50 protein-coding genes, 6 pseudogenes and 1 riboswitch (2 of these 57 cut by a window edge) are annotated in these 57,671 nt (G+C 58.3%); of the genes and pseudogenes, 27 read left to right on the plus strand and 29 right to left on the minus strand.

All coding sequences use genetic code 11. From position 1 onward, the window contains the following. The 3 genes from RHM58_RS00300 to ltaE all read right to left on the minus strand — a co-directional run. Nucleotides 1–1,133: the 5' portion of an aspartate kinase gene (locus RHM58_RS00300; RefSeq protein ID WP_201205934.1), read on the minus strand. Its footprint begins 109 nt before the window's first position; 1,133 of the gene's 1,242 nt are visible here — the first part of the coding sequence; its start codon is at nt 1,131–1,133; the stop codon falls past the left edge of the window. Between the two features lie 90 nt (nt 1,134–1,223). Next, a complete protein-coding gene (gene alaS / locus RHM58_RS00305; RefSeq protein ID WP_322269369.1) occupies nt 1,224–3,842 on the minus strand; it encodes an alanine--tRNA ligase in 2,619 nt (872 codons plus the stop codon). Between the two features lie 146 nt (nt 3,843–3,988). Then, on the minus strand, nt 3,989–4,993 hold the full coding sequence (gene ltaE, locus RHM58_RS00310) for a low-specificity L-threonine aldolase (RefSeq protein WP_322269370.1): 1,005 nt from the start codon (nt 4,991–4,993) through the stop codon (nt 3,989–3,991). A gap of 196 nt (nt 4,994–5,189) precedes the next feature. Next, nucleotides 5,190–5,360: riboswitch (FMN riboswitch) on the plus strand. A 102-nt stretch (nt 5,361–5,462) separates the two neighbouring features. On the opposite strand from ltaE, the gene RHM58_RS00315 reads away from it, so the two are divergent. Further along, on the plus strand, nt 5,463–5,972 hold the full coding sequence (locus RHM58_RS00315; protein ID WP_201205940.1) for a 6,7-dimethyl-8-ribityllumazine synthase: 510 nt from the start codon (nt 5,463–5,465) through the stop codon (nt 5,970–5,972). A 169-nt stretch (nt 5,973–6,141) separates the two neighbouring features. Here RHM58_RS00315 and astE read toward each other — a convergent pair whose 3' ends face one another. From astE to RHM58_RS00350, 7 genes and pseudogenes are all read right to left on the minus strand, one after another. Next, nucleotides 6,142–7,152, minus strand: a complete 1,011-nt coding sequence (gene astE, locus RHM58_RS00320) for a succinylglutamate desuccinylase (protein ID WP_322269371.1) — start codon at nt 7,150–7,152, stop codon at nt 6,142–6,144. Nucleotides 7,153–7,164: 12 nt separating this feature from the next. Then, complete coding sequence (locus tag RHM58_RS00325) at nt 7,165–7,452, minus strand: hypothetical protein (protein WP_033056735.1); 288 nt, start codon at nt 7,450–7,452, stop codon at nt 7,165–7,167. A gap of 61 nt (nt 7,453–7,513) precedes the next feature. Then, complete coding sequence (gene astB, locus RHM58_RS00330; RefSeq protein WP_201205945.1) at nt 7,514–8,860, minus strand: N-succinylarginine dihydrolase; 1,347 nt, start codon at nt 8,858–8,860, stop codon at nt 7,514–7,516. A 138-nt stretch (nt 8,861–8,998) separates the two neighbouring features. Further along, nucleotides 8,999–10,468, minus strand: coding sequence for a succinylglutamate-semialdehyde dehydrogenase (gene astD, locus RHM58_RS00335; RefSeq protein ID WP_201256362.1), 1,470 nt, complete (start codon nt 10,466–10,468; stop codon nt 8,999–9,001). Then, nucleotides 10,465–11,490, minus strand: coding sequence for an arginine N-succinyltransferase (gene astA, locus RHM58_RS00340; RefSeq protein ID WP_201205948.1), 1,026 nt, complete (start codon nt 11,488–11,490; stop codon nt 10,465–10,467). Before astA ends, astD begins: the two co-directional genes overlap by 4 nt. A gap of 82 nt (nt 11,491–11,572) precedes the next feature. Continuing rightward, the gene (aruF, locus tag RHM58_RS00345; protein WP_201205950.1) at nt 11,573–12,592 is read right to left on the minus strand and encodes an arginine/ornithine succinyltransferase subunit alpha; all 1,020 of its coding nucleotides are present in this window, start codon (nt 12,590–12,592) and stop codon (nt 11,573–11,575) included. Nucleotides 12,593–12,887: 295 nt separating this feature from the next. Continuing rightward, nucleotides 12,888–14,107: pseudogene (locus RHM58_RS00350) on the minus strand (aspartate aminotransferase family protein). A 307-nt stretch (nt 14,108–14,414) separates the two neighbouring features. On the opposite strand from RHM58_RS00350, the gene RHM58_RS00355 reads away from it, so the two are divergent. Continuing rightward, on the plus strand, nt 14,415–17,648 hold the full coding sequence (locus tag RHM58_RS00355; RefSeq protein WP_322269372.1) for a dermonecrotic toxin domain-containing protein: 3,234 nt from the start codon (nt 14,415–14,417) through the stop codon (nt 17,646–17,648). A gap of 222 nt (nt 17,649–17,870) precedes the next feature. Then, complete coding sequence (locus RHM58_RS00360; protein WP_322269373.1) at nt 17,871–19,451, plus strand: hypothetical protein; 1,581 nt, start codon at nt 17,871–17,873, stop codon at nt 19,449–19,451. A gap of 7 nt (nt 19,452–19,458) precedes the next feature. On the opposite strand, the gene argR is transcribed toward RHM58_RS00360, so the two are convergent. The 7 genes and pseudogenes from argR to acs form a co-directional block, all read right to left on the minus strand. Beyond that, nucleotides 19,459–20,439, minus strand: a complete 981-nt coding sequence (gene argR / locus RHM58_RS00365) for a transcriptional regulator ArgR (RefSeq protein ID WP_054044763.1) — start codon at nt 20,437–20,439, stop codon at nt 19,459–19,461. 113 nt (nt 20,440–20,552) lie between these two features. Beyond that, nucleotides 20,553–21,317 carry an ABC transporter ATP-binding protein gene (locus RHM58_RS00370; RefSeq protein ID WP_201205959.1) on the minus strand — a complete coding sequence of 255 codons (765 nt, stop codon included), beginning with the start codon at nt 21,315–21,317 and terminating at the stop codon, nt 20,553–20,555. Nucleotides 21,318–21,344: 27 nt separating this feature from the next. After that, complete coding sequence (locus tag RHM58_RS00375; RefSeq protein ID WP_322269376.1) at nt 21,345–22,457, minus strand: M14 family metallopeptidase; 1,113 nt, start codon at nt 22,455–22,457, stop codon at nt 21,345–21,347. Nucleotide 22,458: 1 nt separating this feature from the next. Further along, nucleotides 22,459–23,158: pseudogene (locus RHM58_RS00380) on the minus strand (ABC transporter permease). Next, nucleotides 23,155–23,844, minus strand: a complete 690-nt coding sequence (locus tag RHM58_RS00385) for an ABC transporter permease (protein ID WP_054044772.1) — start codon at nt 23,842–23,844, stop codon at nt 23,155–23,157. Before RHM58_RS00385 ends, RHM58_RS00380 begins: the two are co-directional and overlap by 4 nt. A gap of 91 nt (nt 23,845–23,935) precedes the next feature. Next, complete coding sequence (locus tag RHM58_RS00390) at nt 23,936–24,709, minus strand: ABC transporter substrate-binding protein (RefSeq protein WP_201193875.1); 774 nt, start codon at nt 24,707–24,709, stop codon at nt 23,936–23,938. A 699-nt stretch (nt 24,710–25,408) separates the two neighbouring features. Continuing rightward, a complete protein-coding gene (gene acs, locus RHM58_RS00395) occupies nt 25,409–27,370 on the minus strand; it encodes an acetate--CoA ligase (protein WP_322269378.1) in 1,962 nt (653 codons plus the stop codon). A gap of 415 nt (nt 27,371–27,785) precedes the next feature. Here acs and RHM58_RS00400 point away from each other — a divergent pair, with 415 nt between their 5' ends. The 8 genes from RHM58_RS00400 (at nt 27,786) to RHM58_RS00435 (ending at nt 34,164) form a co-directional block, all read left to right on the plus strand. Then, the gene (locus RHM58_RS00400; protein ID WP_201256357.1) at nt 27,786–28,052 is read left to right on the plus strand and encodes a DUF2790 domain-containing protein; all 267 of its coding nucleotides are present in this window, start codon (nt 27,786–27,788) and stop codon (nt 28,050–28,052) included. A gap of 186 nt (nt 28,053–28,238) precedes the next feature. Beyond that, nucleotides 28,239–28,514 carry a hypothetical protein gene (locus RHM58_RS00405; protein ID WP_322269379.1) on the plus strand — a complete coding sequence of 92 codons (276 nt, stop codon included), beginning with the start codon at nt 28,239–28,241 and terminating at the stop codon, nt 28,512–28,514. 631 nt (nt 28,515–29,145) lie between these two features. Beyond that, complete coding sequence (locus RHM58_RS00410; RefSeq protein ID WP_092279009.1) at nt 29,146–30,396, plus strand: ribonucleotide-diphosphate reductase subunit beta; 1,251 nt, start codon at nt 29,146–29,148, stop codon at nt 30,394–30,396. 489 nt (nt 30,397–30,885) lie between these two features. Continuing rightward, nucleotides 30,886–31,167, plus strand: coding sequence for a DUF2188 domain-containing protein (locus RHM58_RS00415; protein WP_322269380.1), 282 nt, complete (start codon nt 30,886–30,888; stop codon nt 31,165–31,167). 315 nt (nt 31,168–31,482) lie between these two features. After that, nucleotides 31,483–32,016 carry a Bro-N domain-containing protein gene (locus RHM58_RS00420; protein WP_322269382.1) on the plus strand — a complete coding sequence of 178 codons (534 nt, stop codon included), beginning with the start codon at nt 31,483–31,485 and terminating at the stop codon, nt 32,014–32,016. A 120-nt stretch (nt 32,017–32,136) separates the two neighbouring features. Further along, nucleotides 32,137–32,523 (plus strand): hypothetical protein, encoded by a 387-nt coding sequence (locus RHM58_RS00425; protein WP_322269383.1) that lies wholly within the window; start codon nt 32,137–32,139, stop codon nt 32,521–32,523. A gap of 86 nt (nt 32,524–32,609) precedes the next feature. Then, entirely contained in the window at nt 32,610–32,858 is a 249-nt protein-coding gene (locus RHM58_RS00430) for an HNH endonuclease (RefSeq protein WP_322269384.1), read from the plus strand. Between the two features lie 328 nt (nt 32,859–33,186). After that, nucleotides 33,187–34,164, plus strand: a complete 978-nt coding sequence (locus RHM58_RS00435; RefSeq protein WP_322269385.1) for a hypothetical protein — start codon at nt 33,187–33,189, stop codon at nt 34,162–34,164. A gap of 3 nt (nt 34,165–34,167) precedes the next feature. Here the strand turns inward: RHM58_RS00435 and RHM58_RS00440 are convergent. From RHM58_RS00440 to RHM58_RS00455, 4 genes and pseudogenes are all read right to left on the minus strand, one after another. Further along, nucleotides 34,168–34,452, minus strand: a pseudogene (locus tag RHM58_RS00440) (hypothetical protein); the annotation flags it as partial. A 150-nt stretch (nt 34,453–34,602) separates the two neighbouring features. Further along, nucleotides 34,603–34,842 (minus strand): hypothetical protein, encoded by a 240-nt coding sequence (locus RHM58_RS00445; protein WP_322269386.1) that lies wholly within the window; start codon nt 34,840–34,842, stop codon nt 34,603–34,605. A 32-nt stretch (nt 34,843–34,874) separates the two neighbouring features. After that, nucleotides 34,875–35,402: a PhzF family phenazine biosynthesis protein gene (locus RHM58_RS00450; RefSeq protein WP_322269387.1), complete on the minus strand. Its 528-nt coding sequence runs from the start codon at nt 35,400–35,402 to the stop codon at nt 34,875–34,877. Between the two features lie 118 nt (nt 35,403–35,520). Then, entirely contained in the window at nt 35,521–36,444 is a 924-nt protein-coding gene (locus tag RHM58_RS00455) for a LysR family transcriptional regulator (RefSeq protein WP_322269388.1), read from the minus strand. A gap of 110 nt (nt 36,445–36,554) precedes the next feature. On the opposite strand from RHM58_RS00455, the gene RHM58_RS00460 reads away from it, so the two are divergent. From RHM58_RS00460 to RHM58_RS33835, 4 genes and pseudogenes are all read left to right on the plus strand, one after another. Continuing rightward, on the plus strand, nt 36,555–37,640 hold the full coding sequence (locus tag RHM58_RS00460) for a TauD/TfdA family dioxygenase (protein WP_322269389.1): 1,086 nt from the start codon (nt 36,555–36,557) through the stop codon (nt 37,638–37,640). 5 nt (nt 37,641–37,645) lie between these two features. Then, on the plus strand, nt 37,646–38,410 hold the full coding sequence (locus RHM58_RS00465; RefSeq protein WP_201193904.1) for a sulfite exporter TauE/SafE family protein: 765 nt from the start codon (nt 37,646–37,648) through the stop codon (nt 38,408–38,410). Nucleotides 38,411–38,560: 150 nt separating this feature from the next. Further along, a pseudogene (locus RHM58_RS00470) lies at nt 38,561–38,898 on the plus strand (YbaK/EbsC family protein). Nucleotides 38,899–39,103: 205 nt separating this feature from the next. Continuing rightward, nucleotides 39,104–39,295 (plus strand): annotated as a pseudogene (locus RHM58_RS33835) (hypothetical protein); the annotation flags it as partial. Nucleotides 39,296–39,351: 56 nt separating this feature from the next. Here the strand turns inward: RHM58_RS33835 and RHM58_RS00475 are convergent. The 3 genes from RHM58_RS00475 to RHM58_RS00485 form a co-directional block, all read right to left on the minus strand. Next, nucleotides 39,352–40,548, minus strand: coding sequence for a hypothetical protein (locus tag RHM58_RS00475; RefSeq protein ID WP_322269390.1), 1,197 nt, complete (start codon nt 40,546–40,548; stop codon nt 39,352–39,354). A 44-nt stretch (nt 40,549–40,592) separates the two neighbouring features. Next, nucleotides 40,593–41,753 carry a hypothetical protein gene (locus RHM58_RS00480; protein WP_322269391.1) on the minus strand — a complete coding sequence of 387 codons (1,161 nt, stop codon included), beginning with the start codon at nt 41,751–41,753 and terminating at the stop codon, nt 40,593–40,595. A 112-nt stretch (nt 41,754–41,865) separates the two neighbouring features. Beyond that, nucleotides 41,866–42,675, minus strand: coding sequence for a sulfite exporter TauE/SafE family protein (locus RHM58_RS00485; RefSeq protein ID WP_322269392.1), 810 nt, complete (start codon nt 42,673–42,675; stop codon nt 41,866–41,868). 113 nt (nt 42,676–42,788) lie between these two features. Here RHM58_RS00485 and RHM58_RS00490 point away from each other — a divergent pair, with 113 nt between their 5' ends. The 3 genes from RHM58_RS00490 (at nt 42,789) to RHM58_RS00500 (ending at nt 44,239) form a co-directional block, all read left to right on the plus strand. Further along, entirely contained in the window at nt 42,789–43,556 is a 768-nt protein-coding gene (locus RHM58_RS00490; protein WP_322269394.1) for an AraC family transcriptional regulator, read from the plus strand. 93 nt (nt 43,557–43,649) lie between these two features. Then, nucleotides 43,650–43,967 carry a helix-turn-helix transcriptional regulator gene (locus tag RHM58_RS00495; protein ID WP_322269395.1) on the plus strand — a complete coding sequence of 106 codons (318 nt, stop codon included), beginning with the start codon at nt 43,650–43,652 and terminating at the stop codon, nt 43,965–43,967. A gap of 11 nt (nt 43,968–43,978) precedes the next feature. After that, nucleotides 43,979–44,239 carry a helix-turn-helix domain-containing protein gene (locus tag RHM58_RS00500; protein ID WP_322269397.1) on the plus strand — a complete coding sequence of 87 codons (261 nt, stop codon included), beginning with the start codon at nt 43,979–43,981 and terminating at the stop codon, nt 44,237–44,239. A 53-nt stretch (nt 44,240–44,292) separates the two neighbouring features. On the opposite strand, the gene RHM58_RS00505 is transcribed toward RHM58_RS00500, so the two are convergent. Beyond that, on the minus strand, nt 44,293–45,351 hold the full coding sequence (locus RHM58_RS00505) for an MBL fold metallo-hydrolase (RefSeq protein WP_322269398.1): 1,059 nt from the start codon (nt 45,349–45,351) through the stop codon (nt 44,293–44,295). Nucleotides 45,352–45,567: 216 nt separating this feature from the next. Between RHM58_RS00505 and RHM58_RS00510 the strand changes: the two genes are divergently transcribed. The 3 genes from RHM58_RS00510 (at nt 45,568) to RHM58_RS00520 (ending at nt 48,187) form a co-directional block, all read left to right on the plus strand. Then, the gene (locus tag RHM58_RS00510; RefSeq protein WP_201205989.1) at nt 45,568–46,176 is read left to right on the plus strand and encodes a TetR/AcrR family transcriptional regulator; all 609 of its coding nucleotides are present in this window, start codon (nt 45,568–45,570) and stop codon (nt 46,174–46,176) included. Between the two features lie 158 nt (nt 46,177–46,334). Continuing rightward, nucleotides 46,335–47,411, plus strand: a complete 1,077-nt coding sequence (locus RHM58_RS00515) for a diguanylate cyclase (RefSeq protein ID WP_322269400.1) — start codon at nt 46,335–46,337, stop codon at nt 47,409–47,411. A gap of 233 nt (nt 47,412–47,644) precedes the next feature. Beyond that, nucleotides 47,645–48,187: a DUF1003 domain-containing protein gene (locus tag RHM58_RS00520; RefSeq protein ID WP_322269401.1), complete on the plus strand. Its 543-nt coding sequence runs from the start codon at nt 47,645–47,647 to the stop codon at nt 48,185–48,187. A gap of 7 nt (nt 48,188–48,194) precedes the next feature. Here RHM58_RS00520 and RHM58_RS00525 read toward each other — a convergent pair whose 3' ends face one another. Then, the gene (locus tag RHM58_RS00525) at nt 48,195–49,136 is read right to left on the minus strand and encodes a LysR family transcriptional regulator (protein ID WP_322269402.1); all 942 of its coding nucleotides are present in this window, start codon (nt 49,134–49,136) and stop codon (nt 48,195–48,197) included. A gap of 206 nt (nt 49,137–49,342) precedes the next feature. Between RHM58_RS00525 and RHM58_RS00530 the strand changes: the two genes are divergently transcribed. Both RHM58_RS00530 and RHM58_RS00535 read left to right on the plus strand, forming a co-directional pair. Continuing rightward, the gene (locus RHM58_RS00530) at nt 49,343–50,062 is read left to right on the plus strand and encodes a CTP synthase (protein ID WP_201257432.1); all 720 of its coding nucleotides are present in this window, start codon (nt 49,343–49,345) and stop codon (nt 50,060–50,062) included. Beyond that, nucleotides 50,059–50,382: an antibiotic biosynthesis monooxygenase family protein gene (locus RHM58_RS00535; protein WP_322269403.1), complete on the plus strand. Its 324-nt coding sequence runs from the start codon at nt 50,059–50,061 to the stop codon at nt 50,380–50,382. The genes RHM58_RS00530 and RHM58_RS00535 overlap by 4 nt, the downstream gene beginning before the upstream one ends. Nucleotides 50,383–50,434: 52 nt before the next feature. Here the strand turns inward: RHM58_RS00535 and RHM58_RS00540 are convergent, their stop codons facing one another. Continuing rightward, entirely contained in the window at nt 50,435–50,761 is a 327-nt protein-coding gene (locus RHM58_RS00540) for a DUF2025 family protein (protein WP_201206001.1), read from the minus strand. Between the two features lie 236 nt (nt 50,762–50,997). Here RHM58_RS00540 and RHM58_RS00545 point away from each other — a divergent pair. Next, nucleotides 50,998–52,124 (plus strand): annotated as a pseudogene (locus RHM58_RS00545) (glycerophosphodiester phosphodiesterase). Between the two features lie 217 nt (nt 52,125–52,341). Next, nucleotides 52,342–52,656 (plus strand): PepSY domain-containing protein, encoded by a 315-nt coding sequence (locus RHM58_RS00550; RefSeq protein ID WP_201257434.1) that lies wholly within the window; start codon nt 52,342–52,344, stop codon nt 52,654–52,656. A gap of 229 nt (nt 52,657–52,885) precedes the next feature. On the opposite strand, the gene RHM58_RS00555 is transcribed toward RHM58_RS00550, so the two are convergent. Beyond that, complete coding sequence (locus RHM58_RS00555) at nt 52,886–53,338, minus strand: hypothetical protein (RefSeq protein ID WP_201257435.1); 453 nt, start codon at nt 53,336–53,338, stop codon at nt 52,886–52,888. A gap of 111 nt (nt 53,339–53,449) precedes the next feature. Then, entirely contained in the window at nt 53,450–55,072 is a 1,623-nt protein-coding gene (locus RHM58_RS00560; RefSeq protein ID WP_322269405.1) for a methyl-accepting chemotaxis protein, read from the minus strand. 275 nt (nt 55,073–55,347) lie between these two features. Between RHM58_RS00560 and RHM58_RS00565 the strand changes: the two genes are divergently transcribed. Further along, nucleotides 55,348–56,370 carry a transporter gene (locus tag RHM58_RS00565; RefSeq protein ID WP_201257437.1) on the plus strand — a complete coding sequence of 341 codons (1,023 nt, stop codon included), beginning with the start codon at nt 55,348–55,350 and terminating at the stop codon, nt 56,368–56,370. Between the two features lie 280 nt (nt 56,371–56,650). Beyond that, on the plus strand, nt 56,651–57,671 hold the 5' portion of the coding sequence (locus tag RHM58_RS00570) for an inorganic phosphate transporter (protein ID WP_201206017.1). 593 nt of this gene lie beyond the right edge of the window; the window shows 1,021 of its 1,614 coding nt (coding positions 1–1,021); it begins with the start codon at nt 56,651–56,653; the stop codon falls past the right edge of the window.

The raw sequence follows: 57,671 nt of genomic DNA on the forward strand, positions 1-57,671 counted from the left end.
GTCGAGATCATCTGGATGTTGATGCTTTCCTTGGCCAGGGATTCGAACATGCGGCTGGCTACGCCTGCGTGAGAACGCATGCCGACGCCGACGATCGAGACCTTGGCGATCTTGATGTCACCAACGACTTCACGGGCACCGATCTCGCGAGCGGTGTTTTCCAGCACGGTTTGTGCGGCCTGGAAGTCATTGCGGTGCACGGTGAAGGTGAAGTCGGTGGTGTTATCGTGCGCAACGTTCTGCACGATCATGTCGACTTCAATGTTCGCAGCACTGATAGGCCCAAGAATCTTGAACGCCACACCCGGGGTGTCTGGCACGCCACGGATGGTCAGCTTGGCTTCATCGCGGTTGAAAGCGATGCCGGAAATGATCGGCTGTTCCATGGTTTCCTCTTCATCAATAGTAATGAGGGTGCCCGGACCCTCCTTGAAGCTGTGCAGTACGCGCAGCGGAACGTTGTACTTGCCGGCGAATTCCACCGCACGGATCTGCAACACCTTGGAACCGAGGCTGGCCATTTCCAGCATCTCTTCAAAGGTAATCTTGTCCAGGCGCTGGGCCACGGACACCACACGTGGGTCGGTGGTGTAGACGCCGTCCACATCGGTGTAGATCTGGCATTCGTCAGCCTTCAAGGCCGCTGCCAGCGCCACGCCGGTGGTGTCGGAACCGCCACGACCGAGGGTGGTGATGTTGCCGTGCTCGTCAACGCCCTGGAAACCGGCGACAACCACCACGCGACCAGCCTTCAGGTCACCGCGAATCTTCTGATCGTCAATCTGCAAGATACGCGCTTTATTGTGCGCGCTGTCCGTCAGAATCCGTACCTGATTGCCGGTGTAGGACACCGCTGGCACGCCGCGTTTGATCAGCGCCATGGCCAACAGGGCAATCGTCACCTGCTCACCGGTGGAGACGATCACATCCAGCTCACGCGGAACCGGCTGACTGTCGCCACTGATTTGCTTGGCCAGATCGATCAGACGGTTGGTCTCGCCGCTCATTGCAGACAGCACAACCACCAGGTCATCGCCGGCATCGCGGAATTTCTTAACCTTGTCGGCGACCTGCTCGATTCTCTCGACAGTACCGACTGAGGTGCCTCCAAATTTCTGTACGATCAAAGCCATTTCAAAGCCGCCTCTGCCCATGAAGGGCGCCCAATAATCACTCAAACAGTTGCCGACACCGCCACTAGACCGCGGCGCCGGCAAACCGCCTTATAAACCCTGCTCTACAAATGGAACGGTCAGGGCCAATGCGGCATCCAGTGCGCCGGCGTCTACACCACCGCCCTGCGCCATGTCTGGACGACCACCGCCCTTCCCGCCCACTGCCGCAGCGGCTTGCTTCATCAAATCACCGGCTTTGAGTTGGCCAGTCAGGTCCTTGGTTACGCCTGCAACCAGAACGACCTTATCCTCATGGACACTGCCGAGCAGGATCACTGCGCGGCCGAGTTTGTTTTTCAGTTGATCGACCAGCGCCAGCAGCGCCTTGCCGTCCTGACCGTCCAGACGCACGGCCAGCACTTTCACACCTTTGACATCCAGCGCGGAAGACGACAGATCGTCGCCCGCCGCACTGGCGGCCTTGGCTTGCAACTGCTCGAGTTGCTTCTCCAGCAGACGGTTGCGCTCCAGCACAGCCGACAGCTTGTCGATCAGGTTGTCGCGGCTGCCCTTGACCAGGTTGGCCGCTTCCTTGAGTTGTTCTTCAGCAGCGTTCAAGTAGGCCAGTGCCGCAGCTCCCGTGACCGCCTCAATACGACGCACACCGGAGGCCACACCGCCTTCGCTGATGATTTTCAGCAGGCCGATGTCGCCGGTACGGTTAGCGTGAATGCCACCGCACAGCTCGACGGAGAAATCACCGCCCATGCTCAGCACGCGCACGTTGTCGCCATACTTCTCACCAAACAGCGCCATGGCGCCTTTCTTCTTGGCGGTTTCAATATCGGTTTCTTCAGTTTCAACCGCGGAGTTCTTGCGAATCTCGGCGTTGACGATGTCTTCCAGCGCCTTCAACTGCTCAGGCTTGATGGCTTCGAAGTGGCTGAAGTCAAAGCGCAAGCGCTGACTGTCGACCAGCGAGCCTTTCTGCTGAACGTGTTCGCCCAGCACCTGACGCAATGCAGCGTGCAGCAAGTGCGTCGCCGAGTGGTTCAGCGAAGTCGCGTGACGCACGTCGGCATCGACATGAGTTTCTACCGGCGCGCCGATCGTCAGACTGCCCGAAGCCAGCACACCGTGATGCAGGAACGCACCGCCGGTCTTGGTGGTGTCGCGCACATCGAAACGGCTGCTGCCGACTTGCAGATAACCGCAGTCGCCGATCTGACCGCCGGACTCAGCGTAGAAAGGCGTTTGATTGAGAACAACCACGCCTTCTTCGCCTTCACTTAAGACGTCGACCGAGCGGCCTTCTTTATAGATGGCGACAATTTTGGCCGAACCGCTGGTGGCCTTGTAGCCGGTGAACTCGGTCGCTACGTCAACCTTGACCAAGGTGTTGTAGTCCAGACCGAACGAGCTGGCCGAGCGAGCACGAACACGCTGAGCTTCCATTTCGCGCTCGAAACCGACTTCGTCAACCGTCAGGTTACGTTCGCGAGCGATGTCAGCGGTCAGGTCCATCGGGAAACCGTAGGTGTCATACAGCTTGAACACCACATCGCCCGGCACCACGGTGCCTTTGAGTTCCAACAGATCCTGCTCGAGAATCTTCAGGCCGTGCTCCAAAGTCTTGGAGAACTGCTCTTCTTCGGCCTTGAGTACGCGCTCGATATTGCCCTGTTGCTGCTTGAGCTCCGGGAACGCTTCGCCCATCTCGGCAACCAGCGCCGCGACGATCTTGTAGAAGAAGCTGCCGGTCGCACCCAGCTTGTTACCGTGACGGCACGCACGACGAATAATCCGGCGCAGCACGTAGCCACGGCCTTCGTTGGACGGCAGCACGCCGTCGGCAATCAGGAAACCGCACGAACGAATGTGGTCGGAGACGACTTTGAGTGAAGACTGATCGTCGTTGCTGCAACCGATAGCCTCGGCCGACGCGCTCAGCAGGTTCTTGAACAGGTCGATTTCATAGTTCGAATGAACGTGCTGCATCACCGCACTGATCCGCTCCAGGCCCATGCCGGTATCTACCGATGGCGCTGGCAACGGATGCAACACGCCATCGGCGGTGCGGTTGAACTGCATGAACACGTTGTTCCAGATCTCGATGTAACGGTCGCCATCTTCTTCCGGCGAACCCGGTGGGCCACCCCAGATGTGATCGCCGTGATCGTAGAAAATCTCGGTGCAAGGGCCGCACGGGCCGGTATCGCCCATGGTCCAGAAGTTGTCGGACGCGTACGGCGCACCTTTGTTGTCGCCGATGCGAATCATGCGCTCGACCGGAACACCGATTTGTTTGGTCCAGATGTCGTAAGCCTCGTCATCCGAGGCATAGACCGTTACCCAGAGTTTTTCCTTGGGCAGTTTCAGGACACCGGTCAGGAAGGTCCAGGCGTAGGTAATCGCATCGTGCTTGAAATAGTCACCGAAGCTGAAGTTACCCAGCATTTCAAAGAACGTGTGGTGACGAGCGGTATAACCGACGTTTTCCAGGTCACTGTTCTTGCCACCGGCACGCACGCACTTCTGGCTGCTGGTCGCACGGGTGTACGCACGTTTTTCCTGGCCCAGGAAGCAGTCCTTGAACTGGTTCATCCCCGCGTTAGTGAACAGCAGGGTTGGGTCGTTGCCCGGAATCAAAGAGCTGGAGGCTACACGGGTGTGGCCTTGCTCTTCGAAGAAGCGAAGGAAGGCTTCACGGATTTCTGCGCTTTTCATTAGGTTCTTCCACGGAGGCTGCGGCCAAAGGCCTGTGCGAAACGTCAACAGACGAAGCGACGGCAAAGGGCCGCATTATATCGGCCCTGCGCGCGGGGTACAGCGTGTTTATACGATAGAAACGGTCAATTGGACGGCTAACGCTGTCAGTTGCGCGAAAACTCGACGAATGTCGCGATGACCTGCTCGATTTGTGCGCGGCTGACGTCCATGTGCGTGACCATTCGCAGACGGCCGGCGGCGCTCAGCTTGATACCACGCTCAGCCGCGAACGCCTTGATCGCCTCGGCCTTGTCGCCTATCTGCACGTAAACCATGTTGGTCTCCACCGGTTCGATGTCGTAACCGGCTTTACGCAGGCCGTCGGCAAGAAATTGCGCATTGTCATGGTCGTCGGCCAAGCGCTGGATATTGTGATCCAGCGCATACAACCCTGCCGCCGCCAGAATCCCGGCCTGACGCATGCCACCACCGACCATTTTGCGCAGGCGTCGCGCCTTGCCGATCAACTCGACCGAGCCGCACAACACCGAACCGATCGGAGCGCCCAGCCCCTTGGACAAGCAGACCGACACCGAATCGAAATGCTGAGTGATCTCCCGGGCATCAACCCCCAGCTTGACCGCCGCGTTGTAAAGCCGCGCGCCATCCAGGTGCAGGGCCAAACCGTGTTCACGGGTGAAACTGCGCGCCCGGGCCAGATACTCCAGTGGCAGGACTTTGCCCTGCATGGTGTTTTCCAGGGCCAGCAAGCGTGTGCGGGCGAAGTGGAAGTCGTCAGGCTTGATCGCTGCGGCAACCTGGGCCAGGTCCAGGGACCCATCGGCCTGCACTTCCAGCGGCTGTGGCTGGATTGAGCCGAGCACCGCGGCACCGCCACCTTCGTACTTATAAGTGTGAGCCTGCTGACCGACGATGTATTCCTCGCCGCGCTCGCAGTGGGCCATCAACCCTAGCAAGTTACTCATGGTTCCCGTCGGAACGAATAGCGCTGCAGCAAAACCCAGTCGCGTGGCCAGTTCGGCTTCCAGACGATTGACCGTCGGATCTTCACCGTAAACGTCGTCACCGGTGGCCGCTGTGGCCATCGCGTCGAGCATTCCTTTGGACGGTTGAGTGACGGTGTCGCTGCGAAGATCGATAACGCTCATAAATCTGGCCTCGGTAATCAGGGGAATTCGCTTTCCAAGAGGAATTACTGCGGTCATGCCGACGAATAATCAACCCTTGGGCGAGGAAAAGACGCTTTACCCCTTCGAAAAAATCGATATCAATCATCAGAAAGCAGCGATGCGCATGCACAAAATATGTGTTAAAAACGCTTCGCCGCCAAACATTCTGGCGGCAAAACGTTCTCAGGGCGGGGTGCAACTCCCCACCGGCGGTAATTGCGCGCAATGCGCATAGCCCGCGAGCGCTTGGTGACAGCACGCCTTGGGCGGTGACTGGCGGCAAGGTCAGCAGACCCGGTGTGATCCCGGGGCCGACGGTCATAGTCCGGATGAAGAGAGAACGGGATTGGCGCCAAAGGGCCGTCCGCCGGCATTCGTGCGAGCGCGCGTACCCTTAAATCCCATTCGATTCATAAGCCCTGTTTTTCACACAAACAGGAACCAGAACATGCAACCCACCGCAATCGATAGCAAAAGCAAAAACCATCAGGGCGAGCGCGTTGCGTTCATCCAGGCCTGCTGGCACAAAGAAATCGTCGACCAGAGCCGTAAGGGCTTCCTGGCCGAGATGATTGCCCAGGGCTATCAGGAATCGGACATCGACTTCTTCGAACTCGGCGGCGCCTTTGAAATTCCGCTGCACGCCAAGCTGCTGGCCAAAACTGGCCGTTATGCCGGTATCGTTGCCGCAGGCCTGGTGGTGGACGGCGGGATCTACCGTCACGAATTCGTCGCCCAGTCGGTGATCAGCGGCCTGATGCAGGTTCAGCTGGAAACTGAAGTGCCGGTATTCTCGGTGGTCCTGACCCCGCACCACTTCCATGCTGGCGAAGAACATCAGAAGTTCTTCTTCGAGCATTTCGTGCATAAAGGCCAGGAAGCAGCGAAGACTTGCGCGGACACGCTGCACAAGACGCGTGCATTGCGTCGTAGTGAACCGCGTGCGGTAGCGGTCTAAACACAAAAACTGTGTATGCGGGTGGGGCCTTCGGCCTCACCCAAACCAAATGTGGGAGCGAGCTTGCTCGCGAAAGCGGTTTAACATTCAACACCTATGTTGACTGTCAGTCCGCTTTCGCGAGCAAGCCCGCTCCCACATTGGTTTTGTGTCGGGTTTGAGATCGAGGTCAGCCGAGGTTCTCGTCGCTGGTCGGCACGATCAGGATGCCGGCGCGCAGGCCGTTCTTTACCTTGGGGTTCGGGAAGATGATCCGGGCGCCCTTCTCTTCGATGATCCAGCGGGTCTGGGCGATGTCTTCGGCCAGCACGTAACCCACTTCCAATTCCGAAAAGTTCTCGATGTCCGCTGGCAGATTCAAGCGGAAGCTGTCGCTGTGCTTGATGATTTCCCGCGCCACGCTGAATAGCTGCAAACCGTCCAGCGACGCTTCGGCCAGGGCTGGCTCGTTGCCTTCGATGATCTGTTTGAGGCGGGTCTCGAGCAGATCGACATTAACCCCGGCGTTCTGCCCGAACGGTCGGGCCTTGCCCAATTCGAGGGTAAAAGCCTCGGCCCCGAGCTTGTCGTAGGTGTAGGAACTGAACACGATGGACGGCTTGTTCTGCAGCAACACCGCTTCCATGCCGGCGGCGCGCAGGCGAGCCAGTTCCAGTCGCGAATGCTGGCGACCTTCCTTCCACGGATACAGCGCGAACTGCTCAATTTTCGAGCCACGAATCGCGGTGTGCAGGTCGTAGTGCAGACGGTCGCGATCCGGCAGGCTGAAGAAACTCGCCGCCAGTCGCTCCAGTTCACAAGCGCGCAGGGCTTCGGAACCGCTGCTTTGCTCATGACGGCCGTTGAATAGCCGGTTGACGTCCTGCTCGATGAAACGCTCGCCGCGACGGATCGCCTCGGGGTTACCGAACAGGAACAGAATACGTGCGCGCGGTTTAAGATCGCCGCGGGCGATGTCATGCAACAGGCGATCAAGCAACTCGATCGGCGCTGTTTCGTTGCCATGGATACCGGCTGACAGCAGCAGGTCCAGGCCATTGTCCCGCGCTTCAGGTGGCCGGACTTCCAGCGCACCTTCGCTCAACCAGCGCATCCGCACGCCTTCGACAGTCAGTTGAGTCTTCTCCGCCGGTTCGCGGCCGGCGAGGGTCAGTTCAAGCAGTTTGCCGAGGGCGAGCATAGAGCGATTTCCTTAGTGGTCGTGTGCGCAATCCGGGCCGTGCACGTGGTCTTCGTCACCGACTTCGGCCGGTTCCATTTCCAGTTGCAGACTTACCAGATTAGTCGCCAATGGGCGCAGCAGCAGGTTGGCGTATTCAGCATCGCCTTCTTCGACGTCGACGCCGATCAGCAGTTGGCCGCGGCCGTCTTGCTGGATCCACAGCTCTTTGCCTTGCCACATGACCGCGACGCGGGTGCAGGAGGTTTCCAGTTGCGTGCCGTCGGTGTCTTCAAGGATCAGCTGCAGGGTATCGCTCATGTTTTTTACGCTCTCGTTTGAGATGAAGCAGCGCACGCTCAGGTAGAGCGCGCGCCGACGTTCAATTGATCTGGAATGGATAAACCGCGCCCAGTTTAAGGATTTGCGTCAGTTCATCCAGTGCCGTCCGGCACTCAAGCAGCAATTGCGGGTCCGCCAGATCGTTTTCGGTCATGCGGTCGCGGTAGTGCTTGTCGACCCACTCGGTCAATGTGCCGTACAACGGTGCCGTCATGATAACCCCTGGATTGACGGCCGCCAGTTCGGTTTCGTTGAGGGCGACGCGAAGTCGCAGGCAAGCCGGGCCACCGCCGTTCTGCATGCTCTGCTTCAGATCGAAAACTTTCACTTCGCGGATCAGCCCGCCAGAGCTGGTCAAACCTTGCAGGTACTGCCAGACACGCTCGTTGCCACGGCACTCTTCCGGCACGATCAACAGCATGGAGCCGTCAGGACGCGACAGCAGTTGGCTATTGAACAAGTAGGACCGAACTGCATCTTCGACGGTTACCGCGGAACGCGGTACGCAGACAGACTGAAATTTCCCACCGACCTTGGCGAGTTTTCCGGAAAGCTCGGCCAGCATCTGTTCGGTGTCGAGGAACGCGTCCTCGTGATAGAACAAGACCTCGCCATTACCCACTGCGATCACGTCGTTATGGAACACGCCCTGATCGATCACCGAAGGATTCTGTTGCGCGTAGACCACGCCGTCATCGCTCAAACCGTGCAAACGAGCCACAGCCTGGGAAGCTTCGAGGGTCTGTCGCGCCGGGTATTTCTGCGGTGCCGGGTAACGGGTATCGAATGCGCTGCGACCGAACACGAAGAACTCGACGCCGGCTTCGCCATATTCACGGCAGAAACGGGTGTGGTTGGCCGCGCCTTCGTCGCCGAACTGCGCCACGGCCGGCAATGCGGCGTGGTGAGCAAAGTGCTTCTGGTCAGCGAACATCGCGCCCAGCACGCGGCTGGTGGTCGGGTGTTCGATGCTACGGTGATATTTGCAGTTCAGGTTGGCAGCGGTGAAATGCACACGGCCATCGGCGGTGTCAGCACTTGGGCTGACGGTGGCGGCGTTGGCTACCCACATGCTCGAGGCTGAGCAACTGGCGACCAACAGCGGCATTGCATCTTTAGCGGCCTGTTCGATCACCTGAGCGTCGGTGCCGCTGAAACCCAAACGGCGCAATGCAGCAACGTCCGGACGCTCTTGCGGTGCCAGTACGCCTTGTTGAAAGCCCATTTCCATCAGGGCTTTCATTTTCGCCAGTCCTTGCAACGCCGCTTCCTTCGGATTCGAAGACTGCTGGCTGTTGCTTTGGGACGCGACGTTGCCGTAGGACAGGCCGCCGTAGTTATGGGTCGGCCCCACTAGACCGTCAAAATTGACTTCATAGGATTTCATCAGCGAGGCTCCACGAGAATCTGTTTTTATAGGCATCAAGTAACAATTCAGTACAACGTGTCGCGGCCATCGCGAGCAGGCTCTCTCCCACAAGTTTTGCGTAATCCATGTGGGAGCGAGCCTGCTCGCGAATGGGCGTTACGACATCCGCACGCCAGGCGTCAGCGAGGCAGGCATGACCAGGCTCGGGGTTTCCAGCGAAGCCACCGGGTACGCACAGTAATCTGCCGCGTAATAAGCGCTGGCGCGATGGTTACCCGAAGCACCGACGCCGCCAAATGGCGCGCTGCTCGCAGCACCGGTCAGTTGCTTGTTCCAGTTGACGATACCGGCGCGGCTTTCCAGCCAGAACTGCTGATAACGTGCTTCGGAATCCGACAGCAAACCGGCGGCCAGACCATAGTCCGTGTCGTTGGCTTCAGCGATCGCCGCTTCAAAATCAGCGTAGCGGATCACTTGCAGCAACGGGCCGAACAGCTCTTCGTCAGGACGATCAGCCACTTCGCTGACATCAAGAATACCTGGCGTCAGCAAGGCTGCCTGAGCCTGCGGTTGAGTCATTTCCAGCAGCGCGACGGCACCATTCGCCAGCAAATGTTCCTGTGCATCCATCAACGCTTTCGCCGCGCCGAGGGAAATCACCGAGCCCATGAACGGCGCAGGCGTTTGATCAAATGCACCGACTTCAATCGTCGAGCTGACCGCGACCAGACGCGCCAGCAAGGTGTCACCCCAGGCGCCTTGCGGCACCAGCAAGCGGCGAGCACAGGTGCAACGCTGACCGGCAGAAATGAACGCCGACTGGATGATGGTGTAAACGGCGGCATCAAGATCAGCGACCTCGTCGACCACCAGCGGGTTGTTACCGCCCATTTCCAGCGCGAGGATCTTGTCCGGACGACCGGCGAATTGTTGGTGCAAGTGATTGCCGGTACGGCTGGAACCGGTGAAGAACAAACCGTCGATGCCCGAGTTCGCCGCCAGTGCGATACCCGTTTCGCGAGCACCTTGCAGCAGGTTCAACACACCTGCCGGCAGGCCGGCTTCGATCCAGCACTTGACCGTCAGTTCAGCGACTTTCGGGGTCAGTTCGCTTGGCTTGAACAGCACGCTGTTACCGGCCAGCAGCGCCGGTACGATGTGACCGTTTGGCAAGTGACCCGGGAAATTGTAAGGACCAAACACCGCCACCACGCCGTGTGGCTTGTGGCGCAATACCGCGGTGGCGTCGCCCAACGGGCCGCTCTTCTCGCCGGTACGTTCGCGGTAGCTCTGTACCGAGATCGCAATCTTGTTGACCATGCTGGTGACTTCAGTCGCCGCTTCCCACAGGGGTTTGCCGGTTTCTTCACCGATGCAGCGAGCGAGTTCGTCAGCGTGGTTCTTTAGGGCGGCGGCAAAGGCTTCCAGCACTGCGATGCGCTCGTCCAGGGTCCGACGGGCCCAGCCCGGGAACGCCTGACGCGCGGCTTGCACGGCCGATTCAACCTGAGCAGTGGTCGCGCCTTCGCCGGTCCACAGTACTTGTTGGGTCACTGGGTTCAGCGATTGAAAAGCTTCACCCTGGCCAGCCAGCCATTCACCTGCGATGTATAGCGAATTCATTATTTCGACTCCCGAGCAGCGGACAACGGAACGGCGCGCACTTGATCACCGGCGTTGAGTTGAAGGCGTTTGGCGGTCTGCGGATCGACCACCAAAGTACCGGCGGCGAAGCGTGCTGGCGCGGCAGTGATCCGGCAGTCTTCGCGCTTGCGGTTGTGAATCAGGAATGGCGTGGCATCGTCACCCGGCGTGCCGATGGCCAGCACCAGCGCCTGGCTGTCGCGTACCGCTCGGATCTTGCTGGTTTCGCACTCCACTGCCGGGCCTGCGTCGAAAATGTCGACGTAGCCCTGATAGCTGAAACCTTCGCTTTTGAGCATGGCCAGGGCCGGTTCGGTATCAGGGTGAACCTGACCGATCACGTTGCGCGCGTCTGGCGACAGGAAGCAGGTGTACAGCGGAAACTTCGGCATCAGCTCGGCGATGAACGCCTTGTTGCCAACACCCGTGAGGTAATCCGCCTGGCTGAATTCCATTTTGAAGAAGTGTCGGCCCAGGCTTTCCCAGAACGGCGAACGCCCGGCTTCATCGGACACACCGCGCATTTCGGCAATGATCTTGTTGCCAAACAGTTGCGGGAATTCAGCGATGAACACCATCCGCGCCTTGGCCAACATGCGGCCATTGAGGCCTGTACGGTAATCGGCGTGCAGGAACAGCGAGCACAACTCGGAGTTACCAGTCAGGTCGTTGGCCAGGAATAGCGTTGGAATTTCGCGATAGATGTTCAGCTCTTGCGATGCACTGACAGTCAGGCCAACCCGGAAGTTGTACCAAGGCTCACGCATGCCGACGGCACCGGCGATGGCGGAAATGCCCACCACGCGGCCGTTGTCGTCTTCGAGCACGAACAGGTAGTCCGCATCGCCCCGCCCGGCTTCGCCGCGGAAGGTCTTCTCGGCCCAGCCGACCCGGTGGGCCAGACGTTCTTCGTTAGCCGGCAAGGTGGTCAGGCCGGTGCCTGTGCTGCGGGCCAGGTCGATCAGAGCGGGTAAATCGCTGCTGCGTACGGGACGAACGATCATGCTATCTCCTCAAACGGGCCGCTTGCGCCACCCGTGAAACTCGCTGCTTTTCAGGCATTCTTTCTAGACACAACGGCAGGCGTTAAACCGCTACCAGGCGCACGCTGGCACCTTCACCGACGCCCAAGGCCTCGGCCGCTTCAAGATCCAGGGTCACGGGTTTGCCCGGCGCGTAATCGAGCTCGAGCAATACGGCGCGGTAATCCTGCAACTGGGCGTTGGCTACCAGGTACTGACGACCGGCGCCTTTGACCGGCTCACCGATTTTCACCGGGACCACACGGCTCTGGGCGATCGAACGAATCCCCGAAACGCGGGCGTGCAGGGTCGGGCCGCCGTCGAAAATGTCGATGTAATGATCAGTCTCGAAGCCTTCGCGCATCAGTATGTCGAAGGTGATTTGCGCACGCGGGTGTACCTGGCCCATCGCTTCTTGAGCGGAGTCCGGCAGCAGCGGCACGTAGATCGGGTAATGCGGCATCAGTTCGGCCAGGAAAGTCCGGCTCTTCAGACCGCACAGACGCTCGGCAGCGGCGTAGTTGAGGTCGAAGAAGTTGCGACCGATGGCATCCCAGAACGGCGAATCGCCATTCTCGTCGCTGTAACCGACGATCTCGGTCACGACCGAATCGGCGAAGCGTTCCGGGTGGCTGGCGACGAACAGCAGACGACCACGGGAATTGAGTTCGGCCCAAGGCGAGCCCACCAGTTCTCGTTGCACGTAGAAGCTGGTCAGCAAGCTGTTGCCGGTCAGGTCGTGGCACTGGGAGAGCACGTGGATCTTGTTATGAATCTTCAGCTCGCGGGAGGCATGCACGAAGGTTTCATTACGGAAACTGTAGAACGGCTCGGAATAACCGGCCGACGCAACGATGGCCGAGCAGCCCACCAGTTTGCCGGTGGCGATGTCTTCGAGGACAAAGAAATAGCTCTCTTCACCGTTGAAGCTGACTTCAGCGGAAAACGAGGCTTCGCTTGCCGCGATCTTGTCGCTCAGGCGTTCAACGTCATCCGGCAAGGAAGTGACACCAATCGGGCTGTCCGCAGCCAGACGCTGTACCTCGCCCAGATCAGCCATTTGCGCGGGGCGCATCACCAGCATGGTGTCACTCCTTTCTCGAAAACTCTTTTAGGAAAAATAACCGGGCAGTCATTGCAAACACTCGGACTAATGTGGGACCGGGCTTGTGTGGCGAGGGGCTTGCCCCGTTGGGGTGCGAAGCGCCCTTAAAACCAGTTACCACGATCTTTCAGTCAGAAAGAGGTGACCGATTTACGATTGCTTCGCAACCGAACGGGGGCAAGCCCCTCGCCACAACAAGCCCAGTCCCACATTGAATCTGGCCCGGCATAAAAATTGGGTTCGACGCCCGAACAGTCAGGCGTCGAAGGGTCTATCAGGCTTGAGTCAGTTTCGCCGCAGCGCGTTCGAAACGGTCCAGCCCTGCATCGATGTCCGCGTCTTCAACCACCAGGCTTGGCGCGAAACGAATCACGTCCGGGCCGGCTTGCAGAATCATCAGGCCTTCACGCTCGGCGGCGTTGAAGATGTCCTCGGCCTTGCCTTTCCAGGCATCGCTCAGCACACAACCGATCAACAGGCCCAGGCCTCGCACTTGAGTGAACAGGCCGTATTTCTCGCCGATCTGCTCCAGGCGAGCCTTGAACTTGTCGTGCTTGGCGTTGACGCCGCTCAGCACTTCAGGGGTGTTGATCACGTCGATCACGGCTTCTGCGACAGCGCACGCCAGCGGGTTGCCGCCGTAAGTGGTGCCGTGGGTGCCGACGACCAGGTGCTTGGCCAACGCTTCGGTGGTCAGCATCGCCGCGATCGGGAAACCACCGCCCAGGCTCTTGGCGCTGGTCAGGATGTCCGGGGTCACGCCGTAATGCTGGTAGGCGAACAGCTTGCCGCTGCGGCCCATACCGGTTTGCACTTCGTCGAACACCAGCAGCGCGTTGTGCTCGGTGCACAGCTCGCGGGCGCCTTGCAGGTAAGCCAGCTCGGCCGGCAGTACGCCGCCCTCGCCCTGGATCGGTTCGACCACGAGGCAAGTCTTATCGGAAACGGCAGCTTTAAGAGCCGCCAGATCGTTGTAAGGAACGTGGGTGATGCCGGTGATTTTAGGACCGAAGCCGTCGGAGTACTTCGACTGGCCACCCACGTTCACGGTGAACAGGGTGCGGCCGTGGAAGCTGTTCAGCGCGGCGATGATTTCGTACTTCTCGCTGCCGAAACGATCGAACGCGACGCGACGGGCCGAGCTTGAAGGCCGCCTCGTTGGCCTCGGCGCCCGAGTTGCAGAAGTAGACGCGGCTCGGCAAAAGTGGCGTCGATCAGCTTATGCGCCAGGCGCAGGGCCGGCTCATTGGTGAACACGTTGGACACGTGCCACAGCTTGTTCGCCTGTTCGGTCAATGCACTGACCAGCGCCGGGTGCGCATGGCCCAATACGTTAACGGCAATCCCGCCGGCGAAGTCGATCAGCTCGCGGCCAGACTGGTCCCAAACGCGGGAACCGGCACCACGCACAGGGATGAATGCGGCAGGCGCGTAGTTGGGAACCATTACCTGGTCGAAATCGGCGCGTTGTACCGCAGCGTGCTCAACGGACATCGGAGTCTCCTGATGAGGAACACTCGCCTGAAACTGGCGAGCGATGAGGGGATTGTAAGGACAGTTTTCAGCCCGGCCTTGCCGCCAAGCGACAACTTCTTATAGCGCAAACCCCGGTTTCAGCCGGGTTTACGGCAATGCGACATATACCGTCGCAAAGGCGCAGTTTAAACCGATGCACGGGATTAGCGGCAGCGCGGGCGACATTAGATTTCAAGTCGTTGGTGAATGTGCGGTAACTATGTACCGCACATGCCTTTGTCAAAACGGGTTTCCTTGGGTGCCGCCCTATTCAAGGATGAAACCCGTGAATCTTTCCAATCAGTCGTCGACACCGGTATGGCCAATCCATCCGGATGGCCATTTCGAACATCTGGCCAATAATATGCCTCAGTGGCTGCTCAAGGCCTCAACCAAACGGCGGATTGCGCTGGGAAAAACCACGCCGCTTCTGCGAGATGAGTTCCGTAACGCCTCGACCGGCCAACACCGCGTGCTGAAGCGTCTCAATGCCGCCTACTGGACGGCCCAGAACACCGTGGACGAGCGCCTGGAACACCTGCAAGACGCCCGAGCTTTTGGCGAACCCTTGCTGCGTGACGCGATAAAGCAACGCTACGGCCTGGATCTCGATGTGAGCGCCACGTTCTTGCGCCTCTACATCCCGGCCTCAATCCCCTGGTTCCCGGTCAAGTCGGGGGCCGCCCGGACCTGGACGGTGTCGCTGCTCGATGCCGCCCTGCACAACTTCGAACTGTCAGAGACCGGCGAAGGCGCCCACGAGACAGATTCAACCTTCATCACCCAGCCATCCCCCGCCGGTCAATTCGAAACCCTGAATTACATCAAAGACAAACTGACGATCAACGCCTTCACGACGCTATGCCGCGAGCTGGATATCGGTGGGCAATATCGGGCCTGGCTCGAAGACAACCTTGGCGTGAGCAATCCAGTAGTCGCGGCCGTTTTGCGCCCGCAGATCAAGCAAAGCCATAAAGCCGCGCTACGTATGGCGCTGGAGCTGGCGCGCCTTCAGAAAGACACGCTAAAGGAAGACGCCTACCGGTCCATTTCCGGGCTGGTGAACGGCGTGCAAGGCATGCTGCTCGATGGCAAACCCTTGCTGTGTCATGACCTGACGATGATGTCCGCGCAGCTAACCGGCATCATCCTGTTCGCCCCGGATCTGGAGCAGCACCGTGGTGCAGTGAGGGTTATCGCCTACCTACCTGATGATCCGCAGCACCCGATCAAGGAATATCCGTCCAGCGGACACTTCATGATCGAACTCAGCCAAAAATTACGCTCGGGCGATTACCAGCACTTTTTCAGCCGCTTCGTCGCCCATGGCGATCGTGGCTACTTCTTCGCCAACCTGAACAGCCGTCTGACGCAAACCACCTGGCATCCGCGCGCCTCCGGCGACCCACTGCCCTCCTGGCGTGATTCGCCCGCCAAGCATATGAATTTGCAGTTTTGCGCTACACCCATCGCCGGCGATCTGTGGGAGCACCTGTATCAACGAAAACTCGACAAGATTCTCAATGATGCGCGCACGCTTGCCGTGTCCACCGCCAGTGCCGACCGTAAGGCTCGATGGGAGCTTTGGGATTCCTTCAGCAGCATCGCTTCGACACTGCTGCAGATTGCCGCTTTCGTTGCACTGCCGTTTGTCCCCGTTCTGGGCGAGTTGATGATGGCTTATATGGTTTATCAACTGCTGGACGAGGCTTTCGAATCAATCGTCGAATGGTCGCAAGGCCTGACACAGCAAGCCCTCACACACACCCTGGAGTTCATCGAATCGCTGGTTCAACTGGGAGCGTTCGCAGCGGGAGGCACCCTTGTTGCGGGAGAGTTTCGCAACGTAATGCCCAAGGCATGCGTGGATTTCATTGACCGTTTCATTCCCGCGCAATCAGCTGACGGTCGAACCCGTTACTGGAACGGCGACCTCAAACCCTACGAGCAGAACATCTCCCTGGCAACCGACAGCAAACCCAACAACCTGGGTCTGTACCCCCACGAGGGAAACGCCATCCTGGCGCTGGAAAACAAACACTACGCCGTGACTCACGACACAAGGATCGGTCAGTTTCAAATTGACCATCCAACCCGCCCCGACGCCTACAAACCGTTGCTGGAACACAATAGCAACGGGGCCTGGCACACAGCGATCGAAAAACCGCTGACCTGGGACCGTGACACGCTATTGCGGCGCCTGGGGTATTTGGCCGATTCGCTCTCCAGCAGCGAACGCGAGCAAGTACTGAAGATCAGCGGCCACCACGAAAACGCGTTACGCCGGATGCACGTCGACAACGCCCCACTGCCGCCGCTCGTGGCCGATACGCTCAAACGCTTCAAGATCGACAAGGACATCCAGACCTTTATCGAACGGATCGGCAGTGAGCATTCACAACGTTGGCAGACGGCGGATCGACCGACCCAATTGCAACTGCTGACAGAACACTTTCCATGGCCGGAAAACAAAGCGTTGCGCCTGATCGACAGCGAAGGCCACACGACATGGCAAAGCGCAAACAGCCTGCCCCACGGCGTACACCTCTATGACGTCCCCGTCAGCAGCGCCGATGTGCTGAAAACGGCGCTACTGTGCTTGAGTGAAGATGAAATAAAAGTGCTGTTTGACGAAACATTCGGCGCACCTGCGCTGGCGCTCGAAGCACGAGCCAGGAACCTTAGAAGCCGTCTGGCGCAGATCGCATTCAAACAGCAACGCTCATTGTTCGACGCACGCTATCGGGCGCAGGAAACCAAGGCCGACCCACTGACCCAACGTCTCATGGACACTGTTTCAGGCTTGCCGAGCAGTGTTGCCGAAGAACTATTGAACACCGCCAGCGGAAATGAGCTACAGCAACTGGAACAGGGCACAGTCCCGTCAGGACTCCATGAACTGGCGCGCTGGGCACAACAACATGTCCGCGCCGTGCGCGCCCGCGAAGGTCTGGAGCTTTCGTCGCAGAACAACCCCGACACCGATCGGCTGGTCATGCACTCGCTACCGCGCCTGCGTGGCTGGTCGGGGGAGGTTCGAGTCGACGTCAACCGTTTTTCATTCAACGGGAAAACCATCGATACGATCGGCAATCCTGAGGCGTCCATGCGCAAGGTGCTGGTCCAGCTCATAGACGGGGAGTACCAGGCCTACAACGATCTCGGAGAAGAACTGTCCGGAGCTGAAGACCTCTATAACGCACTGTTGCGGGCATTGCCCGACAGCGAACGCAACGCAATGAATCTGCAGACAGGGCAAGGCTCGACGCTCAAACAATTGATCGCTGAACACGCGCTGGACCACGAGGAACTGCAAAAGCTCCTGGCGCTAACCCCACTGCGCAAACCACACTACGACCCGAACCTCATGCGCCTGCCCGGCGGCGCGGACTATCCTCAACGCCCCCCGCAGCCGCGTCACTGCAAGACCATGTCAGGGACCTCTACCCTTCCTTCACCCTTGAGGAGGTGGAGCGTTTTACCCTGGGGTTGCAACGCCACCCCACGGGCGCTCGAATAGAACTTTCGAGGCTCTTCGACGAATACAACCGACTGATTAACGAACTGCGTATCTGGTGCAGTGCAATCCCCCTTATCACCCGGAAACCGGCGCCCAACTCAGCGCCCGCCAGATCACCGCCTCCCGACGCAACCGCGCACTGCTCGCAGATGAACTGCAACGCTGCTGGCGCCGCCAGACCGCGCTCAACGCGGCGATCAGGATGCCGGCGCTCGCGGCTACATGTTCAGGTTCACTCGGCCCATCATTGGAGAGTTGCCGACTATTCAGGCGGATTTCAGCCACATTGCCTACCTGACCCTCGAAGGTGGCGAGGCGACACGCGGTACTCATGAGTTCCTGCGCCACTTCACCGGTTTGCGCCGCATGGAAGTGCGCAATATTCCCTTGGCCACACTGCCCGACGTCCTGCCCTCATTGCCGAATCTTGATCAACTGGTCCTGAGTAATTGCGGGATCGCGTTGACCGCCGAATCTCAGGCAACGCTTTCGTCCTTGAATCGGATGCGTACGCTGGAGTTGTACAAGAATCCGTTGGGGCGGGTATTCAGTGTCGAGGCCATGAATCAACTGGACTACATAGACCTGGGCGAGACCGGTATCTCCAGCCTTCCACCCGGCCTGTTCAGTCGTCCACAGCTGAAAACCGGGATTTTCTCGAACAACCGGATTGTGGAGCTGCCAGCCGAACTGTTCGAGTTGCCCGCGAGCAAGGGCAACGGTTTCGATTTCGCTGATAACCCCTTATCCATCGGCACGCAAAATCGGGTGAAAACCTACTTTCAGAAGACTCGTGAAGACTTGGGCGTGTACGCCGAACTGGGCGATATCGAGCGGATTGCCGCCCTTTACCCGAGCATGGATCGCGAACAGGCCAGCGATTTTGTGTACAGCCTGCCCGGCACGCTGGCGGCAGGGCGAATCGAGCTCAGCCGACTGGAGACAGAGTACGCCACCCTGAGCACCGACCTCGCGACGTGGACCGGCAACATTCCCCCGCTGCACCCGCTCAGCGGCGAACCCTTCAGCGCACAGCAACTGCTGATCGAGCACAACACTCGGGATGAATTCAAACGGATCGTTGAACAAGGCTGGCGCCGGGAAACCGAACTGGATGACTTTAACGAAACCCTTGAACCCTCTTATGAGCTCAGCCTGTCACTGATAGTCACCGGCGAGTTGCCCACACTGAGTGCTGACTTCAGCCACGTTTCCCATCTTTACCTGCATAGCTACAGCGGGTTGACGTCGGTTTCCGATGGATTCCTGAGGTGCTTCCCCAAACTCAAGGGGCTGACCATTCGCGACTACAGCCTGGGCAATATTCCGCCGTCGGTATTCAACCTGGGTGAGCTGGTGGCATTGGTGCTGCCCAACTGCCGAATCAGCCTGACGGACGACACGGTGGCGGCGCTGGCCGGCATGGAACGCCTGGACTTTCTGGACCTGAGTAATAACCCGCTACTGCTGACACCCGATGTCAGTCAGATGCCAAATTTGTCCACGCTCATCCTGAGCCACACGCACATCACCGAGTTACCGCCAGGGTTGTTGAAACTGGAAGCGCTCGACATTGCCAACCTGAGCAATAACGCCATTCGAGAGCTACCTAGCGACATCCTCGAACTGCCCATGGAAATGGGCGAGAGCATCAACCTGCTTGGCAATCCGCTTTCTGAGCGAAGCCTGCAACTGTTGCGTGCTTACTTCAGGCAAAACGGCACCGATTTTGGCGTTGAGGAAATCTTTAACACTGCCGAGATGGAGGTGTCCGATTCAGACGACTCAGAGATAGAGCAATAACCGAAAATCAACCACGCTCTGAAGGTACCGACGACAACTCGAACGGGCTGCTGCTGCGCCGCTGGTTGCGATCTTCCCGCGGCGTGGCACCGAAGAAGTTGCGATAGGCGCTGGAGAAGTGCGGCCCCGAAGAGAAGCCACAGGACAGGCCGATCTGGATGATCGACTTGCTGGTTTGCATCAACATCTGCCGGGCCTTGTTCAGGCGCAGCTCCAGGTAGTACTGGCTCGGCACACGGTTGAGGTATTGCTTGAAGATCCGTTCCAACTGCCGACGGGACACGCACACGTGTTGGGCGATTTCGTCGGTGGTCAGCGGTTCTTCGATGTTGGCTTCCATCAGCAACACCGCTTGGGTGAGCTTCGGATGGCTGGAGCCGAGGCGGTTTTGCAGTGGAATGCGCTGGCGTTCGCCGCCTTCACGGATGCGTTCGACCACCAGTTCTTCCGAGACCGCACCGGCCAGTTCGGCGCCGTGGTCGCGGGCCAATACGGCCAGCAGCAAATCGAGCACCGACAGGCCGCCGCACGCGGTCAAGCGATCGCGATCCCAGTCAAACAAATGACTGGTGGCGATGACTTTCGGGAAACGCTCGGCGAAATCGTCCTGCCAGCGCCAATGCACAGCCGCGCGATAACCGTCGAGCAAACCCAACTGCGCCAACGGATAAACACCGGCGGACAAACCGCCAATCACACAACCGGCACGCACCAGTTGTTTGAGCGAACTGCTGAGGGCCGGCGCAAGTGCGGTCGGCGGCTCATCGGCGAGCAAAAACAACTTCTGGAAATTTTCGAGCTTGCCGGCCCAGGGCTCACCGGGCAATTGCCAGGCGCCTTCGGTCGGCGGTTCGGCCTGCAAGAACGACAGTTCGTAGACAACGTCTGGATGCACACGCTGAGCAACACGCAAGGCCTCCTCAGCCAGCGCAAGCGTCAGAGCTTTAGTGCTGGGCCAAATCAGGAAACCAATTCGATGGGCAGTCATGGCGGGCAATCCGAAACTAAAACAGTGTTAAAGGCCGAAGGCGGCTGCAACCAAATTAGACCATCTGGCGCGCGGTGCGCAGCATGACCTAATTTGGTGCGTAACGGGAGCGATTACTTCAGGCTGCCCGAGAGGAATTGTTGCAAGCGTTCGGACTGTGGATTGACCAGTACTTCACGCGGGTTGCCGCTCTCTTCGACGACACCTTTGTGCAGGAACACCAGTTGGTTCGACACTTCACGGGCAAAGCCCATTTCGTGCGTCACCACCACCATGGTCCGGCCTTCCAGCGCCAGGGCTTGCATGACTTTCAGCACGTCACCGACCAGTTCCGGATCGAGGGCCGAGGTCGGTTCGTCGAACAGCATCACCTCAGGTTCCATCGCCAGCGCACGGGCAATCGCCACGCGCTGTTGTTCGCCGCCCGACATGTGGCCCGGGTAAGCGTCCTTGCGATGCGCCACACCGACCTTGTTCAGGTAGTGCTCGGCTTTCTCGCGAGCTTCGGCCTTGGTCATGCCGAGCACGTGGACCGGCGCTTCCATGATGTTTTCCATCGCGGTCATGTGTGACCACAGATTGAAATGCTGGAACACCATCGACAGGCGCGAACGCATGCGTTGCAACTGTTTCGGGTCGGCGGCTTTCAGCGCGCCTTCCTTGTTGGCGACCAGTTTCAGCTCTTCGTTATTGAGCAGAATCCTGCCTGCGTGTGGCTGCTCAAGCAGGTTGATGCAGCGCAGGAAAGTACTTTTGCCGGAGCCACTGGAGCCGATGATGCTGATCACATCGCCAGCCGCCGCTTTCAGGGACACGCCCTTGAGCACTTCGTGACTGCCATAGCGTTTATGCAGGTCTTGGACTTCAAGTTTGTACATGCGGTCGGTTCTCACAAAAACAGTCAGTCAGTCGTTGAGCAAGCGCCCGTGACGCAGCGCTTCGCGCCCCGCCACCTTGGCCAGCCAGAAACCGGGTTGGGCATAACGCAGCCGTTCAATGGCAAACAGCACCCCGGACGTACCAGCACACACCGTGCTGACCCGATCCGCCAACGGATCGATCACTTCGAAAATCTCATCGCCAGCTTCAACCCATTCACCGGGTTTACGCAGGAAACTCACCACACCCGGGTGCGGTGCGAACAACAATTCAGTGCCTTCGAACGGCATGCCTTCGCACGCGTCCTGGGCCGGTTTCGGCCATTCGCCGCTGATCAGGCCTTGCTCGGCGAGGAACGCCAGAATGCCTTCGGCGTACGCTACGGCATCGGCGCGAGTGGTATCGGCCTGACCGCCCAGTTCAATGGTAGTCGCCAGGCACGCCAGTGGAATCTGCGCATCCGGAAAGTGGCGCGACAGACGCAGCCACGGCAGCGAACAGGCTTCGTCAAAGGAACTGCCGCCGGAGTCTTCCGCCAGCAGGCCCACTTTCACATTCAGGTGTGCGGCGAGCGAACGCCATTGCGGCCAGTGTTGCGGCAACGCGTACATGTGCAGCGCCGCTTCGGCATCGCAATGCAAATCCAGCACCACGTCAGCCGTGCAGGCATGGCTGAGCAAGACGCGCTGCATGCCTTGTAGCTGACTCGCCGCCGGTGGCAATGCTGCCAACGCGTCGCTCATGGCCTGGCGAATCAAGCGGATATTGGCGTGAGGATCATCCCCCAGGCGCCCTTCCAGTCCGGCGGCCACTGGCGCGCTGAGCTCGACGAAATCCCGGTTGAAGTTCTTGCCGCTGCCTGCCTCGAAACGCCCTTGATGATTGCCTTGCAGCAATTGGCCGAGGCCCAGCGGGTTGGCCACGGGCACCAGTTCAATGACGCCGTTCAACAAGCCTTGGGCTTCGAGTTCGGTCAGGCGCTTTTTCAGCTCCCAAGCGGTACGCATCCCCGGCAGTTCATCGGCGTGCAGGCTGGCCTGAATGTAAGCCTTGCGCTCGCCGCGGCCGAAGCGGAACACCGAAATCTGGCGTTCGCTGCCCAGGTGACTCCACGGCAATGAATGATCGATGCGTTCCATATCAGTGCTTCCGCGGGGCCATATAGCCCAGCCAGCGGCGCTCGGCCAGTTTGAAGATCTTCACCAGAATGAAGGTCAGGCACAGGTAGAACACACCCGCCGTGATGTAAGCCTCGAACGGCAAGTAGAACTGGGCGTTGACCGTGCGCGCGGCACCGGTGATGTCGATCAGGGTCACGATGGACGCCAGACTGGTGGTCTGCAGCATCATGATCACTTCGTTGCTGTACTGCGGCAGCTGCCCGGCGCAGGGCCGACGGCAACAGGATGCGCTTGTACATTTTGTAGCGCGACATGCCCATGGCCTTGGCCGCTTCGATCTCACCGTTCGGCGTAGCGCGCAGGCTGCCGGCGATGATTTCAGCGGTGTAGGCGCTGGTGTTGATCGCGAAAGCCAGGCACGCACAGAACGTTGCGCTGGACAGCCACGGCCACATGAAGCTTTCACGCACCGCTTCGAATTGCGCCAAACCGTAGTAGATCAAGAACAGCTGCACCAGCATCGGCGTGCCGCGGATCACGTAGGTGAACAGCCAGGCGCTCATGTTGACGACTGCGTTCTTGGAGACGCGCATCAGCCCCAGCGGCAACGCCGCCAACAGACCAAAGAACAGCGACAGCGCGAGCAACTTGAGGGTGGTCACCAGGCCGCCGAAGTACAGCGGCAGGGCCTCCCAAATGACGTTGTAGTCGAAGATCATAGATCAGCCGCCCTTACGCCTACCGAGTAGCGCTTCTCAAGGTGACGCAATGCCAGCAACGAGACGCTGGTGATCACCAGGTACATCGCCGCCACTGCGAGGAAGAAGGTGAAAGGCTCGCGGGTGGCATCTGCCGCCTGCTTGGCCTTGAACATCATGTCTTGCAGGCCCACCACCGAAATCAGCGCGGTCGCCTTGGTCAATACCAGCCAGTTGTTGGTGAAACCTGGAATCGCCAGACGAATCATCTGCGGCACCAACACCCGGAAGAACACCTGAAAACTGCTCATGCCGTACGCCATGCCGGCTTCTGCCTGACCTTTGGGGATCGCCATGAAGGCGCCACGGAAGGTTTCGGACAGGTACGCACCGAAGATGAAACCCAGGGTGCCGATACCGGCGGCCAACGGGTTCAGATCGATGTAGTCGTTAAAGCCGAGCATCGGTGCGACGCGGTTGAGCAAGTCCTGACCACCGTAGAAAATCAGCAGGATCAGCACCAGGTCGGGAATCCCGCGGATCACCGTGGAATACAGGTCGCCCAGCCAAGCCAGCCAGCGGATCGGGGACAGACGCAGCGAAACGCCGATCAGACCCAGAACAATGGCCAAGACCATGGACGACAAGGCGAGCTGAAGCGTCAGCCATGCGCCATCGAGGATGACAGCCCCGTAGCCTTTCAACATGATTCAGGTCCTCGAAAGTTGGGATGAAAAAATGGCGCAAACCTCAGAGATCCTGTTGCTTGCGCCATTTCGGACTTGTCGCTGGGACGTGTTACTTACCGTAGATATCGAAGGCGAAGTACTTGTCCTGGATTTGCTTGTACTTGCCGTTCTCGCGAATGGCAGCGATCGCACCGTTGATCTTGTCTTTCAGTGCGTCACCTTTACGAACTGCGATACCTACGCCGTCGCCGAAGTATTTGACGTCGGTGAAGGCCGGGCCAACGAAGGCAAAACCTTTGCCGGCGTCGGTTTTCAGGAAGCCGTCATCCAGCAGGGTTGCGTCAGCCACGGTACCGTCGAGGCGGCCGGCAGCTACGTCGAGGTAGATTTCGTTCTGCGAACCGTAAGGCTTGATCTCGGCACCCAGCGGGGCCAGGACTTCGCGGGCGAAACGCTCATGGATCGAACCACGTTGTACGCCGATGTTCTTACCCTTGAGCTCAGTCAAGCCTTCGCTGACTTGAGTGCCGGCCTTCATGACCAGGCGAGCCGGGGTGTTGTAGTACTTGTTGGTGAAGTCCACAGACTTCTTGCGATCTTCAGTGATCGACATGGACGACAGGATCGCGTCGATCTTGCGCACTTTAAGTGCCGGGATCAGACCGTCGAACTCTTGCTCGACCCAGACGCACTTGACCTGCATCTGTTCGCACAGGGCGTTGCCGATGTCGTAGTCAAAACCAACAATGCTGCCGTCCGGCGCCTTGGAGGCAAACGGAGGGTAAGCAGCTTCGATACCGATTTTCAGAGGTTTTTCATCGGCGAAGGTCGGCAGGGACAGCACGGACAGTGCCAGGGCGCCAAGCAGCACAAGTTTCTTCATCTTGGGACTCCATCGGTAAAGGGCAAAAACGGCAGAGTGAGCACAGGCCCAATATGCGAATGGGTTAAACCGGAATGCGGTGCTGCGTCCTGGAAACCCACGTTGATTTCAACGCGAGCAACGACGAGCGAGTGATCGGCATTCTAACGACAGGCCGGAAGCCGATATTTCTTCAATGCGACAACAAATTACAGATGCACTGAGAATGCCGCTTGGGCACGTTGACAGCCTCGCAATTTCATGCAAGAGCAAAAGATAGTGAACCGATCTATGCTGCAAATTGCGGGCCTATTATTGGCAAACCCTTCTAATCCGGCAAGCGCAGCGTGATGTCTAATTTTTCGGAGGGGGTTGAGAGGCCCTGATCCGGGGCTTTGCGTTTCCCAATGCCCCGGATCGGGGCGGGCGGTTACACATTCAGTTACTTTCTTGGGACGGGGTAACAGTGGGAAATCACCTACACGTGAGGCCGATAATTATTGGCCGTTGTTGATCAGGTGTCTGACAGACCGCTTTCGCGAGCAAGCCCGCTCCCACAGGGGATCTGCGTCTGACACACACTCTGTGTTCACCGCAGATTTAATGTGGGAGCGGGCTTGCTCGCGAAGAGGCCAGTACTGCCAACACAAAAACATCAGTCAACAAAAAGCCCCACCCGGCGCAATGCCGGACAGGGCTTCGTCGACTCAGAAACCGCGCTTACGCGACGTTCATGGTCTTGTGCGTATCAATCAAATGCTGCACCACGCCCGGATCCGCCAGGGTGGAGATATCTCCCAACCCGTCGTATTCAGCCGTGGCAATCTTGCGCAGAATCCGGCGCATGATCTTGCCCGAACGGGTTTTCGGCAGCCCCGGCGCCCACTGGATAACATCCGGCGAAGCAATCGGTCCGATCTCCTTACGCACCCAGTTTTTCAGCTCCAGGCGCAATTGCTCGCTTGGCTCTTCGCCACCGATCAAGGTGACGTAGACATAGATGCCCTGCCCTTTGATGTCATGCGGCACACCGACCACCGCCGCTTCGGCGACTTTCGGGTGAGCAACCATCGCGCTTTCGATTTCGGCAGTGCCCATCCGGTGGCCAGAAACGTTAAGCACGTCATCCACACGACCGGTGATCCAGTAGTAACCGTCTTCGTCGCGACGAGCACCGTCACCGGTGAAATACATGCCGCGGAAAGTCTTAAAGTAAGTATCGACGAAGCGGTCATGGTCGCCATACAGCGTGCGCGCCTGGCCTGGCCACGAATCGAGAATCACCAGGTTGCCCTCGGCGACGCCTTCGATGATGTTGCCCAGGTTGTCCACCAACGCTGGCACCACGCCGAAAAATGGTCGAGCCGCTGAACCCGGTTTGAGTGCGTGCGCACCCGGCAGCGGGCTCATCAGCGTGGCGCCGGTCTCGGTCTGCCACCAGGTGTCCACGATCAGGGGCAACGGTGACCGGCCGATCATTCTTGCGAGTACCACATCCCACGCCTCGGGGTTGATCGGCTCACCGACCGACCCCAACAGACGCAGGCTGCTGCCATCGGCGCCTTCAACAGCCGCCTTGCCCGAGGCCATCATCGCGCGGATGGCGGTTGGTGCGGTGTAGAGGATGTTGACCTTGTGCTTGTCGACGATCTTCGCCACCCGGGTGATGTCCGGGTAGTTCGGCACGCCTTCGAACAGCAGGGTGGTCGCGCCATTGGCCAGCGGGCCGTAGACAATATAGGTGTGGCCGGTGACCCAACCGACGTCGGCGGTGCACCAGTAGACTTCGCCCGGACGGTAGTCGAACACGCGCTCGTGGGTCAGCGCCGCGTACAACAGATAACCCGCGGTGGTGTGCTGCACACCTTTCGGCTTACCGGTCGAACCCGAGGTGTAAAGGATGAACAGCGCTTCTTCAGCGCCCATTTCTTTCGGCGCGCAGACAGTGCCCGCCACTTTCATCAGGTCTTCGTACCAGATGTCGCGATGCTGGTTCCACTTGATGTTGCCACCGGTGCGCTTGCACACAATGACTTTCTGGATGCTGCTGGTTTCCGGGTTGGTCAGCGCGTCGTCGACGTTGGACTTGAGCGGGATCTTCTTGCCGGCACGAATGCCTTCATCGGCGGTGATCACCACTTTGGATTTGCAGTCGATGATGCGACCCGCCAGGGCTTCCGGCGAGAAACCACCGAACACCACCGAGTGAATCGCGCCGATCCGGGTGCAGGCCAGCATGGCGACCACGGCTTCGGGGATCATCGGCATATAGATAGTCACCACGTCGCCGCGGTGCACATCCTGGCCGCGCAAGGCGTTGGCGAACTTGCAGACTTCTTCGTGCAGCTCGCGGTAGGTGATGTTGCGGCTCTCGGCCGGGTCATCCCCTTCCCAGATAATCGCGATTTGATCACCGCGCTCGGCCAGATGACGGTCGAGGCAGTTGTAGGAAACGTTCAGCGTGCCGTCGGCGAACCATTTGATGTCGACATGGTGATCGTCAAAGGACGTCTGCTTCACCGTGGTGAAAGGCTTGATCCAGTCGAGGCGCTTGGCTTGTTCGCGCCAGAAGCCGTCCGGGTTGACGACCGACTGCTGGTACATGGCTTTGTAGGTCGCCTCGTCAGTCAGCGTATTGGCTGCTACCTCGGGACGAACGGGATACAGAGAAGCCGCACTCATCTTTCTTACCTCGGTGGAATAGTTGTTTTTGTATGACCCTGTTGTAGCCGGGCCGGGCCTATAGAACCATTCGACGATGGTAGTAACAAGCCCCTACAAAATGCTGTGAATATCCCGTTAAACCGCTCGAAGCCACGCAACCCGGGCCTCCACATCCCCCGTAGGGGCTGGCGAAACCTGCGATCTTTTGATCTTGAGGGCGATTGTTACGAGAATCGCGAAAGGTGTTTATCAAAAGCATGGGTATATGAATGTAAACCCGACGCCTAAAATCAGCCTCGCCAACAAGGCAAACCTGATTAACCAAGTTGCAGCCCCCACGAAGGCAGTTAATCAAAAACCAAGTACTGAAGTTCCACACGCAATCCCAAAAGGATTGCGTGACCCCTCTCGACTTTAGAAAGGTAAATTTGAAATGAAAGCTTTATTAGTTCTGGCCCTCAGCAGTCTGTGCGCAACCGCCATGGCAGACGAGATCCCGACTGATGTCGCACAGCAAAAACCCGTGGTAGTTGAGGAATACACTTACTCCACCCACCTGGACATCGCCAACATCGTGTCCATGAGCGAAGTCCCGAACGTGTGTGAAGTTGTTCCGATGAAAATGGAATACGACGACTCCAAAGGCCAACGCCACATCCTGCGTTACAGCGTTATGGGTAACGGCTGCTCTAACGGCTAATCACCCGCACTCCCCTAACGGTTCGACCCATTTGCCCGCTGCTTAAGGCAGATGAAGCGCCGAACCGTATACATCGATAGATACGATTGTTTAGTGCAATTATCTGCTATTTTTAATCAAATTTACTGGCGCAGTATGAATTCCACACCCAAGGCACAAAACGCCAACGAACCTGGAGCCACTACCATGAAAACCCAACTGATCCTCGCCCTGACCCTCTCCGTACTGGCCGGCAGCGCTTTTGCCGCCGACGGTTATGACCGCACTGGCTCGGCTGCTTTTACCAGCGATGCGGCTGTCGCTTCCGATGGCTACGACCATACCGGTTCGGCGTCTTTCGCCTCCGATGGTGCTGATCACACTGGTGCTGCGAAACTGGCTTCTGACGGTGCCGACCACACTGGCGCGGCCAAGCTTGCCGCTGATGGTGCAAATCGCGTCGGCGCTGCCCGTTTCAGCTGATGGCTGAACGCGACATTAGGGCCCGACTTCGGTCGGGCTTAGTTGTGTCTGGAGTGGTTGAAAATCGACCAAAACCACAACATGTAGTGATTTTGGCTGTTTTTTGAGCAAAACCGCATCAAAACATTTTCAGCTGAAAACTGCACACAATCGCGTCCACAAAACCCTCTGCATCGCCCTGTAAGCCGTGCCCTGTCTGGCTTGCGGCACATCAACAGACCGCAACGACACCCACACCCCGACTCCACCGTCAAAAACCAGCCAAAAAAAGCGAAAAAAAACTTCATCCGCCAAAGCCCTGTAAACCCTCGCTCCAACCTCAAAACGCGCCCCGCCGACCGTTCCCAGTGCCACTTGGTCGCACCACGAAGGCAATTTTTTCCCTATAATGCGGGCTTAAACGGGCCTGCAATATTCCCTTACAGGGGATGAACAGTCAGTCCGAAGCCCAAGCAGACGCCGTTCACGTTTCTGCGCACCTCGGCTGCTTCGGATCCTCCGTACAAAATTCTGTTTGATGCCTGCGTATAGCTGCTGCAAAAAACGATTCCTTTAGATCCAACGCGGTCAGTACGACCGTGTGAAAAACCATCACACGGGCAACTGGCCCTCACGCAGGAGACGACACGTCATGCTGAGCTGGGACGAATTCGACAAAGAAGACACGGGCGAAGTAGCCGTAAAAGGCGCCAACGCCGGCCACGCGACCGAAGCCAACATGGACCGCCTCGACACCGCCGGTGGCGTCGCCGCCCAAGAAGCGCGTGCCGTGACCGCGTCCGACTCCGCCGCCATCGCCCGTGCCAAGGCTGCCCTGGACAACCTCGACGTTGCCGAAGGCCTGGCCGAACTCGAAGGCGCCTCCGCCCGTGTCGCCGTCGACGAAAAGCGCATGATCAACTGCCGCGCCGACCTCAACCAACTCGTGCCATTCAAGTACGACTGGGCCTGGCAGAAGTATCTGGACGGTTGCGCAAACCACTGGATGCCGCAAGAAGTCAACATGACCGCCGACATCGCCCTCTGGAAAGACCCGGAAGGCCTGACCGACGACGAACGCCGCATCGTCATGCGCAACCTCGGCTTCTTCTCCACCGCCGACTCCCTGGTTGCCAACAACCTGGTCCTGGCCGTGTACCGCCTGATCACCAACCCGGAATGCCGCCAGTACATCCTGCGCCAGGCTTTCGAGGAAGCGATCCACACCCACGCCTACCAGTACTGCATCGAATCGTTGGCCATGGATGAAGGCGAGATCTTCAACATGTACCACGAGATCCCATCGGTCGCGAAAAAAGCCACCTGGGGCCTCAAATACACCCGTTCGATCTCCGATCCGAAGTTCGAAACCGGCACCGTCGAAACCGACAAAGAACTGCTGCGCAACCTGATCGCCTACTACTGCGTCCTGGAAGGCATCTTCTTCTACTGCGGCTTCACCCAAATCCTCTCCATGGGCCGCCGCAACAAAATGACCGGCGTCGCCGAGCAGTTCCAATACATCCTGCGCGACGAATCCATGCACCTGAACTTCGGCATCGACGTGATCAACCAGATCAAAATCGAAAACCCGCATTTGTGGGATGCTGAGATGAAGGAAGAAGCCTCGCAGATGATTCTGCAGGGGACTCAGCTAGAGATCGAATACGCTCGCGACACCATGCCTCGCGGGGTGTTGGGGATGAATGCGGCGATGATGGAGGACTACCTCAAGTTTATTGCTAACCGTCGTCTTTCGCAGATCGGTCTTAAAGAAGAGTATCCGGGGACTACGAACCCGTTCCCTTGGATGAGCGAGATTATGGACTTGAAGAAAGAGAAGAATTTCTTTGAGACTCGCGTAATCGAGTACCAAACAGGTGGTGCGCTTAGCTGGGATTGATTCCGAGTGCACTGCCTAAAGTAACGATGTGGTTTTTTGGCCCATCGTACTTTTTTGAATGAGAAATAAGTCAGAGCGGAGCCGCAGTCATTGAGATTAGCGGCTCCTACTCAATGTTTCTGCGCACGACTGTTAACCACTGAGCATCTAGCAGTAGCTAAGAATAGAGCCTTGACGTCTGCTATCGAGAGATTGCGAAAAAGATGAGGGGGCAAAAACAAGAAACCCACAGCAACCGTTCGAGCGGATGCTGCGGGCCTTGACCGTACAGGTGAACAAAGCCCACTCGTACGGGCCGTAATCGGGGAAACCCACAATCACGAAAGCATTTGGGAATGCGGGGCGTGATTATGGACGACCTTTGAGCGGTGTCAACGGCTGATCGTCGGAGATCGGATTTCGCACGAAATTTGGTTTCCAAAGTAAATCGGCAAGCTAGGCAAATTATTTGCTAACGCTCAGACATAAACTTGAAGAGAGAACCACATCATGTCTAAGAAAAATCAACACGTCGTTCCCCATGGCAACGACTGGGCAGTTAAAGGTGCAGGCAACTCGAAGGCAACAAAAGTTGTCGGCACCCAGGCAGAAGCTATTGAGCTCGCGCGCGAAATTGCAATAAATCAGGGAAGCGAAATGCTTATCCACGGACAGAACGGACAAATTCGCGAACGCAATACCTACGGAGACGATCCGTTCCCCCTAAAGGCTAACTATGTAGGCTCAAGAAGGAGCCCCGATCTGATCGGGGCTTTTTTTGGGGTCGGATGAATATGCTTTGCTCATCCCTACGCCACGACGCTAAAACTCCTACAACATTTACAGCCGCTTCCGCGTTGCTGCCCAATCAAAGCATCTCTAAGCTCCATCGCAGGTGCCTAAGAAACGCCCAACGTAGAAGCTGCTCACTCACACAGAATCGTGCTCGTCTCGGAGACAGACGTGCGACTTTTTGTTTGAGAGCGAGTGCTTGTTGGGATTTTCTTGAATCCTCTACGTCGGGTATTGGCCCTCTCCAAAACTACGTAGAGGTAATGGAAATGCCCATAACGATTTCACTCCGTCCCTCCGTCTCGGAGATCGGTCATGCTTGATCCATTCATCCCAACAGTATTCGCCCGCCACAACCTCCCCCTCCACGCCCTCCTACTGGAAAACCAGCCATGGTTCTGCGCCCGCGATCTGGGTCGCTTGATGGGCTTTCATCTGAGTGATCGTGTAGTGAGTAAACTGGATGAAGATCAACGGCATACGTTGCTGATCGACTACCACGGCCAACCAGAGAAACGGTTGATGCTCAGCGAGTCAGGCGTGTACGCGCTCCTGGTCTATCACTACGCGCCAGGAAATCGATTGTTGCGTGAATGGCTGACCCATCAAGTGGTGCCAGCCTTACGCGATGCGGGGCAGTCGAAGAATTCTGATCGGCCGATGTTGAGTTTGCTGGATTGGCCGGAGATGTCATTGAGTCTGTTGCATTGGCAGGATGAAGGCTGGATTCGGCTGCGTGACATGCCTTATTTATTGCTCAATCGCACGCGGCGGCGGGTGCCGGTGGTTAAGCCTTGGTGGCGGAGGGTTTGGGAGGTGTTTCAGTCGTCTAAGCAGTCGGTGGGTTAGTGCGGCAGTGTCTTTGTAGGATAGCTTGAACGACGCGTCGGTCTTTTCTGTAGGAATTTTCGTAGACAGTCGTAATGGCCACTCAGTATCGTCCGAGGGTTTTCAACCCTCGGCGATTGTATGGACACTGAAAAGAAGCAATCTAGATGGACTGACGAGGAGCTAGCAGCTTCGGTCGATACCTATCTAAAAATTCTTGCGCACGAAGAGGCCGGTCAGGCCGTCGACAAACCGCATGAACAGCGAATGCTGCAAGAAGGGGTATTAATCAATCGCAGCACCAAAGCCGTAGATTTCCGCTTACAGAACCTTTCGTTCCTGTTTGTAGAGTTAGGCCTCAAGCCTAATAGTTACCCCTTAATGGCAAATATCGGGTCAGGGGTAGCAGCGCGTGTAGAAATAATCCTTGCCTCAAGAGGCGTGATCGACCTTGACGACTATTTACCAACTGCGGACGAAGAGACGCTTAACCGTCGAACTGAAAAGCTTCGAGGAAAAAACTCCTAGGCGAACCGGAAGGTATAGAGAAGCCCAAAAAGGTAACGGTCACCACCACCTCGTACGCTCGTTCCCCTCGGATCAAAGCCTGGATTTTGGATAACGCAAAAGGGATTTGCGAAGGTTGCAATCAGCCAGGTCCTTTCGAACAGGCTGATGGCACTCGCTTTCTTGAGGTCCACCATGTAAAGCATTTAGCTGACCGCGGATCGGATCGTCGGAGTAACGCGGTCGCCCTTTGTCCTAACTGTCATAAGCGTTGCCATCATGCCAACGACAAAGACGAATTCACCGAGTCGCTTTATCAGAAGATAGAACGGTTGAAGCGTGAGAAGCTGGACTGAACAACATCTGTGGCGAGGGAGCTTGCTCCCGTTCGGCTGCGAAGCAGTCGCCATGCAAACAACTCGATCTGTCTGATGCAACGCGTTTGCCGGGTTTGGGGCTGCTGCGCAGCCCAGCGGGAGCAAGCTCCCTCGCCACAGTAAGGTGTGTTGCTGCGGAGTCGGCGCGGGGTAGATTGATCGCGTTGATGCGGGGATTCGCGAGCAGGCTCGCTCCCACAGGTTTGGTGGGTTGCCGCAGGTTTTGCGGTGTTTTGAAAACAGTCAGTGCAACCCGCCGCGCCTCCCGCTATTAATACCCTTCCCCACTCAAGGACCCGAGCCCACCATGAAATTCGACCTCGCCTACTGCCTCAGCCTCGACGACAAGTTGTCGATCTACGACGTGCGGGATTTGAATTTTGACGAGACGATGGAGTTCGATTCCGCCAAGGAACACTTCCAATGTCCCAATGACGCCTGCCGGGCGGCCTTCGATGCGGCAAATGTGCTGACGACGTTCAACGCCAAGAATGTGAATTACGTTCGCACCCCGCACTTCAAGAACACGCCCAGCACGCGGCATGTGGCGGATTGTCCTTATGTCAGTCTCAAGGCCCAGATTACGGGTGTGGACGGTGCGGACACGGATGACAGTCGCGAGGAGCATTTTCCGTCGGAGTTGTTGCTGACTCGGCGTGAGTATGTGCGTAAGCCGTCGACCCCGGCGGTGGCGGCGGATGTGCTGCGGGATGCGCCGAAAAACACGTCGGCGGACAGTCATGCAGAGCATCCGAGCCGGGAGTCGGCGCCGGACAAGACCAGTGTCTTCGCCCATCCGGTGGAGTGTTTTGTGTCGAACTTCGAGGATAAGGAGTTGCTCAAGCGCATGCCGCTGAAGATTGGCGAGCATACGGCGCCTTATGGGTCGTTCTTCAAGAAGGTTGAGTATCTACAGGACAACAAGGGGCTGATTTACTGGGGCAAGATCAAGGAGATCAAGGATTACACCCAGAGCTTTCGCATCGATTTTGAACAGAAGGTCTGGTTCAAAGCGCCGGACGAGGCGAAGAAGAAGCCTTATTCGGTGAATGTTTACTTGAGCAAGAAGCTGATCGACAACTACCGCAAGCGCAAGGCGTTTCTGGAAGAGATCAAGCATGCCATCGAGAGCGGGAAGGAGTTGTTCTGTTTCTTCTATGGCGTGACGCCGGAGTTGAAGCAGGTGCCAAGCAAGAAAAACCCCGAGCAAACGTTCGGGGTGTTCAGTGCGAGTATTGAGAACCTGGATCACTTTATTGTTCGGGAAGCACCGGGGTTGGAGTAACGATTAACCCTTGGGTAGTTCCAGTTTTACCGCGCCGGGGTGCTGTTTGATCAGCGAGTACGGCAGCACTGACCAGTCCGGCGAGTCGCATCCCCGTTGGTAACGGGCGAAGTAGGCGCCCAGGTACGAGCCCTTCGCGGTGAAGTGCCAGTTGGAGTAACCCCAGACACTTTCGTCGGTGTAGTCGCAGGTGTCTTCATCGCCTTCAGCCGGTTTTTTCATTTCATCTGGATAGAGCGCGGTGAATTGCTTGATCAGCCAAGGCACCATCACGTCGCGCTGATGGCTGGCGCGGGTAGCGCATTCTGACCGGAGAAAATCATCCGGCACGGTGAGCAGGCTGATACTCGAGATGTTCCTCTACATCCGTCCACCATGTCCCGCCGCGACCCGAGTATGCAGACCGGCGTTTGTTCACCACGCAGGCGAACGCTGTTGTCATGCTTCGAAAACCAGGCCCCCAACACTGATCAATCCATCACAATCAGACGCGCTGATTTGACACCGATTGCCCAGCATGACGCCTTGGGACAGGATGATGTTTCTTGCCAAAAATAAACTGAGCGCGCCAGCCGCCACCCCCGTTGCAGCATCCTCCATGTTCTCATCCAGATGATTGAAATTTCGTCCCTCGTACTTATTCAGTTCGTGGTGCGCGTAGGCATAAACGCCGCTCACGGCTGACACCTTCCCCCATTCAACAATCCCATTCAGTGGGGGCGCAACGCGTACAACGCCTCTGGACTGACCATTTCAACCAATAACTTCGGACTACCAATTGACGCTATTGCAGCGGGGGGCTTGATCGCCGATTCAGTACAGCCGAGCAGTTTTGCAACGGCCCCCATAGAGGGTACAGGCATTTTCACTTGATCAGGTTCGACGCTGATGTGCAGCTCATTTCCTGAGTGCGTAAAGGTCAATAACTGTTTATTCATGGATGTCAGCACCGACCCGGAATATTCAGCGACATTATGGGTGTGCAAGTAATACGCGGCCGCCAGTGATGCGTGCAGACAGAGCGGACTTCTGGCATGCGGATAATAAAAATCGAGAACGCACGGCCCGACGCCATCCTCCATTATGTTGATAAACACGCAAGCCTTAGCCTTCTGCGCGGCTGCAAAACTTTGACGCTCAGCTATCGACCGTCCGGAGGAAACCCCTTCAAAAATGACCAAAGCTTCATTTCCGCTATTCGGGTCTGCTCCAAAACATCTAAATCGCTTCGAGTGCATTTTGTAGATTCACAAGTGGTTTGGTCATGCGTATTCAGTGTAAGGGGTGCGCCCAATACGCGGACACCATCGCCCTTAATGCTGGAGCTCTGAAGGTGAGTTGGCCGCACGCTTGCGTTTAAGGTCCATGCTTGCGCTCAAGACTGGCACCAAACCCGCGAATCACCTCCAGCAGTGCCTTCACCCGCAGTGGCAGGTTCCCGGCCGGGTACACCGCGTGCATCTGCGGGCTGTCACCGTTGCTGGAGGTGAGCCGGTACTCGGGGCAGACCCGGCGCAGGCGCCCCGCTTGCACTTCGGGCTCCGCCAGCCAGTCCGCCAGGCGGGCGATTCCGATGCCCGCCAGGGCGGCCTGCAACACCGCCACGCCCGAGCTGAAACGAAACCGTGGATGGACCCGAACGCTGGTGGCCTGCTGCTCACTGCGGAAATTCCATTCCTTGAGGATGCGCGGCGCCGTGTGCAGGATCAGCGCGTGGGTCTCCAGCGCTTCAATGGCCTCAGGCGTCCCGCGCCGCTGCAGGTAGCCGGGACTGGCGTACAGATGACGCGAGTAACTCCAGAGTGGATAGCCGATCAGGTCACTGGATTGCGCAAACGCGCCGCGAATCGAGAAGTCCAGCTTGCTCTTGACCGGGTCGAGGGTCCCATCGGTGAAGATCACGTCGACGTTCACATCCGGATAATCCTCGGCGTACTGCGCGATCAATTGCGGCAAAACGCCGTGGCCGAGGGACTCGGGGGCGGAAAAACGCACCCAGCCGCTCGCCATGCCGCTCAGACCGGCCAGGTCTTCATCCGCCTCACGTTGCAATTCCAGCATTTTGCAGGCGTGGGGCAGCAAGCGTTCACCCGCCTCAGTCAAGCTTACGACGCTGGAGGAGCGATTAAACAACTTGACCCCGGCACTGTCCTCCAGGCCTTGAACGGCGCGGGTCAACGCACTGGGGGAGCGGCCCAGCGTGCGTGCCGCCGCGACAAAGCTGCGCTTGCGCGCGACGGTCGCGAAGGCTTCAAGCGTCCATAACTGATCCAGAGCCATTGATCACCTCATTGCATTTATCGCAACGTGGCATTGCAACACAAAAAAGGCCCTTCCGTTAACCTTCGCGCTCAACTTACAGGGATGTAGGCAAACAGGAGCAAATGGACATGGCAAAGATGGAAAAAATGGTCGGGACATCAACGACCTCTGGGGGTGAACACATTCGTGACTGGCAGCGCAGTCACTCAGCGAGCTCAACCCGACAGGCGATACCGACAATTCATGTTTCGTTCGAAGAACGGCACGCGTTACACGCCGGCCTGGCCTCCCTGGACGTGACCGACAGCCTCTCGGGTATCCGTCACATGCCGGCTTTGGGGCAGCTGCTTGAGAGCGTCCTGTGCGGTGAAAAAATCGATCGCTTGCGCAACTTCCCCAAGGCTCCCGAGGCGGCAATGATCGTCAGGGGGTTGCCCCTGGACTCGCACCTGCCCGCCACCCCCTACGACATGGCGCCGGGTATCGAGCAACTGCGGGTAGTGGCCGGCGCGATCCTGGCGGTGCTGCAGACCCTGCAAACCCATCCGGTGGCCTACGAGGGTGAAAACGACGACACGGTGTTCCGCCACGTGTCGCCCAAGCGCCAGCGTGAAACCGAAGAGAGCTCCTATGGATCGCGCATGGACCTGTGCATGCACGTCGACAACCCGCACCTGCCCTTGACCTGCGAACCGGTCTCAGCGTTGTCGGCCTGTCCGGAGTACCTGTGCCTGACCGGCCTGCGCTGCGAGCTGGATGTGCCGACCCGCATCGTTGCCATTAGCGAGGTGCTGGCCATGTTGCCCGACTGGGTTGAAACAGCCTTGTCACAACCGCAGTTCGCCATTCGCCGACCGGTGTCCTTCGGCAAGCCGGGCAATGTGCTGGAACACGTCCCCCTGCTGTACAAAAGCGCAACCGGCGAGCTGTTTTGCCGTTACAACAAAGCCAGTGTCACCGCCACCTGCGCCATCGCGAAGTTGGCCCTGCAGCTGTTTGAAGCCGCCGCCAATCACCCCGACGTCGTACGCTCCGTCCTGCTGCAACCAGGGGACATGCTGATCTTCAAGAACCAGCAAACCCTGCATGCCAGGGAAGGTTTTACCCCGCGCTACGACGGGCGCGACCGCTGGCTGCTGCGGGTTTTCGGGGTCAATGACCCGGCCCGCGTGCTGGCGATGAACCCCCAACAACCCTTCATCGCCAGAGCCTGATATTAATGGTCGATATTGTCCTTCTTTGTGTGTTCGCCTTCGCCGCCGGCCTGATCGATGCGGCGGTGGGCGGCGGCGGCCTGATCCAGATACCCGCATTGTTCAACGTGCTGCCCGCCGCACCACCGGCGGCGCTGCTGGGGACCAACAAAGTCGCGGCCGCGTTCGGCACCGCGTTCGCAGCTCGGTCCTTCGTGCGCAAGGTGGTGATCGACTGGGGCTTGGTGATTCCAGCCGCCTGCGCCGCCTTTGTCATGGCCTTCTTCGGCGCAGCCACGGTATCGTTCGTGCCCCAGTCAGTGATGCGCCCGGCGGTGCTGGTATTGATCGTGCTGATGGCGATATACACCTTCTGCAAAAAGGACTTCGGCGCCCTGCACGCCCCCACTTTCATCGGTATCCGGCAGAAGTGGCTGGCGGTCGTCATCGGCGGCGCCATCGGTTTCTACGACGGGCTGTTCGGCCCTGGCACCGGTACCTTCCTGATCTTCCTGTTTATCCGCTGCTTCGCCTTCGACTTCCTGCACGCCTCGGCGTCAGCCAAGCTGGTGAACATCGCGACCAATGTGGCGGCGCTGATATTCTTCATCCCGACAGGTAACGTGCTGTACCTGATCGCCCTCCCCATGGCGGTCTTCAACATCCTGGGCGCGCTGACCGGCACCTGGCTGGCGGTGCGTAAAGGCGTGCCCTTTGTCCGGGCGCTGTTTCTGGTATTGCTGGTGATCCTGATCAGCAAACTGTCCTACGACCTGTTACTGAAAACCTGAGGAAAGCCCATGCAGCCCATGTTTGATCGCCTGGTCGCGCTACTCGATGCCCACGCCGCCTCCTATCGGGTGTTGATGCACGATGCCGAGGGCCAGTCGGCGCGGGTCGCCGAACTCCGTGGCACCGAACCCGGCCAAGGCGCAAAAGCCATGCTCTGCGCGTTAAAGGGTCAGGCCGAACCCTATGCCTTGGTGATACTGCCAGGGGACCAGAGGCTCGACATGAAGAAAGTCGGAGCGGCCCTGGGAGGAAAAAAGCCGAGCTGGTGAACGCGCAAACGGCCATGCAACTGACCGGCTGCAGGATCGGCGCCATCCCTCCGTTTACCTTCGATGAGCGGATTCAATTGATCGTCGACCCGTCCCTGACCACGGGCTACGGCGAAATCGCCTTCAACGCCGGTCGGCTGGATGCATCAATGGTGCTCGATACGCAGGATTACCTGTCGATTGCCAAGCCACGGTTGCTGGATATCCGCCAGGGTTGAGCAGCGATGGGCAGGACTGGATTGCGCTGATGGGTGCCAGTGCGAGCTGGCTCCGGGCGGCGTTGCGACGAAAACCTGAGAACGCCACGAGGTGTCAGGTTTTATGCATTATCGTTAGCAACCATCGCGAGCAAGCTCGCGCTTGCAAGGACCCGAACCCACCATGAAATTCGACCTCGCCTACTGACTCAGCCTCGACGACAAGTTGTCGATCTATGACGTGCGGGATTTGAATTTCGACGAGACGATGGAGTTCGATTCCGCCAAAGAACACTTCCAATGCCCCAACGATGCCTGTCGTTTGGCCTTCGATGCAGCGAATGTGCTGACAACGTTCAACGCCAAGAATGTGAATTACGTTCGCACCCCGAACAGACGTTCGGGGTGTTCAGTGCGAGTATCGAGAACCTGGATCACTTTATTGTTCGGGAAGCACCGGGGTTGGAGGAGCTATTAACTCTTGGGTAGTTCCAGCTTCACTGCGCCTGGGTGCTGTTTGATCAGTGAGTACGGCAGCACTGGCCAATCCGGCGCGTCGCACGAACGTTGCACTCGGGCAAAGTACGCGCCGAGGTAAAGTCCTTTCGGGGTGAAGCGCCAGGACGAGTAACCCCAGACGCTTTCGTCGGTAAAGTCGCAGCCGTCTTCGTCGCCCTCAGCCGGTTTTTTCATGTCGTCGGGGTACAGCGCGGTAAGTTGTTTGATCAGCCACGGCACGAACACTTCGCGTTGGTAGCGCGAGCGTGCTTCGTCTTCTTCCTTGGTCAGAGGCGTATCGCCGGCGTTGTCACGGTCGGCGTGCAGCAGTGGTTTGCCCTCGCCCACCCACAGCACGTCTTCCAGGGACAAGGTGTGCCCGGTGTGCACGTCGAGGTTGATCGGCGAGTCGCCAAAGTCCGGGTGGGCGCCGCCGCAGTAATAGCTGGTGGAGATGTTCAGGCTGACCACGTCGGGTGACAGCAGCGCCGGTTCGACATGCTGGTCAAACTCAACGTTCTCCCCGCCCTGCAACTGGCAGCCGTGATAGCTGATGACCTCTCGCCACAGGCGCCCCAACAACTGCTGGTTTACTCGAGCCTGATCAGCCTTCGGGTAACCTGACTCGACGCTGAACATCGAAATTTTCGACTCGGGCTCGGTCCACCATTGCAAGTTGTAGCCCATCAGCGATTCTTTTTTGCCGGGCTTGAGCTTCAGCCCTTGCACACGCAAATACTCGTACGGATCGCTTTTCGGCAGCGCGGCGATGAAGGGCAAGGCGTCCGCCGCTGGCGCTGTAAGTTTGGCCTCGGTCAACTGCACCGGGAGGGTTTTGCCCTTGGGGCTTGTCCATTCACCCTGCCAACCGCTGGCGGTTTGTTTCAGCGTCAGGGTTGGCAGAGGCTTGTCATCGCCGTAGCGGTTATTGCCCTCGTTGAGCGTCAGGGTCTGGTCTTGCAACGCCCCACTCAGCGCCAGATCGCGATGGAATTTCTCATAGAAGTAGCGGCCGGTCACTTCGCTCGCATCGCGGGTGTTCAGCTCCACGACAATCGGCATCTTGCCCAAGGTGCCGGTGAAAACCTGCCCACCGAATTCGGCATGGGCGGTTGAGGCCAGCGTAAGAAACAAAGCGGCGCAGAGTACGAGGCGCAACAGACCTTTAAACATCAAATCATCCTTGGATATGAGAGCGGGAAATGGCGGCGCGCAGTTTAAGGTAATTGCAGCGCTACGCCGCCGGGGTGTTGTTTGATGAGGTTGTAGGGCAAAACATTCCACTCCACATATGCACACGGCGCTTCCGCATGAGAGAAGTAGGGCCCGAGCTTGATTCCCTTCTCAGTGAAATACCAAGTCGGGAACGGCCAACGGTCTTCTTCGCCGTAAGCACAGTTCTCGTCACTGCCAGGTATCTGATCGGGATGAAGCTTATGCAACTGTCCAACTAGCCAAGGTGCAAATTCTTTGGTGCGGTACTCGGAATAAGCTTCGCGGGTGTCCGGGGACTGTTCGTCATTCAGCTCTTCGTAGTGCAGCGGTTTACCCTGCCCGACCCAGAGGACGTCATCTAACGTCAGGAACTTACCGGTTTGGGCATCCAGGTTGATGGGAGACTCAGTGTAATCCGGGTGCGGGCCGCCACAGCGGGCTTCGGTTTCGACGTTCGCGCTGATTAGCGATGGGGTAATCAGCAACGGTGTGATCGTTTGGATAGAGGAGGTATCGCTACCGCCAGCGAGGCATCCGTAATACGCCACCACTTCCCGCCACATACGTTCCATCAACCGCTGATTAATGCGATCCCGCGCTTCAGGGGTGTAGCCCGAAATAACTTCAAACATCGTCAACTTTGTTTGCGGCTCGCTCCACCACTGCAACGAATAACCATTGAAGGTCTCTGTCTTGCCTTGTTTGAGTTTCAGACCTTGAAGTCGCAGATATTCGTAGGGCTCAGTGTCATGGAGCTTGGCGAGGTAGGGAAGAGTATCGGCCGGGATGGCTGGCGGTTTGGCTTCAACCAGTTCTATCTTCAGCGTTTTGCCTTGCCCGTTGCTCCAATCTCCGAATAAACGATGGGGCTCGATGTTTAGATGAATTTTAGGCCGAGGCGCTGTTTCGTCGTAAAGCTCACCTTCATCTAGCACCAGTGTCTCTCCATCCTTGATACCGCTGAGGACCAAGTCTTTGCGGTATTTCTGATAGAAGTAGCGGCCGCTTATGTGTTCAGCAGAAGACGTTTCCAATTCCATAAGGATTGGCATCTTGCCCAGCGTGCCGGTGAAGAGGCGTCGCCCGTCTTCGGCGTGCGCGATGGAACACAGCATGACTAACAGCGAGGCAATTGGCGCCAGGCGTAACAATCCTTTGAGCATCGATCAATCCCTGAATAAGTCGGAGCAGCACCGCATTGAACATCCGCGGCGCACTTAAAGCGACGCGGATTATGGCGGGGTTGTGCAGGGGAATCGAGCCTCATTACATGCTTTAGCTCAGCATCATGCTGACCATCACAAATACCAGCAAACCGACATAAACCCACGCATGAACGCGATCCGGTATCCGCCCAATCCAGGGCGTTGCCAGGCGAATACCAACGATCGATCCAATCGCCAATATCACAAACGCCAGCACATCCACATACCCAATAAACCACGGCCCCAGATCAAACTCGGTAAAGTGCGCCATCGCCATGTAGGTCAGCGTTCCAGCCAGCGCCACCGGCAAACTCAACGGATTGGCCATGGACGTAGCTTGCGACATGCTCAGCCCACAGCGCCTCAGTAACGGCACCGTCATGACACTTCCACCAACTCCGAGAAAGGTTGCGACTGCGCCGATTCCTACACCAGACACCCGCGCTTTCCCCAATCGCCGTGGGATGGCGCTATCGGCCTGCGTGAGAAAACCACGCCTGAACAAGCAGTCCAGAATCGTGATGCCGAGATAGACGATGAACGCATACCGAATCACCTCGCCATCAGCCCACATGGCGGCAACAGCACCGATGATTGCACCCAGCCCGATGTACCCGCCCAACGGCCACAGATAATGGCGAATGAGGTTACCGGCTCGGTGATGTTTGGCCGTGGCGATCAGGGCATTAACGATCATCACGCAGGTCGAAGTGGCAACGGCGATGTGCATCGCCGATTGGCCGATGGGGTCGTCGGCGCCGTGGCTGGCCATGAGCATGCGATACAACAACGGCACCACGACGAAGCCGCCGCCGAAGCCGAACAGCACAGCGGTGACGCCGGTCATGCAACCGAAGAGTGTCAGTAAGAGATAGAACATCACGCGTCGTCCGTTAGCAGAGAGTTGTCAACGATAGGGCGATGCGGCTTGGCCTGCTTCAGCAAGTCAGCCAATAATGTTCGTGTTTACGCCAACCACTGAGTGCTGCTCCGATGCGCAATGTTTCGATCAATCTGCTGGATGACACGCCACGGCCGGTGGTGGCGATCGGGACGGATTATTCCCACGGTCATGTGTTGCCCCGTCATACACACCGCCGAGCACAACTCCTATACGGCGCCACCGGGGTGATGCAGGTCAGCACCCACGACGGCAATTGGGTGGTGCCGCCGCAGCGGGCGGTGTGGATTCCGGCCGGGGTGGCCCATGAAGTGTTGATGCTGGGGGTGAGTACGCGGAGTGTGTATATCGAACCGAGGGCGGTCGATCTGGGGAGTCGGTGCCAGGTGATCAGCGTCTCGCCGTTGATGCGGCACTTGTTGATGGAGGCGGTGGAGGTTCCGCTGGCGTATGACGAGGCCGGGCGCGATGGTGTGCTGATCGACTTATTGCTGCATGAACTGGCCCGCAGCGCTCATCTGCCGTTGCACATTCCGCTGCCCGTCGAAAGACGATTGCTCGGGTTGTGTCAGACGTTTCTCCAGCAGCCGAACATCCATCAATCGCCGCAGCAATGGGCCGATCAGTTGCACATCAGCCTGCGCACCTTCAATCGATTGTTCCGCCAACAGACCGGCCTGAGCTTCAGCCAATGGCGGCAACAAGCCTGCGTGGTGCTGGCCCTGGCGCGGCTGGCGGTGGGGACGCCGGTGACGCGGATTGCCGTGGATTTCGGCTATGACAGCCCGGCGGCGTTCTCGACGATGTTTCGTCGGGTGCTGGGGCAGGCACCGTCCGTCTGGATGGAGACGGCGAAATAGCAAAAATCAAAAAATGCGTTTGATCCGGGATCAAAACAACTGTACAAAAACACAGTATATTTTGAATCAGCACTCTCGAGCCCGGAGAACACCATGGCCTCTCTTGCGATGAAAATCACCCTGGAACGTATCACCCTCTTCCAATTCACCCCGGCCCACAGCGCCCAGGCCCGAGCGATGCTGGGTTGGAGTGTGGAAGAACTGTCCCGCGAATCCGGGGTTTCCGTGGAGGCCATTGAGCGTTTCGAGGCCGAGCACGATGTGCTGGATGTCACTCGGTTGGCGCTGGCTTATCGGTTTGAATCGGAAGGGTTGGTGTTCTTCCCGGGATTTGCGCCGGGCAGAGGGATGAATGTGAAAGGCTCTACGCCGAACCCGGTGGCGCGGGCGGATTATGCGATGGTTGAGTAAGGAGCCTGCGAATGAATGAAATCGATGGAAGCAACAGCAGCGTTTATGAAGCGCTCGGTTATCCCGATGCTGACGAGATGCGTGCCAAGGCTGAATACGTCATGAAGATAGGCATGCTTCTCGAAACCGGGCATCTGAGTCAGGCCGAGGTTGCGCAAAAGCTCAGGCTGTCTCAGGAGGAACTGAGTGAAATGCTTCGCGGACAATTTCGCGATTTGACCGTCGCAAAGATCTCGGAATACCTGAACCGACTAAACGATGACAGCAGGTAGTTTAGTGGTGAGGCCAGGGCCGCTTTCATGGCAAGCGGCCCGGCGCCACACCATCAAGCGTTTTGCACCTTCACCTGATCCCCAACGTTTTCCAACCCCAGCCACCAGGGGTTGCCACGCTGCGGATACATCACGTTGAACGCCTCGCCCATCTGCGGCGTACTGATCGACACATTCCGCTCCCAGGCCAATGCCAGGATGCGATCAAAGGGTTCGTACCAGGCGTGCATCGAGAGGTCGAAGGTGCCGTTGTGAATCGGCAGCAGCCAGCGTCCTTTGAGGTCAATGTGGGCTTGCAGGGTTTGCTCGGGCTGCATGTGAACGTGCGGCCATTCAACGTTGTAGGCGCCGGTTTCCATCAGGGTCAGGTCGAACGGGCCGTACTGTTCGCCGATGTGTTTAAAGCCGTCGAAGTAACCAGTGTCACCGCTAAAGAAGATTCGTGTGTGGCCTTCGATCATCACCCACGAGGCCCACAGTGTGCTGTTGCCGTCGAACAGGCCGCGACCGGAAAAGTGCTGCGACGGTGTGGCGATAAATTGAATGCCGTCGACTTCAGTACCCTGCCACCAGTCCAGTTGACGGATTTTGCTGGCGTCGATGCCCCACTTGATCAGGGTGTCGCCGACGCCCAGCGGGGTCAGGAAGTACTTGGTCTTGTCCGCCAGTTTGAGCACGGCCTGGTAGTCGAGGTGGTCGTAGTGATCGTGGGACAGGATCACCGCTTCAATCGGTGGCAATTCTTCCAGGCTGATGGGCGGTTGGTGGAAACGCTTGGGGCCGGCCCATTGCACCGGTGACGCACGCTCGGCGAAGACCGGGTCAGTGATCCAGAATTTGTCCCGCAGTTTGAGCAGTACGGTGGAGTGGCCGAGGCGATAAACACTGTGATTGGGTGCGGCAATCAGTGCCGCCCGAGTCAGCGCTTGCACCGGGACGGCAGCGCTCGGGCGGGTGTTGCGTGGTTTGTGGAAGATCATGTTCCATATGATGCGCAGGGTTTTGCGAAAGCCTTCGCGCTCTACAGGGACGTGGTTTCGGAAGTGCCCTTCTACCTGATGGGATGCTTCAGGCGTAGAGGCGTTATCCGCAGGGGAAGTTGAAATGGCCATGACTGAATGACTCCAGAAAAACCGCGCAATTCACAGTTTTCCGCTTTGGGACGATAAATGGCCAAGGCACGCACGCATCAGCCGAAGATTCTATTTTTCACTGTGCAGGATTAACAAAACATTACACTGCACAGTGTAGTTTCTAGGTTGCATGAAAGTGGATCACAAGTAAACTGCCGAGTGTAATTCCCCACTTCTTCCTGCCGAAGCGTATTTATGACAGCTCCACAGCGCCTGACCGACCGAAAACGCGAAGCCATCATCCTGGCGGCGATTACCGAATTCCGTGCCAACGGTTTTGAAATCACCAGCATGGACAAGATTGCTGCCACCGCCGGCGTGTCGAAGCGCACGGTGTACAACCACTTCCCGAGCAAGGAAGAGTTGTTCGCCGAAATCCTTAGTCAATTATGGGCTCGGGTGACGGCCGAACAGGAAGCGTCCTACCACCCTGATCTGCCGCTGCGCGACCAACTTCGGCAGATCTTGTTGGCGAAAGTGCAGATGATGGGCGACAACAACTTTCTCGACCTGGCACGAGTCGCCATCGCGGCCACCATCCACTCCCCCGAGCGCGCCCAGAACATGATCACTCGCATGGGTGAACGCGAAGAAGGCCTGACCCTGTGGATTCGCGCTGCCCAGGCCGATGGCCGACTGAAGCCGGTCGCACCGGAGTTTGCCGCGCAACAGGTCCAGGGGCTGCTCAAGTCCTTTGCATTCTGGCCGCAGATTTCCATGGGCCAGACAGGCCTTTCGCCCGATGTACAAACCACAGTGGTCGAGTCGGCCATGGACATGTTCCTGGCCTGCTATCAGCTCTAGATCACGCCTGTGCCACGCCTGCGCCCTGGTTAAATGGCTTCCAGGGACACTGATTATTCCTGTTGGAATAAATGACAATGTCCGCCGCTTTACCGATGAACGGTAGCTCTGAATAACACCAGACAATGTGTTACAGAATGAATCTGGCGCAGAGAACTATGGAAAACCATCGCGGCAAGGGCTTGTCATTTGCCAGACGTATTTACATGCCGCGGATCATCGGCCTGGGCATCGGCAGTATCAGTGTGGGTGCAGCGCTTTATCCGTTGAACCTGCCAGGTTGGGTCTGGGCATTTTTGTTGTTCAACGGGACACTCTGGCCCCACCTCGCCTATCAACTGTCGACCCGCGCGGCTTTTCCCTATCGGGCCGAGCGCCGCAACCTGCTGTACGACTCGCTGTTCGGCGGGTTCTGGACAGCCACGTTCCAATTCAATCCGCTCATCGCTGTCACCATCCTTTCGATGATGACGATGAACAACGTCGCGGCGGGCGGCCTGAAACTGTTTCTGCTCGGTGCTCTGGCCCAGGTGACTGGCGTGATGATTTCGTGGCTGTTGTTCGGCGTGGCGTTTACCCCGTCGGCCACGCAACTCCAGCTGTGGGCCTGCTTGCCGATGCTCACCCTCTATCCGCTGGCAGTGGGCATGGTCTGCTATCGACTGGCGATCAAACTCTCCGAACACAAACGCGCCCTGAGCGCCCTGAGCCGCACCGACAGTTTGACCGGCCTGCTCAACCATGGCGCCTGGAAGGACCTGCTGCACATCAAGTTCCAGCAATGTCGCCAGAACCAGGTGGCGTCGGTGATGGCCCTGATCGACATCGACCACTTCAAGCGCATCAACGACACCTACGGGCACATCATCGGTGATTCGGTGCTGCGTCAATTGAGTATTGAGCTGAGGCGTAACCTGCGTGAAGGGGATCTGGCGGGACGTTATGGTGGCGACGAGTTTTGCGTGATCCTGCCCGCCATGTCGTTGCAGCAAGCCTGGGAAGTCATGGAGCGCTTGCGCGAGGTGCTCAATGACTATCGCCACCCGCAAGTTCCCGAACTGCGAATCCAGCTGAGCATTGGCCTGGCCACCTATCAAACGGCGTTCACCGACGCGATTGCGTGGCTCAACGACGCAGACAAAGCCCTCTACATCGCGAAAAATACCGGGCGCAACAAGATCAGTGTCACCTCGCCCCCTCCAAGCGGCGGCTCAACAACACGCCTCTCAGCCTAAAAACTTGTGCAACATGTCAACAAGCGGGGCCGTTTTTAGTTGCTTGGTCAGAGACCTTGTCGCCGCCTTCGCGAGCAAGCTTTGCTCCTACTGGGGATTTGTGTCGTCCATCGATCAAATGTAGGAACAGAGCTTGCTCGCGAAGACGGACTGTCGTTCAACATTGATTCAGCTAATCAACGCCTGCGCAGGACTATAGTGAACCCAAGTCCCGAATCCTTGCCGAGCGAACTATGAATTCAACCAAGTCCGACACCAAACCCACCGCCGCCCCTGTCGACCACCTGCGCTTCCACCGCCCTCACGCTCACCTCGCCCCGACCTTTGGCACTGACACATTCGCCCTGCGCGCCGAGGCGTTTGCGCGGTTCTTCGGCACGCCGACGTTTCTCGGTGCACAAACCCTGATCGTGGCCATCTGGATCGGCGTCAACCTGGCGGGCGTGACTCACTTTGACGTCTACCCGTTTATCCTGCTCAACCTGGCGTTCAGCCTGCAAGCGGCCTACGCCGCGCCGCTGATTCTGCTGGCTCAGACCCGTCAAGCTGCGCGTGATAAAGCCCAGTCCGAGGCCGACGCGCAACACCGCGAAGCCCTGGCGGTTGCTAACAGCGAGCGCCAGGCTCAGGCCGCACAGAACACGACGCAATTGATGGAGTTGCTGGAGCAGAACACCCGCCTCACCGAGTTGACCAAGAGCCTGACCGAGCGCATCGAAAACCTGACCTCGGAAATGCATCAGCATTTTGTCCACAAGGGCGATCCGAAGGCCTGACGCTCACTCAAGGTAGTCGCAGCGCCCGCCCCAATTCGTCAAACAACGTCACTACCGAGCGCAGCGCGCGGCAGTCCGGGCGGGTCAGCAACCACAGCGCCGTGTCGCAACCGGGCAACGGTTCGGTCAACGGCTGCAAGCTGTCACCTATTAGAAAGTCCGGCAACGCCGCGACGCCGAGCCCCGCTCGCACCAACTCCGTCACCGACAACATGCTGTTGCATCGATAGCCCGGCACCACGCCGGGCAATTGCTGACGACGCCAGGCAATGGTCGGATGATCGGGCAGGAAGTCGTCCGGGGCGATCCAGGTCAGTGAAGCCAGATCGGTGGGATCAACGGTTTTCAGGTAGGCCGCACTGCCACAGAGCCGATACGACACTTGCGCCAGGCACCGACCGACCAAATGCTCGGGCGGTGTGCGGGTCAGGCGCAGGGCGATGTCGGCATCCCGGCGGCTGAGGTTGGCGAAGTCGTTGGAGGTACTGAGTTCGATGGTCAGCGCCGGGTAGGACGGCATGAACTGCGCCAGCGCCGGCAGCAACAAACCTTGCAGGACTGAATCGGTGCAGGTCAGGCGTACGGTACCACTGATGACTTCACCGCCCTGCTCGACGCCGATGCGTGCCGCGTCCAGCGCCTGTTCGGCGCGCTCAGCCTGTTCCGCCAGGGTCTGCGCCAAGGTGGTCGGCAGGTAACCGGCACGGCTTTTTTCGAATAATTGCTGACCCAGCGCGGCCTCCAGTCGGCGCACGGCGCGGAACACCGTCGAGACGTCGACTTTCAATAGCTGTGAAGCCCGGGCCAGAGAACCGCCGCGTACCAAAGCCAGGATCAGCGCCAGGTCCGGGTAGTCGAGCCGATAGTGCGTCGGTGCATTGATCAATTGGGTTAACGCCAATATTGAGTGCGTGAACGCCAATCTATAGTGGGTGCCAGAAACGAACAACCTTGCTCTTTTGCCCTGTTCCTGTGGCTTGCTCTTGTGGCGAGGGAGCTTGCTCCCGCTGGGCTGCGCAGCGGCCTCGGTTTTGGGGTACGTAAAAGCGACGACTGCTTCGCAGCCGAGCGGGAGCAAGCTCCCTCGCCACAGGGGTTGTTCGGCATAGGGATTGTTCGGCACATTCGTAAATCGCTGTTTAAAAGGAAAACCAAATGGATGCTGTTTCTCCTGCGACTGAAATTCGCATCGCCCTGATCGGCGACTACGACCCGCAAGTCACCGCCCATCAAGCCATCCCCGTCGCCCTCGGCATGGCCGCCGAACATTCAGGCCTGGACGTGCAATTCCAATGGCTCGCCACTGACCACATTCACGCCGATACACCACTCGATACGTTCGACGGTTTCTGGTGTGTGCCCGCCAGCCCCTATCGCGATATGAACGGCGCGCTACGGGCAATCCGTTTTGCCCGCGAACAACAGCGACCATTCCTCGGGACCTGCGGCGGTTTTCAACATGCGGTGCTGGAATACGCCCGCAATGTGCTGGGCTGGGCAGATGCCGAGCACGGTGAGACCTCCCCCGACGCCGCACGGGCATTGCTCACGCCGCTGACGTGTTCGCTGGTAGAAGCGGTCGACAGCATCCGTCTGGTTGAAGGCTCGTTGATCGCCAAGGCGTATGAAAAGTCCGAGATTCACGAAGGCTATCGCTGCCGCTACGGTGTGAATCCGGAGTTCGAACAGGCGTTGCTGAACCATCAACTGACAGCCGTCGGTCATGATTCGATAGGGGATTTACGGGCGGTGGAATTACAAGGTCATCCGTTCTTCGTCGCCACCTTGTTCCAGCCGGAACGAGCCGCGCTCAAGGGGACTTTGCCGCCTCTGGTTCGAGCATTGATCGAGGCCTGTGCGAGGCAAAAGCCATGATCGCCAATACCCCGCCACCTCACTACTACGCCGTGATCTTTACCTCCCTGCGCACCGACGGTGATCAGGGTTACGCCGAGGCGGCCGAACGCATGGTCGAACTGGCTCGCGAGCAACAGGGCTTCCTCGGTATTGAGTCAGCCCGGGGCGAGGACGGGCTGGGAATTACCGTGTCGTACTGGGCCAGTGAGGCGGCGATTCTGGCTTGGAAGCATCACCCGGAGCACAGTGCGATTCGTGAGCGTGGGCGGTCGACCTGGTATGCGGCGTGTCATACGCGGGTGTGTCGGGTTGAGCGGGCTTATGAGTTCAAACTTTAATTGATGCAGCGTTTTGAAGGACGCCTTCGCGAGCAAGATCACCACAAAAACATCACCCCTGAACCAAACTCCGCACCGCCGAAATCTCCGGCACTTCCCGCCGATTCATATAAACCCGCAACGGTTCGCTAATGTTGATCCGCTCATCAATATTTTGATCCAGCAACAACTGAATCAACTCACGCTTGAGGGTCATGGCCTGCTCCGGGCCGGGCGCCCAGACGAACTCGCTGGTGGGAATGATGCCGTCGTCCGCCACGTCCATGCCGAAGGAGTCTTCGCTGAAACGCACGATGTATTGACCGGTTTTGCGATTGAGGCCAACGAAGCCTTTGAGCTGGTCGGCGGCCTGGCAGATGAGCTGGGAAGTGATGCGCATGATAAACCTCACAAAAGGTCGCAAAGGGACCGGTGATCGATGGTTTACACGCAGGGCTGGCGAACGGGTTTCCCTCTGCCGGGGAAACTACCGCGGCCAAGAGTACTGCAAAGAACCGCACAAAAGCGCAGAAAAAAACTGTTTTAAACCGGTTTATGTCGGTCTTGCGATAGCGCTCGCGGCGCTCAGTTGTTAAAAGGGACGTCTTTGAAAACCTCTGCGAAAGGATCTCGACCATGCCTGTTACCTTCACCAAAAGCGCCTTGGTGCTGGGCCTGCTGCTCGGCCTCGGCCAGGCACAGGCTGCCAGCCAGCCCAGCCCCTCCGCGCTGGCGACCACTTTAGGCATCCCGCATCCGGCCGTGATTGCCCACCGTGGCGCGTCCTTCGATGCCCCGGAATCCACCGCCGCCTCCTACAAACTGGCCCGCGATTTGGGCGCCGACTACCTGGAAATGGACCTGCAACGCAGCAAGGACGGCGTGCTGTTCGCTCTGCACGACAACAACCTGCAACGCACCACTGACGTTGCCAGCAAATTCCCTGAGCGCAAGGATGCGCCGGCCAACCAGTTCACCCTCGCCGAACTGAAAACCCTCGACGCCGGCAGCTGGTTCAACGCCGCTTACCCGGATCGTGCGCGTCCGGCCTACGTCGGCCTGAAGATTTTGACCCTCGATGAAATCATCGACATCGCCCAGGGCAATCCGCTGCACAAGCCCGGCCTGTACATCGAAACCAAAGAACCAAAGCAATTCCCCGGCATCGAGCATGACCTCAAGGAGAAACTCCAGGATCGCGGCTGGCTGAGCCCGGCGGGTTCGAAACTGGCGAAGAGCGAGCTGTCGGTCGGTCAGGGCAAAGGCAAGGTCGTGCTGCAAACCTTCGAGAAGAGCAGCCTCGAATTGCTGCAAAAGAAATGCCGAACGTGCCGAAGGTCCTGTTGCTGTGGGTCGGTGAAGGCAGTATCGAGCCGAAATCCAAAGTGACCTTCGTGGAGTCCGGCGACAAGGACAAAGCCACTTACTACGCCAAGCAAGAGCCGAAAAGCAAAGCCGAATTCCAGCAATGGATCGAGTACGCCAAGGCCCAGGGCGCAATCGGCACCGGCCCTTCGGCGGCGCTGACCAAGGGCGGCGATCAGAGCTATTCGGATCTGGTGCAACCCTGGATGAACCAGTACACCCACGATCAGGGCATGCTGGTGCACGTCTACACCGTCGACGATGCCGTGGATTACCAGAAGGTGATGGACGCCGGCGTCGACGGCATCTTCACCAACCGCGCCAGCGAACTGCTGAAGTTCTACAAACGGCCAGCCGCTGGCACCGTGGCGCAATTGCTGCAGAACAACGGCTACTGATCGGCACCTGACGCGACACCACGTCAACTTCTTCGCGAGCAAGCCCGCTCCCACACTGGATCGCAGTCGTTCACAGACTCTGTGTATGCAGGCGATCCAATGTGGGAGCGGGCTTGCTCGCGAATGCTTTTCAGCAGTCGAGGGGTAATTAAGGGTGAATTAAGTTGCGCTGGCTAACCTGAGCCCACTTAAACAGCTCACCCAAGGAAAGAACCTCATGAAAACCCTGACTGCCCTGTTCGCCGCCGCTGCCCTGACCGTTACTGCGGGTCTGGCCCAGGCTGACGTTCGCCCGGACTTGATTCCGGGGCTGCTCAAGGCCGGCACTATCATGGACCTGGAAAAACTCAACCAGGCCGCCCTCGCCCAGCACCCAGGCACTACGGCGGCGAACATCACCGACACCGAGCTTGAGCAGAAGGCTAACGCTTACGTCTATCAGGTAGAAATCCGCGATGCTAAAGGCGTGAAGTGGGACGTGGACCTGGACGCCAAGACCGGCCAGGTGCTGAGCAACAAACAGGACAAGTAATCACCGCAATCCCTGTAGGAGCGAAGCTTGCTCGCGAAGACGGCAGCACATTCAACATTGATGTGACAGACACACCGCTTTCGCGAGCAAGCTTCGCTCGTACACGTTTTTTGATAACGCACGATCTTCGGGTCGTGCGTTTTTTTGTGCCTGCGTGCGCCAGGGGTCACTAGAATCCGTTCGCGGCGCAGAACGGCACGTTGTTTACCTTCAGCCTGCCGACAGTGGATTAAGCCGTAGTACTGACCATCGACCCGGAAGTGCTGCTGCCTTCGTCTTGTAACGCCTGCACCAACGCCGAGGTGGCGGTTTCCAAAGAGCCCGAGGTGGCTGAGAGCTGCGACTGCGCGGCGGCAACAGCGGCGGCTTTGGCATCGGGGCTTTCTTGCTTGGCCTGAGCCGCTTGCAGTTGCTGCTGTTGTTCCTGCAATTGCTTTTGCAGTTCGGCGATCTGCTTGCGCAGCTCTTTTACGGCATCGGAATCGGTGCTGCTGCTCGAACTGCTACTGTCGCCAGCCGGCGCGGCGCCGCCAGCAGAAGCCTTGGTGCTATCGCTGGAAGTTGTGGTGCTGGAGGTGGTGGAGGTTGCTGACGTACTGTCGTCAGTGCTGCCGTTGATCGAGGTTTGGCTCGTCGGCGTCGAGAGGGTTTGGTTGATCGAAACAGAGGTGATGCTGACCATGGGGCTTATCCTATTTGGGTTCAGGTTAAATCCATCATCGACATCGTTTAGCCGGACTTGAGATCAACTGTGTACCGACTCGGTAAGCAAGCCGGTACACAGCCTTTTCGGTTACGCGCTCAGGCGCGACGTCACTTCATTCAACTGCCCCGACAACCCGTGCAGGTTGTGGCTCGCCGCTTCAGTGCGCTGCACGTGGTCCAGGTTGGTACTGGCGATGCTGGTGATCTCGGTCAGGTTGCGCGAGATGTCTTCGGCCACCGACGTTTGCTCTTCGGCCGCCGTGGCGATCTGGCGGTTCATGTCGCGGATGGCTTCCACGGCATGGGTGATGCGCTCCAGCATGGCGCCGGCCTGGGTCACTTGCTCGACACTTTCTTCGCTGCGCGATTGACCGCTTTCAATCGCCTGGGCCGCGTCCACCGCGCCGGTTTGCACGGTCTGGATGATCTGGTTGATTTCGATGATCGACGCCGCCGTGCGCTGGGCCAGACTGCGGACTTCATCGGCCACCACTGCGAAACCGCGTCCGGCTTCACCGGCGCGGGCCGCTTCGATCGCCGCGTTCAGCGCCAGCAAATTGGTCTGCTCGGCGATGCCGCGAATCACTTCCAGCACCTTGCCGATACGCCCGCTGTCGGTTTCCAGACGACGGATCACGGTGGCGGTGTTGGCGATCTCGCCGCGCATTTGAGTGATGGTGTGAATGGTGCCCTGCATGACTTTTTCGCCCTGCTGGGCGGACTGGTCGGCATCATCGGCCGCGCGTGCTGCGTCCGCTGCATGACGAGCAACTTCCTGCGCGGTGGCAGACATTTCGTTCATCGCCGTGGCTACCTGATCGGTGCGGTTGAACTGCTCGTTGGTGCCGTTGGCCATCAACGTGGCGATGGAGTTCAGCTCGCCGCTGGCGCTGTCCAGGTCCGACGCACTGCGCTGCAAACGGGTGAAGGTTTCGGCAAGGAAATCGCGCAAGGTGTTGGCGGCCATCGCCAGTTTACCCAACTCGTCTTCACGGCTGCTGGCCACGCGTTCGGCGAATTTGCCCTGGCTGAGTTGTGCCACGTAGTCGATCAGTTTGCGAATCGGGTCCACCAGGTTTCGGTTGATCAGCCACAAGCTCAACAGCCCGATCAGCAGCCCGGACGCGAGCATCACGATGATCCCCAACAACACCGTGCGATCGGCACTGGCGCTGATCAATGCCGACTGCTCGGTGCCGTGCTTGCGCAGCTCGCCGACCAACTCGCTCATCTGATCGCTGGTGGCGCGGTCCATACCCTTGACCGCGTTGTCGCCTGCAGTTGGATCGGCACCGGCAGCAACATAGGCATCACGACCTTTCTGATAGGCGTTGCCCAACTGACGATGTTCGTCACGCAGGCGTTCGATGCTGCTCTTGAGTTGGCTATCCAGACCTTTCTGCCCGGCCAGTTCGCCGAGAATGCCCTGCACGTCGCGCTGACGGTCCTCGAATTGCTGCCAGTATTTGTCCAGGTCCGCCGGCTGTTTGCCGCGCAGCAGAACGTTTTTCCACTCCTGAACCTGCACCTTGAATTGCAGGTTGGCTTCATCGATCAATTGCGACGTGCGCAGTGGGCCGTCGATCAGGTTGGCGTAACTTTGGACGCCACTGGACAGGAAGTGAAAGCAGGCCAAAGCGATCAGCAACATCGCCAACAGACTGCCGCTCAGTAACGCGAGGATTTGGGCTCTCAGGGATTTTTGCAGCATCGAGTGATACTCATGACAGGAAAGAAGCACGCCTGATTGGGCGTGAAAGACGTCCAAACTTCCCTGTCTGCAATCTCGGCTCGTGGCCAAAGCCGCGCAACCTAACACCTGCGTCATCGGCGTGCCAGAGCGCTTCTTGAATCAATCCCGACCATCGGTAACGCACACGTTTGCGTCGCCGTGCAACTGTCACAAAACCGTCAAAACTCCTTGCGATGATGCGGCCCAAGTGAACCTGTGAACCCGCGACAGGCGCTTCCTCTCAGCGAGACCTCATGAACCACAGCATCGACCAAAGCCATCGCGACACTGACTTGTTCGGCCTGCTTTACGGCTTCCGTTTTCGTCCCGGTGAGCGCGGCCGGGAGATCGACTCGGCCGAGGCCCTGCGATGCTTGCAACACACCGAAGACAACGACGAATTCCTCTGGTTGCACCTGAACCTGGCCCACGCCGCGTGCGAGCGCTGGATGAAAAGCCATCTGGAATTGCCCGAGGAGTTTTTCGAGGCGCTGCACGAAGGTTCGCGCTCGACCCGCATCGAGCATGTCGATTCGGCGTTGCTGGCGGTGGTCAACGACGTGGTGTTCAACCTCAGCAGCATGGTGTCTTCGGATGTCTCGACGCTGTGGGTCTGCGCCCGCAGCAAGCTGATCATCAGCGCGCGATTGCAACCGTTGCACTCGGTGGACAAGCTGCGTTCTTCGGTGAAGGCCGGGGAATGCTTTCGCTCACCGCTGGAGTTGCTGGTGCACCTGCTGCGCGATCAGGGCGAAGTGCTGACGCAGATCGTGCGCAAGACCAGCCAGAGTGTCGATCAGATCGAAGATGAGTTGTTGTCTTCGCGGCTGTCGACCAACCGTGCTGAGCTGGGCGCCAATCGCCGGGTACTGGTGCGGTTGCAGCGGTTGTTGGCACTTGAACCGGGGTCGCTATTGCGCCTGCTCAACCGTCCGCCGCAATGGTTGCAGAAGGAGGACGTCAAGGAGCTGCGCAAGTCCACCGAGGAGTTTGCGCTGATCATCAACGACCTCACGGCCCTCGGTGAACGGATCAAGCTGTTGCAGGAAGAAATCGCGGCCAACCTCAACGAACAGAGCAACCGCACGTTGTTCACCCTGACGGTGGTGACAGTGCTGGCATTGCCGATCAACATCATTGCCGGTTTTTTTGGCATGAACGTCGGCGGGATACCGCTCTCGGGCGACCCGGAAGGGTTCTGGATTCTGGTGGCATTGGTCGCGACGTTTACCGTGCTGGCCGGGCGCTGGGCGTTTCGCAAGCGCCAGGATTATTGAGTCACCGCGATCCCTTGTGGCGAGGGAGCTTGCTCCCGCTGGGTTGCGAAGCGACCCCCAGCACTCTCCCAGGCAAACCGTGCCAGCAGGATTAGCGACTGCTTCGCAGCCGAGCGGGAGCAAGCTCCCTCGCCACAGGTCGTGCCTTGCCTGTAGATCAGTAGTGGATTCCGATCAACGGAAATGCAAAAGAAACCCAAACCCTGACCCACCGCAGTCTCTCTGTCATATTTTGAAACGATCATGGGCGATACTCCTTCCTCACTCAGGATTGTCCGTGATGGCTACTCCTTCCTTGTCCGCTGGTCAGGCGCCTGCCCGCAGCGCCAGACCGCACTTCGATAAAAAACCCGGCCTGTTCACCTTCGTGATTTTCTTCGGGGTGCTGGCCAGCGGGTTGTTGTTCACCGCCTACAGCCTGATGCACGACATGCACGAACTCGGCACGGTGGTAACCACCTGGACACCGTTTCTGCTGCTGGGCGTGGCGCTGCTGATCGCCCTCGGTTTTGAATTCGTCAACGGCTTCCACGACACCGCCAACGCGGTGGCCACGGTGATTTACACCAACTCGATGCCGCCGAACTTCGCGGTGGCCTGGTCCGGGTTCTTCAATTTTCTCGGTGTATTGCTTTCGAGTGGCGCGGTGGCGTTCGGTATCATCGCGTTGCTGCCGGTGGAGCTGATTCTGCAAGTCGGCTCCTCCGCCGGGTTCGCGATGATCTTCGCCCTGTTGATCGCGGCGATCCTGTGGAACCTCGGCACCTGGTGGCTGGGCTTGCCGGCCTCCTCGTCGCACACCCTGATCGGCTCGATCATCGGCGTCGGCGTCGCCAATGCCCTGATGCATGGCCGCGATGGCACCAGCGGCGTGGATTGGGCGCAAGCCACCAAGATCGGTTACGCGCTGCTGCTCTCGCCGTTAGTCGGCTTCGGCTTTGCCGCACTGTTGCTGCTGGCCCTGCGGGCGTTCGTCAAGAATCGTGCGCTGTACAAGGCACCGGAAGGTGATGCGCCGCCACCTTGGTGGATTCGCGGTTTATTGATTCTGACCTGCACCGGCGTGTCCTTCGCCCACGGCTCCAACGACGGCCAGAAAGGCATGGGCCTGATCATGTTGATTCTGGTCGGCACCCTGCCGATGGCGTATGCGCTGAACCGCACCATGCCGGCCGATCAAGCGTTGCAGTTCGCCGCCGTCGCCGAAGTCACCCAGCAAGCCCTAGTGAAAAGTGCACCGCTGCCGACACCTGCCGACCCGCGTGCAGTGCTGTCCGATTACGTGCGCAGCAAGGAAGTCA

The organism is Pseudomonas sp. 10S4 (assembly GCF_034344865.1).
Lineage (GTDB): Bacteria > Pseudomonadota > Gammaproteobacteria > Pseudomonadales > Pseudomonadaceae > Aquipseudomonas.

Excerpts from the sequence above, each read along its gene's own strand:
- alaS (WP_322269369.1), bottom strand. The coding sequence starts at position 3,842 with ATGAAAAGCGCAGAAATCCGTGAAGCCTTCCTTCGCTTCTTCGAAGAG.
- ltaE (WP_322269370.1), bottom strand. The coding sequence starts at position 4,993 with ATGAGCGTTATCGATCTTCGCAGCGACACCGTCACTCAACCGTCCAAA.
- RHM58_RS00315 (WP_201205940.1), top strand. The coding sequence starts at position 5,463 with ATGCAACCCACCGCAATCGATAGCAAAAGCAAAAACCATCAGGGCGAG.
- astE (WP_322269371.1), bottom strand. The coding sequence starts at position 7,152 with ATGCTCGCCCTCGGCAAACTGCTTGAACTGACCCTCGCCGGCCGCGAA.
- RHM58_RS00325 (WP_033056735.1), bottom strand. The coding sequence starts at position 7,452 with ATGAGCGATACCCTGCAGCTGATCCTTGAAGACACCGACGGCACGCAA.
- astB (WP_201205945.1), bottom strand. The coding sequence starts at position 8,860 with ATGAAATCCTATGAAGTCAATTTTGACGGTCTAGTGGGGCCGACCCAT.
- astA (WP_201205948.1), bottom strand. The coding sequence starts at position 11,490 with ATGATCGTTCGTCCCGTACGCAGCAGCGATTTACCCGCTCTGATCGAC.
- aruF (WP_201205950.1), bottom strand. The coding sequence starts at position 12,592 with ATGCTGGTGATGCGCCCCGCGCAAATGGCTGATCTGGGCGAGGTACAG.
- RHM58_RS00360 (WP_322269373.1), top strand. The coding sequence starts at position 17,871 with ATGTTCAGGTTCACTCGGCCCATCATTGGAGAGTTGCCGACTATTCAG.
- argR (WP_054044763.1), bottom strand. The coding sequence starts at position 20,439 with ATGACTGCCCATCGAATTGGTTTCCTGATTTGGCCCAGCACTAAAGCT.
- RHM58_RS00370 (WP_201205959.1), bottom strand. The coding sequence starts at position 21,317 with ATGTACAAACTTGAAGTCCAAGACCTGCATAAACGCTATGGCAGTCAC.
- RHM58_RS00375 (WP_322269376.1), bottom strand. The coding sequence starts at position 22,457 with ATGGAACGCATCGATCATTCATTGCCGTGGAGTCACCTGGGCAGCGAA.
- RHM58_RS00385 (WP_054044772.1), bottom strand. The coding sequence starts at position 23,844 with ATGTTGAAAGGCTACGGGGCTGTCATCCTCGATGGCGCATGGCTGACG.
- RHM58_RS00390 (WP_201193875.1), bottom strand. The coding sequence starts at position 24,709 with ATGAAGAAACTTGTGCTGCTTGGCGCCCTGGCACTGTCCGTGCTGTCC.
- acs (WP_322269378.1), bottom strand. The coding sequence starts at position 27,370 with ATGAGTGCGGCTTCTCTGTATCCCGTTCGTCCCGAGGTAGCAGCCAAT.
- RHM58_RS00400 (WP_201256357.1), top strand. The coding sequence starts at position 27,786 with ATGAAAGCTTTATTAGTTCTGGCCCTCAGCAGTCTGTGCGCAACCGCC.
- RHM58_RS00405 (WP_322269379.1), top strand. The coding sequence starts at position 28,239 with ATGAAAACCCAACTGATCCTCGCCCTGACCCTCTCCGTACTGGCCGGC.
- RHM58_RS00410 (WP_092279009.1), top strand. The coding sequence starts at position 29,146 with ATGCTGAGCTGGGACGAATTCGACAAAGAAGACACGGGCGAAGTAGCC.
- RHM58_RS00415 (WP_322269380.1), top strand. The coding sequence starts at position 30,886 with ATGTCTAAGAAAAATCAACACGTCGTTCCCCATGGCAACGACTGGGCA.
- RHM58_RS00420 (WP_322269382.1), top strand. The coding sequence starts at position 31,483 with ATGCTTGATCCATTCATCCCAACAGTATTCGCCCGCCACAACCTCCCC.
- RHM58_RS00425 (WP_322269383.1), top strand. The coding sequence starts at position 32,137 with ATGGACACTGAAAAGAAGCAATCTAGATGGACTGACGAGGAGCTAGCA.
- RHM58_RS00435 (WP_322269385.1), top strand. The coding sequence starts at position 33,187 with ATGAAATTCGACCTCGCCTACTGCCTCAGCCTCGACGACAAGTTGTCG.
- RHM58_RS00450 (WP_322269387.1), bottom strand. The coding sequence starts at position 35,402 with ATGCACTCGAAGCGATTTAGATGTTTTGGAGCAGACCCGAATAGCGGA.
- RHM58_RS00455 (WP_322269388.1), bottom strand. The coding sequence starts at position 36,444 with ATGGCTCTGGATCAGTTATGGACGCTTGAAGCCTTCGCGACCGTCGCG.
- RHM58_RS00460 (WP_322269389.1), top strand. The coding sequence starts at position 36,555 with ATGGCAAAGATGGAAAAAATGGTCGGGACATCAACGACCTCTGGGGGT.
- RHM58_RS00465 (WP_201193904.1), top strand. The coding sequence starts at position 37,646 with ATGGTCGATATTGTCCTTCTTTGTGTGTTCGCCTTCGCCGCCGGCCTG.
- RHM58_RS00475 (WP_322269390.1), bottom strand. The coding sequence starts at position 40,548 with ATGTTTAAAGGTCTGTTGCGCCTCGTACTCTGCGCCGCTTTGTTTCTT.
- RHM58_RS00480 (WP_322269391.1), bottom strand. The coding sequence starts at position 41,753 with ATGCTCAAAGGATTGTTACGCCTGGCGCCAATTGCCTCGCTGTTAGTC.
- RHM58_RS00485 (WP_322269392.1), bottom strand. The coding sequence starts at position 42,675 with ATGTTCTATCTCTTACTGACACTCTTCGGTTGCATGACCGGCGTCACC.
- RHM58_RS00490 (WP_322269394.1), top strand. The coding sequence starts at position 42,789 with ATGCGCAATGTTTCGATCAATCTGCTGGATGACACGCCACGGCCGGTG.
- RHM58_RS00495 (WP_322269395.1), top strand. The coding sequence starts at position 43,650 with ATGGCCTCTCTTGCGATGAAAATCACCCTGGAACGTATCACCCTCTTC.
- RHM58_RS00500 (WP_322269397.1), top strand. The coding sequence starts at position 43,979 with ATGAATGAAATCGATGGAAGCAACAGCAGCGTTTATGAAGCGCTCGGT.
- RHM58_RS00505 (WP_322269398.1), bottom strand. The coding sequence starts at position 45,351 with ATGGCCATTTCAACTTCCCCTGCGGATAACGCCTCTACGCCTGAAGCA.
- RHM58_RS00510 (WP_201205989.1), top strand. The coding sequence starts at position 45,568 with ATGACAGCTCCACAGCGCCTGACCGACCGAAAACGCGAAGCCATCATC.
- RHM58_RS00515 (WP_322269400.1), top strand. The coding sequence starts at position 46,335 with ATGGAAAACCATCGCGGCAAGGGCTTGTCATTTGCCAGACGTATTTAC.
- RHM58_RS00520 (WP_322269401.1), top strand. The coding sequence starts at position 47,645 with ATGAATTCAACCAAGTCCGACACCAAACCCACCGCCGCCCCTGTCGAC.
- RHM58_RS00530 (WP_201257432.1), top strand. The coding sequence starts at position 49,343 with ATGGATGCTGTTTCTCCTGCGACTGAAATTCGCATCGCCCTGATCGGC.
- RHM58_RS00535 (WP_322269403.1), top strand. The coding sequence starts at position 50,059 with ATGATCGCCAATACCCCGCCACCTCACTACTACGCCGTGATCTTTACC.
- RHM58_RS00540 (WP_201206001.1), bottom strand. The coding sequence starts at position 50,761 with ATGCGCATCACTTCCCAGCTCATCTGCCAGGCCGCCGACCAGCTCAAA.
- RHM58_RS00550 (WP_201257434.1), top strand. The coding sequence starts at position 52,342 with ATGAAAACCCTGACTGCCCTGTTCGCCGCCGCTGCCCTGACCGTTACT.
- RHM58_RS00555 (WP_201257435.1), bottom strand. The coding sequence starts at position 53,338 with ATGGTCAGCATCACCTCTGTTTCGATCAACCAAACCCTCTCGACGCCG.
- RHM58_RS00560 (WP_322269405.1), bottom strand. The coding sequence starts at position 55,072 with ATGCTGCAAAAATCCCTGAGAGCCCAAATCCTCGCGTTACTGAGCGGC.
- RHM58_RS00565 (WP_201257437.1), top strand. The coding sequence starts at position 55,348 with ATGAACCACAGCATCGACCAAAGCCATCGCGACACTGACTTGTTCGGC.